This window comes from Bradyrhizobium sp. UNPF46, from assembly GCF_006658625.1.
GTDB classification, from domain to species: Bacteria; Pseudomonadota; Alphaproteobacteria; order Rhizobiales; family Xanthobacteraceae; genus Bradyrhizobium; species Bradyrhizobium nitroreducens.
This window is the reverse complement of sequence record NZ_LFJB01000026.1, coordinates 170006-211971: the sequence shown is the minus strand read 5'-3', so window position 1 is coordinate 211971 and position 41966 is coordinate 170006. Positions and strand designations below refer to the sequence as shown.

32 protein-coding genes are annotated in these 41966 nt (G+C 64.7%); 24 read left to right on the top strand and 8 right to left on the bottom strand.

The window, feature by feature from the left end; all coding sequences use genetic code 11:
• Nucleotides 1-140: 140 nt before the first annotated feature.
• Together UNPF46_RS12265 and UNPF46_RS12260 are read right to left on the bottom strand one after the other, a co-directional pair.
• Nucleotides 141-1670: a permease gene (locus UNPF46_RS12265; RefSeq protein ID WP_142250177.1), complete on the bottom strand. Its 1530-nt coding sequence runs from the start codon at nucleotides 1668-1670 to the stop codon at nucleotides 141-143.
• Nucleotides 1667-2416 carry an ABC transporter ATP-binding protein gene (locus UNPF46_RS12260; protein WP_174719269.1) on the bottom strand — a complete coding sequence of 250 codons (750 nt, stop codon included), beginning with the start codon at nucleotides 2414-2416 and terminating at the stop codon, nucleotides 1667-1669. The genes UNPF46_RS12265 and UNPF46_RS12260 overlap by 4 nt, the downstream gene beginning before the upstream one ends.
• A gap of 262 nt (nucleotides 2417-2678) precedes the next feature.
• Here UNPF46_RS12260 and UNPF46_RS12255 point away from each other — a divergent pair, with 262 nt between their 5' ends.
• From UNPF46_RS12255 to UNPF46_RS12230, 6 genes are all read left to right on the top strand, one after another.
• A complete protein-coding gene (locus tag UNPF46_RS12255; protein WP_100175113.1) occupies nucleotides 2679-3554 on the top strand; it encodes a branched-chain amino acid ABC transporter permease in 876 nt (291 codons plus the stop codon).
• A 5-nt stretch (nucleotides 3555-3559) separates the two neighbouring features.
• Entirely contained in the window at nucleotides 3560-4711 is a 1152-nt protein-coding gene (locus UNPF46_RS12250) for a branched-chain amino acid ABC transporter permease (protein ID WP_100175114.1), read from the top strand.
• Nucleotides 4708-5466 (top strand): ABC transporter ATP-binding protein, encoded by a 759-nt coding sequence (locus UNPF46_RS12245; protein ID WP_142250176.1) that lies wholly within the window; start codon nucleotides 4708-4710, stop codon nucleotides 5464-5466. Before UNPF46_RS12250 ends, UNPF46_RS12245 begins: the two co-directional genes overlap by 4 nt.
• Nucleotides 5467-5470: 4 nt before the next feature.
• Nucleotides 5471-6259 carry an ABC transporter ATP-binding protein gene (locus UNPF46_RS12240; protein WP_100175116.1) on the top strand — a complete coding sequence of 263 codons (789 nt, stop codon included), beginning with the start codon at nucleotides 5471-5473 and terminating at the stop codon, nucleotides 6257-6259.
• A gap of 91 nt (nucleotides 6260-6350) precedes the next feature.
• Nucleotides 6351-8189 carry an AMP-dependent synthetase/ligase gene (locus UNPF46_RS12235; RefSeq protein WP_142250175.1) on the top strand — a complete coding sequence of 613 codons (1839 nt, stop codon included), beginning with the start codon at nucleotides 6351-6353 and terminating at the stop codon, nucleotides 8187-8189.
• A gap of 141 nt (nucleotides 8190-8330) precedes the next feature.
• Nucleotides 8331-9530: an ABC transporter substrate-binding protein gene (locus UNPF46_RS12230; protein WP_100175118.1), complete on the top strand. Its 1200-nt coding sequence runs from the start codon at nucleotides 8331-8333 to the stop codon at nucleotides 9528-9530.
• 182 nt (nucleotides 9531-9712) lie between these two features.
• Here UNPF46_RS12230 and UNPF46_RS12225 read toward each other — a convergent pair whose 3' ends face one another.
• Nucleotides 9713-10825: a lysozyme inhibitor LprI family protein gene (locus tag UNPF46_RS12225; RefSeq protein WP_142250174.1), complete on the bottom strand. Its 1113-nt coding sequence runs from the start codon at nucleotides 10823-10825 to the stop codon at nucleotides 9713-9715.
• 86 nt (nucleotides 10826-10911) lie between these two features.
• Complete coding sequence (locus UNPF46_RS12220) at nucleotides 10912-11643, bottom strand: transglutaminase-like cysteine peptidase (protein WP_100175120.1); 732 nt, start codon at nucleotides 11641-11643, stop codon at nucleotides 10912-10914.
• 620 nt (nucleotides 11644-12263) lie between these two features.
• On the opposite strand from UNPF46_RS12220, the gene UNPF46_RS12215 reads away from it, so the two are divergent.
• Nucleotides 12264-18086, top strand: coding sequence for a VCBS domain-containing protein (locus UNPF46_RS12215; protein WP_502705488.1), 5823 nt, complete (start codon nucleotides 12264-12266; stop codon nucleotides 18084-18086).
• A 128-nt stretch (nucleotides 18087-18214) separates the two neighbouring features.
• Entirely contained in the window at nucleotides 18215-20446 is a 2232-nt protein-coding gene (locus tag UNPF46_RS12210; protein WP_142250173.1) for a CHASE2 domain-containing protein, read from the top strand.
• 153 nt (nucleotides 20447-20599) lie between these two features.
• Here the strand turns inward: UNPF46_RS12210 and UNPF46_RS12205 are convergent, their stop codons facing one another.
• Nucleotides 20600-22195, bottom strand: coding sequence for an ABC transporter substrate-binding protein (locus UNPF46_RS12205; protein ID WP_142250172.1), 1596 nt, complete (start codon nucleotides 22193-22195; stop codon nucleotides 20600-20602).
• A 199-nt stretch (nucleotides 22196-22394) separates the two neighbouring features.
• Here UNPF46_RS12205 and UNPF46_RS12200 point away from each other — a divergent pair, with 199 nt between their 5' ends.
• The 12 genes from UNPF46_RS12200 to UNPF46_RS12145 all read left to right on the top strand — a co-directional run bounded on the left by UNPF46_RS12200 (nucleotide 22395) and on the right by UNPF46_RS12145 (nucleotide 35640).
• Complete coding sequence (locus UNPF46_RS12200; RefSeq protein ID WP_100175123.1) at nucleotides 22395-24056, top strand: ABC transporter substrate-binding protein; 1662 nt, start codon at nucleotides 22395-22397, stop codon at nucleotides 24054-24056.
• Between the two features lie 190 nt (nucleotides 24057-24246).
• Nucleotides 24247-25200, top strand: coding sequence for an ABC transporter permease (locus UNPF46_RS12195; protein ID WP_100175124.1), 954 nt, complete (start codon nucleotides 24247-24249; stop codon nucleotides 25198-25200).
• 4 nt (nucleotides 25201-25204) lie between these two features.
• Nucleotides 25205-26107: an ABC transporter permease gene (locus UNPF46_RS12190; protein WP_100175125.1), complete on the top strand. Its 903-nt coding sequence runs from the start codon at nucleotides 25205-25207 to the stop codon at nucleotides 26105-26107.
• 3 nt (nucleotides 26108-26110) lie between these two features.
• On the top strand, nucleotides 26111-27172 hold the full coding sequence (locus UNPF46_RS12185; protein ID WP_174718737.1) for an ABC transporter ATP-binding protein: 1062 nt from the start codon (nucleotides 26111-26113) through the stop codon (nucleotides 27170-27172).
• Nucleotides 27169-27366 (top strand): hypothetical protein, encoded by a 198-nt coding sequence (locus UNPF46_RS12180; RefSeq protein ID WP_100175126.1) that lies wholly within the window; start codon nucleotides 27169-27171, stop codon nucleotides 27364-27366. The genes UNPF46_RS12185 and UNPF46_RS12180 overlap by 4 nt, the downstream gene beginning before the upstream one ends.
• Complete coding sequence (locus UNPF46_RS12175; protein WP_142250171.1) at nucleotides 27363-28778, top strand: amidase; 1416 nt, start codon at nucleotides 27363-27365, stop codon at nucleotides 28776-28778. The genes UNPF46_RS12180 and UNPF46_RS12175 overlap by 4 nt, the downstream gene beginning before the upstream one ends.
• Nucleotides 28775-29752 (top strand): ABC transporter ATP-binding protein, encoded by a 978-nt coding sequence (locus UNPF46_RS12170; protein WP_100175128.1) that lies wholly within the window; start codon nucleotides 28775-28777, stop codon nucleotides 29750-29752. The genes UNPF46_RS12175 and UNPF46_RS12170 overlap by 4 nt, the downstream gene beginning before the upstream one ends.
• Before the next feature lie 218 nt (nucleotides 29753-29970).
• The gene (locus UNPF46_RS12165; protein WP_100175129.1) at nucleotides 29971-30240 is read left to right on the top strand and encodes a GlsB/YeaQ/YmgE family stress response membrane protein; all 270 of its coding nucleotides are present in this window, start codon (nucleotides 29971-29973) and stop codon (nucleotides 30238-30240) included.
• Nucleotides 30241-30504: 264 nt separating this feature from the next.
• Nucleotides 30505-32253 (top strand): type I secretion system permease/ATPase, encoded by a 1749-nt coding sequence (locus UNPF46_RS12160; RefSeq protein WP_100175130.1) that lies wholly within the window; start codon nucleotides 30505-30507, stop codon nucleotides 32251-32253.
• Nucleotides 32254-32263: 10 nt separating this feature from the next.
• Nucleotides 32264-33598 (top strand): HlyD family type I secretion periplasmic adaptor subunit, encoded by a 1335-nt coding sequence (locus tag UNPF46_RS12155; RefSeq protein ID WP_142250170.1) that lies wholly within the window; start codon nucleotides 32264-32266, stop codon nucleotides 33596-33598.
• Nucleotides 33599-33815: 217 nt separating this feature from the next.
• Complete coding sequence (locus tag UNPF46_RS12150; protein WP_142250169.1) at nucleotides 33816-35285, top strand: AMP nucleosidase; 1470 nt, start codon at nucleotides 33816-33818, stop codon at nucleotides 35283-35285.
• A 46-nt stretch (nucleotides 35286-35331) separates the two neighbouring features.
• Nucleotides 35332-35640: a DUF1488 family protein gene (locus UNPF46_RS12145; protein ID WP_246668639.1), complete on the top strand. Its 309-nt coding sequence runs from the start codon at nucleotides 35332-35334 to the stop codon at nucleotides 35638-35640.
• 196 nt (nucleotides 35641-35836) lie between these two features.
• On the opposite strand, the gene UNPF46_RS12140 is transcribed toward UNPF46_RS12145, so the two are convergent.
• On the bottom strand, nucleotides 35837-36319 hold the full coding sequence (locus tag UNPF46_RS12140; RefSeq protein ID WP_142250168.1) for a CinA family protein: 483 nt from the start codon (nucleotides 36317-36319) through the stop codon (nucleotides 35837-35839).
• 168 nt (nucleotides 36320-36487) lie between these two features.
• On the opposite strand from UNPF46_RS12140, the gene UNPF46_RS12135 reads away from it, so the two are divergent.
• From UNPF46_RS12135 to UNPF46_RS12125, 3 genes are read left to right on the top strand one after another with little or no spacing between them, the layout of a single operon-like run.
• Nucleotides 36488-37546: an amidohydrolase family protein gene (locus UNPF46_RS12135; protein WP_142250167.1), complete on the top strand. Its 1059-nt coding sequence runs from the start codon at nucleotides 36488-36490 to the stop codon at nucleotides 37544-37546.
• Between the two features lie 25 nt (nucleotides 37547-37571).
• The gene (locus tag UNPF46_RS12130) at nucleotides 37572-38681 is read left to right on the top strand and encodes an amidohydrolase family protein (RefSeq protein ID WP_142250166.1); all 1110 of its coding nucleotides are present in this window, start codon (nucleotides 37572-37574) and stop codon (nucleotides 38679-38681) included.
• Nucleotides 38681-39094 (top strand): Rieske (2Fe-2S) protein, encoded by a 414-nt coding sequence (locus UNPF46_RS12125; RefSeq protein ID WP_142250165.1) that lies wholly within the window; start codon nucleotides 38681-38683, stop codon nucleotides 39092-39094. Before UNPF46_RS12130 ends, UNPF46_RS12125 begins: the two co-directional genes overlap by 1 nt.
• Nucleotides 39095-39269: 175 nt before the next feature.
• Here the strand turns inward: UNPF46_RS12125 and UNPF46_RS12120 are convergent, their stop codons facing one another.
• On the bottom strand, nucleotides 39270-40601 hold the full coding sequence (locus tag UNPF46_RS12120; protein WP_142250164.1) for an MFS transporter: 1332 nt from the start codon (nucleotides 40599-40601) through the stop codon (nucleotides 39270-39272).
• Between the two features lie 141 nt (nucleotides 40602-40742).
• Nucleotides 40743-41642 (bottom strand): transcriptional regulator GcvA, encoded by a 900-nt coding sequence (locus UNPF46_RS12115; protein ID WP_100175138.1) that lies wholly within the window; start codon nucleotides 41640-41642, stop codon nucleotides 40743-40745.
• A 110-nt stretch (nucleotides 41643-41752) separates the two neighbouring features.
• Between UNPF46_RS12115 and UNPF46_RS12110 the strand changes: the two genes are divergently transcribed.
• Nucleotides 41753-41956, top strand: a complete 204-nt coding sequence (locus tag UNPF46_RS12110) for a DUF1127 domain-containing protein (protein ID WP_142250163.1) — start codon at nucleotides 41753-41755, stop codon at nucleotides 41954-41956.
• Nucleotides 41957-41966 lie beyond the last annotated feature (10 nt).

Below are 41966 nucleotides of genomic sequence, written 5' to 3'. Positions count from 1 at the left end.
GAATCAGAACCGAAGCTCTAGATTCTTGTTTTGACGCGTTTTCTTCACGCGAACCGGTGTCCACTTCGCTCGAAAACGCTCTAGCGTGCAATGCAGCGCCTCGCCAATGGGGTGGGATCAACAGCGCGTCAGTGTCGCACCTATGGCTCGCGCCTAGGGCTGAATTTCCAGGTGATCGCAACGAGGCTTGCGGTGATCAGGCCGCAGATGAGGCCGGCGATCGGCAGCGCGAGCAGCAGCGCGGCGCTGGCGGCCCAGCCGATCGAGGAGAAGGCTTCGGCGAAGGTCGCCAGCCGCGACGAGGTCTGGCGGCGGCGGAATTGGCTGCGCCGGGCCTGGACTCGGAACCAGAGCTGGATCGCGGTCGCGGAGGCCGCGCTGACGATGATCGCGGCGGCGCTGACCGTGGCCTGGTAAGGCGAAGCGAAAGCGAGCGCGGCAACCAGCGGGCAGAAGATGACGGTGATCGCGATCAGCACCACCTCGATCTTGGCGCGGATGACGCCTGACGGCGTCAGCGGCGCGGTCGCGACCAGGTCGGGGGCGTCCTCGCCCGAGATCGTCAGCCAGGCCAGTCCGCCGGCGAGCTGACCCGCGGCCATCACGATGACGGGCGTGATCAGCGTCAGCGCCGCGGAGCTGTCGGCAAAATTGCGCCAGAGCAGCAGGGCCGGCGGCACCAGATAGAGCAGCTGCATCAGGGTCTGCGAGATCAGCCAGGGATCGCGCCAGAGCAGCGAGAATTCCTTGCGCCGTAGCGCCTGCTGCCGCGAGCCCGTGCGGAACGGCCGCTCCTTTGCCCGCCTGCTGCCGGGGCTGCCATAGGCTGCGGCATCGATCGCCGTGTCGGCGAAGCGGTGCGAGAACATCGCCATGACGCTTCCGAGCAGCACCAGGGCGAGCGCCAGGAGCAGCAGCAGCGCCTCGCTGTCGCCCATCACCGCCCGCGCCGGCCCCCACCAGATGCTGTCGATATCGGGGGCATGGGCGGCCACGGTGCCGGAGGTCAAAATGGTGAAGCGCGACAGCGTGCCGTAGGACATGATCGCGGCGACCTGGAGCGCGATCACGAAGCCGGCGCCGATAATGGCGGCCAGGATCTGGGCAATCAGGCGCGTTCGCGCCGGGCCGATCAGGCGAAACAACAGGATGGTGACGGCGATCGCGATCGCCGCGGCCGACAGGCCCATCGCGACCACCACCCCGAACGCCGCGAGCCAGCGCGCACCCCCGCCGATCACCAGCACGTCGATGAAGGGCGTCGAGAACAGCACCGCGATCGCGGTGACGGACAGCGCGATCGCGGCAATGCGGACGGAGAACAGATTGGCCAGTGTCGCCGGCGAGGACATGATCAGGTCGAGATCGGCGCGGGCGTAGAACACCCGCGTTACCGATTCGATCGCCTGCGACAGCATCAAGGTCCAGGCCAGAAAGATCGTCGCCGAGATCACGATCAGCGTGGATTTGTCGAGCGGCAGTCGCAGGTCGGCGAAACGGCCGATCACCGCCCAGGCCGGCAAATGCAGCAGCGCGGCGAAGCAGATGAGGCCGATGATGGCGGCGCGCGTCCGCTTGCGCCGCCCGCCGGTCATCATGGCGAACCATTCGCGCCAGGCGAGCCGGAGCTCGTGGCGGGCAAACCAGGACAGCGCGGTTGCCGAGCTCATGCGGCTTCCGGAAGCGTCACCAGCGCGATGAAGAGATCCTCCAGGCTGGTATCGGCATGGCCGTTCTGCTGGCGCAATTCGGTCAGCGTGCCTTCGGCGACGAGGCGGCCCGAGGCGATCACGCCGATGCGGTCGGCCATGCGCTCGGCCACTTCGAGAATATGCGTGGTCATGATGACGGTGCAGCCGGCGCGGACGCGCATCCCGAGTAGGCCCTTCACATGGCGGGCGGAGACCGCATCGAGCCCGGTCAGCGGCTCGTCCAGGATGATGAGACGGGGATCGTGCACCAGCGCGCCGGCGAGCGCCACTTTCTGGCGCATGCCCTTGGAAAAGCCCTCGCAGCGTTCGTGACGGTGCGGCGCGAGGCCGAGCGACTCCAGCAGGTCCTGCGCGACCGGCTGCGAGACCGACGGCGCGATGCCCCACAGGCCGGCGACGAATTCGAGATATTCGAGCGGGGTTAGCTTGTCGTAGATCATAGGCTCGTCGGAGACCCACGCCATCACCTGCTTGGCGGCAACAGGGCTCTGGAGCGCATCGATGCCGAAGATCGAGACCGCGCCGCCGTCGGGGCGTAAGAGGCCCGCAACCATGCGCAGAGTCGTGGTCTTGCCGGCGCCGTTGGGGCCGACCAGGGCATAGAATTCACCGGCGTGAATGGTGAGATCGAGGCTGTCGACCGCCAAGCGGTCAAAACGCTTCGTTAACCCCTTAACTTCCAGCGCGGAGCTGTCCGGCTTCATGACGGCCACACCATCCGGTTTTGCATCGCTCGCGACCATGACCCGAAGATGTTTCGGCACGGTGAATCGCACTGCGGCAAATTCCGTCATCCGGATTGGACTAATGGCAAGTCACCGTTTGTTGACAGCGCTGGGCGGTTCAGGCTGAATTGGTTCCGGACAAATGGCGCTAACGCGGCGAAACGACTGCGTAGCGACTGGACACAAGATGCGGCAAGGCGGTCGGGAAGAACCGCCGGTTGTATCGGGAGGACGCGCGTCAATGCTGGATTTCGTTCAGCAGCTGGTCAGCGGTGTTGCGCTCGGCTGCGTCTACGGCCTGATCGCGCTTGGCTTCGTGCTCGTCTACAAGGCCACCGAGGTCGTCAATTTCGCCCAGGGCGATCTGATGATGCTCGGCGGCTTCTTCGCTTTCACCTTCATCGGCATGATGGGCCTGAACTACTGGATCGGCTTTGCCGGTGCGGTGGCGGCGATGGCGTTGTTCGGCATGCTGGCCGAGCGCGTCGTGGTGCGGCCGATCCTCGGCTATCCGCAATTCTCCATCATCATGGCGACGATCGGCCTCGGCTATTTCCTGCGCTCGATCGCCGGCATGATCTGGGGCACCGACGATCTGAAGATCGAGACGCCGTTCAGCCAGGGCGTGCTGCGCATCGGCTCGCTGGTGCTCGCCTACGACAAGCTGTCGGTGATCGCGGCGACGATGATCCTGTGCACGTTGCTCTATCTCTTCTTCAACAAGACCACGCTCGGCACCGCGATGCGGGCTAGCTCCGAGAACATGCTCGCCGCCTACTATATGGGCATTCCGGTCAAGCGCGTGGTATCGGTCGTCTGGGCGATCAGCGCGGCGGTCGCGACCTGCGCCGGCGTGCTGCTGGCGCCGATCACCTTCATCCATTCGAATGTCGGCCTCGTGCTCGGCCTGAAGGCGTTTCCCGCCGCCGTGCTCGGCGGCTTCGGCTCGATACCGGGGGCCGTGGTCGGCGGCGTCCTGATCGGCGTGATCGAGAGCATGGCTGGGTTCTACCTGCCCGAGGGCTGGAAGGACGTTGCGCCTTACGTCGTGCTGCTCGCCGTGCTGCTGCTGAAGCCCGAAGGCCTGTTCGGCCATCACGTCCGCAAGAAGGTCTGAACGCCATGCGCTTCCTGTTCAAGACCGACTACGAGGACGACATCAAGCTGTTCCCGCATTCGGGCTATCTGGTCTCCTACGGCGTCCTGCTCGCGCTGCTGCTGATCGCGCCCTATTTGCTCTCCAGCTATCTGATGAGCCAGCTCGTCTTCGTCTGCATCTATGCAACCGTCGGCGTTGCGCTTCTGATCCTGACCGGCTTCACCGGACAAGCCTCGCTCGGGCATGCCGCGTTCCTCGCCATCGGGGCCTACACGGCGGCCTATTTGCAGAAATACAACGTGCCGTTCCCGGTCTACTTCCTCGCCGCCGGCGGCCTGACCGGCATCATCGGTGCGATGGTCGGATTTCCCGCGCTGCGCCTGACCGGCATCTATCTCGTCATCGCCACCATCTCGTTTGCCCTGATCGTCGAGGAGATCCTGGCGCGGTGGGAAAGCGTCACAAACGGCAACGAGGGCATGCGGGTCAAGACGCTGTCGCTGCTCGGCGTCACCGTGCCGCGCGACAGCCCGACCTTCTACTATCTCTGTCTTGCCGTGCTGGTGCTGACCATCATCGGCACGCTCAATCTCTTGCGCTCGCCGACGGGGCGCGCCTTCGTCGCGATCCGCGACAGCGAGACGGCGGCGCGCAGCATGGGCGTCAATGTCGCGCTCTACAAGGTGAAGTCCTTTGCGATCTCCGCGGCCATCACCGGCTTTGCGGGCGTCCTGTTCGCGCACAAGCTCTCCTTCATCTCGCCGGAGATGTTCACGCTCCAGCTCTCGATCGAGTTCATCATCGTGATCCTGATCGGCGGCGCCTTCAGCCTGCACGGCGCGGTGCTGGGCGCAATCTTCATCGTGATGATCGATCCGTTCCTGACCTATCTGAAGGACGACATGCCCGGCATGATCGCCGGCATCGCCGCGACATTCGGTGCCGGTCCGGCCACTGCGGGAAGCATCAAGTCGAACGTCGCCGCCTTTGCCTCGCTCAATGGCCTGAAGGGCGCGATCTACGGCATCATCATCGTGCTGTTCGTGCTGTTCGAGCCGCTCGGGCTCTACGGCCGCTGGCTCAAGATCAAGCTCTTCTTCCAGCTGTTCCCGCTCTACAAGCGCGCCACCTTCAAGCGGCAGAAGATCTACGTGAAGTCGGAGCGGAACCGATGAGCTATTTCCGCGCGGAGAATTTGTCGCTGCATTTCGGGGGCCTCAAGGCCGTCGATGCGGTGTCCTTCGCGGTCGAGAAAGGCGAGATCCTGTCGATCATCGGCCCCAACGGCGCCGGCAAGAGCTCGATCTTCAACCTGATCTCGCGGATCTACCGGCCGACCTCGGGCCGTATCTTCTTCGAGGACCAGGACATCACGGAGGAGCCGCCCTACGACATCGCCAGGCTCGGCATCGCCCGCACCTTTCAGAACATCGAGCTGTTCGAGAACGCCACCGTGCTCTCCAACCTGCTGGTCGGCCGCCATCGGCACTCGACCACGCAGCTCTGGCAGGAGCTCCTGTTCCTGCCGAGCGTGCGCGCCAACGAGAAAGTGCACCGCCGCAGAGTCGAGCAGGTCATCGAATTCCTCGATCTCGAACCCTATCGCGACAAGCTGATCTCCGGCTTGCCCTACGGCGTGCGCAAGGTGATCGAGCTGGCGCGCGCGCTGTGCTCGGAGCCGAAGCTGATCCTGCTCGACGAGCCGTCAAGCGGCCTCAACGTCGAGGAGACCGACGACATGTCGTTCTGGATCCGCGACATGAAGAGTGAGCTCGGGATCACCGTGCTGATGGTCGAGCACGACATGTCGCTGGTCAACCGCGTCTCCGACCGCGTCATCGCGCTGAACTACGGGAGGGTGCTCGCCATGGGCTCGCCCACCGAGGTACAGCAGCACCCCGATGTCATCGCCGCGTATCTGGGAGCCTGACGCCATGGATGCCGCGGTGACAACCGATATCATCCTGAAACTCTCCAACATCGAGAGCTATTACGGGCCGATCATGGCGATCCGTGGCATCTCGCTGGAGGTGCCGCGCGGCCGCATCGTGACGCTGCTGGGTGCGAACGGGGCCGGCAAGACCACGGTGCTGAAGACCATCTCGGGCATTCTCGATCCGCAGAAGGGCTCGATCGAATTTCTGGGCAAGCCGATCCAGCGCATGGAGGCCGACCGGATCGTACGGCTCGGCCTCAGCCACGTGCCGGAGGGGCGCGAGGTGTTCCCATTCCTGTCGGTGCGCGAGAACCTGATGATGGGCGCCTATCCGCGCAAGGACCGTGACGGCGTCGCGGAGGATCTGGAGCGCGTCTACGGCTATTTCCCGCGCCTGAAGGAGCGCGTCAACCAGCCAGCCGGCCAGCTCTCGGGCGGCGAGCAGCAGATGCTCGCGATCGGACGCGCGCTGATGAACCGGCCGACGCTGCTCCTGCTCGACGAGCCCTCGCTTGGCCTGTCGCCGCTGCTGGTGAAGGAGATCTTCACCATCATCCGGCGCGTCAACGAGGAGCAGGGCATGTCGATCCTGCTGGTCGAGCAGAACGCCAAGGTGGCGCTGGAGACCGCGCATTACGGCTATGTGCTCGAGATCGGCCGCATCGTGATGAACGACAGCTGCGACCGCTTGATGCATTCCCAGGACATCCAGGAGTTCTACCTTGGCGCCAAGGAAGCAGGCGCGCGAGGCGAGCGGCGTTGGAAAAAGAAGAAGACGTGGCGGTGAGGACAAGCTGGCAGTAAGATGAGCTTGCCATCCGCAATCAAGACCGCCGGCAAGGCAGGCAGCGGAGGCAGGCGACAGGGAGGAGAGGCGCATGGCCCGAACGGCGGTGCTGACGGTCGCTGATACGATCGCAAAGAGCTTTTTGCGCGCCGCCGAGATGCGGGGCGACAGGCCGGCGATCCGCGAGAAGAAGTTCGGGATCTGGCAGCCGACCAGCTGGCGCGAATGGCTGGAGATTTCCAAGGAGATCGCCTACGCGCTTCATGCCTCCGGCTTCCGGCCCGGCGACGTCGCCTCCATCATCGCCAACGCCGTCCCGGAATGGGTCCACGCCGACATGGGCGTCCTCTGCGCGGGCGGCGTCTCCTCGGGCATCTATCCGACCGACGCCTCGTCCCAGGTCGAATATCTCGTCAACGATTCCAAAACGAAAGTGATCTTCGCCGAGGACGAAGAGCAGCTCGACAAGATCCTCGCCTGCCGCGCGCGTTGCCCGAGCCTCCACAAGATCATCGTGTTCGACATGGAGGGTCTCAGCGGTTTCACCGACGACATGGTGATGTCGCTCGACGAGTTTCGTGCACTCGGCCGCAATCACATGGTCGGCCGCGAGGCGCTGTGGCAGGAGATGATCGACAGCCGCAGCGCCGCCGATCTCGCCATCCTCGTCTACACATCAGGCACGACCGGTCCGCCCAAGGGCGCCATGCACGCCAACCGCAGCGTCACGCACCAGATGCGGCACGCCAATGACTTCATCCCGGCGCGAGAGGACGAGGACCGGCTGATCTTCCTGCCGCTCTGCCACGTCGCCGAGCGCATCGGCGGCTATTACATCTCGGTCGCGCTCGGCTCGGTGATGAATTTCGCCGAGAGCCCGGAGACCGTGCCGGACAATCTGCGCGAGGTGCAGCCGACCATCTTCCTCGCGGTGCCGCGCATCTGGGAGAAGTTCTACTCCGCCATCACCATCGCGCTGAAGGATGCGACGCCGCTGCAGCAATGGGTCTATCGCCGCGCCATCGACATCGGCTACCGCATGGTCGAATGCCGGATCGAGGGCAGGGCGCCGCCGCTGCTGCTGCGCCTTGCGAACCGCGTCGCCTACCTCGTCGCATTCCGCAACATCCGCCGCATGATCGGGCTCGACCGTTGCCGCACCGCCTTCACCGGCGCCGCTCCCATCGCGCCGGAACTGATCCGCTGGTATCTCGCGCTCGGCATCGACATCCACGAGGTCTACGGCCAGACCGAGAATTGCGGCGTCGCCACCATGATGCCGGCCGAGCGCATCAAGCTCGGCTCGGTCGGCACCGCCGTGCCCTGGGGCGAGGTCGCGCTGTCGCCCGAGGGTGAGATCCTGATCAAGGGCGACTTCCTGTTCATGGGCTATCTGAACCAGCCGGAGAAGACCGCCGAGACCATCGATTCCCGCGGCTGGCTGCACACCGGCGACGTCGGCACCATCGACAATGAAGGCTTCGTCCGCATCACCGACCGGATGAAGGACATCATCATCACCTCCGGCGGCAAGAACATCACGCCGTCCGAGATCGAGAACCAGCTCAAATTCTCGCCCTACATCTCCGATGCCGTCGTGATCGGCGACAAGCGGCCGTATCTCACCTGCCTCGTGATGATCGACCAGGAGAACGTCGAGAAGTTCGCCCAGGATCACGACATTCCCTTCACCAATTATGCGAGCCTGTGCCGAGCCATGGAGATCCAGGACCTGATCGGCCGCGAGATCGAGCAGGTCAACGGCAATTTCGCCCGCGTCGAGACCATCAAGAAGTTCTACCTCATCGAGCGCCAGCTCACGCCGGAGGACGAGGAGCTGACGCCGACCATGAAGCTGAAACGCGGCTTCGTGAACAAGCGTTATGCCGCCGAGATCGAAGCGATGTATCGCCAGCGCGCCGTGGCGTGACGCATGCGCATGCCCCGGAAAAGTGGGAACCGGTTTTCCGGGAAGGGGCATGTGCAAGAGAGAAAAGTCGGATTTGGGAAAGCGAAGGAGCGACGGCCCCCGCCCTCCGCGTAACACGGGCCTTTAGGAGAGGAGACGTCAATGTCGAAATCGTTCAGCGCGTTCGGCCTCGCTGTGAGTGCCGTGGTGCTCACCTGTCTGCCGGCCACGGCGCAAACCAAGGTCACCAACGAGGGCATCTCGGCAAGCGAGATCGTCGTCGGCACCCACCAGGATCTCTCGGGCCCGATCAAGGGCTGGGGCGTCCCGGTCTCCAACGGCATGAAGATGGCGGTCGAGGAGATCAACGCGGCCGGCGGCGTCAACGGCCGCAAGATCCGCCTGGTCGTCGAGGACAGCGGCTATGATCCGAAGAAGGCCGTGCTGGCCTCGCAAAAACTGATCGAGCGGGACAAGATCTTCGCGATGGTCGGGCCGATGGGGTCGCCGACCGTGCTCGCCGCGCAGGACATCCTGCTCGACGCCGGCGTGCTTCAGCTCTTCCCGCTGACCGCCGCCGAGTTCACCTTCAAGTTCGATCCGGCCAAGCCGCAGGAACGGCTCAAGTTCAACAACCTGCTGCCCTATGTCGAGAGCACGCGCGCGGCGCTGAAATACATGATGGAGTGGAAGAACTTCAAGAAGCCCTGCATCATGCATCAGGACGACGAGTACGGAAAGAACGTGCTCGACGGCTTCAACCAGCAGCTCACCGCCATGAAGGTGCAGCCGGCGTCGATCACGAGCTACAAGCGCGGCGCCTCCGACTTTAGCGCTCAGATCGCCAAGATGAAGTCCGACGGCTGCGACCTCGTCGTGCTCGGGGCAGTGCTGCGTGAGCCGATCGGCGCCATGACCGAGGCCAAGAAGCTCGGCTGGGACGTCACCTTCCTAGGCGCCACGCCCACCAACGTGATGGAAGTGCCGATGCTCGGCAAGGAGGCGGTCGAAGGCCTCTACGCCGCAAGCGGCTTCGAGATCCCTTACGAGGACACCGCGAAGGGCAAGGTCAAGGACTGGCTCGTCAACTACAAGAAGATGTTCGGCACCGACGCCAACACGCAGGCGATCATCGGCTACAATGCGATGATGACGTTTGCCTTTTATGCGCAGAAGGCGGGCAAGGATCTCACGGGGCAGAAGATGCTGGACTCGCTGGAGTCGGGCGAAAAATTCCTCGACATCTTCAACTCGCCGCCGACCAAGTTCTCCAAGACCGACCACCTCGCCAACACGATCACCCAGGTGCAGCAGGTCAAGGGCGGCCGCTGGGTGCTGGTCAAGGACAATCTGATGTTCTGATGCTTCGCGTTCACCCTCCCCTGGAGGGGGAGGGTCGATCGCGCGCAGCGCGAGCGGGGTGGGGTGATCTCTTCACGCAGGCACAGCCTTCGTTGTGGAGAGACTGTCACCCCACCCCGCCACGCATTTCGCTTCGCTACATGCGTAGCGACCCTCCCCCTCCAGGGGAGGGTAAGGGAAACTCACGACCCCCCGCTCGCGGTGCCTGAATTCACCGGCGCCAGCTCGTCCTCGCGGCAGCGCCAGCCGTCGGCGGCTTTGACAAACGCGAAGGTCCGCTGGATGCGCAGGCGGCGCGTCACGTTGAAGGCTTCTGCCGCACGCTCCCTGTTGGCGGCGCCTGGCTGCGGAAGACCCGTCCTGGCGTCCCAGCAGGTGCCGGTGCAGGTGGAGGCGACCTTGCTGCACATGGTGAAAGGCGCCAGCACGGCCATCTCGATCTCGCCCGTGACCTGCGCCTCCTGCTCGGTCACCTGGCTGTCGAGCGCGTAGACGCGGTTGATGCGGAGGAAACTGCCGCAGGAATTGGCCGCATGGATCCGCGCCGCACAGAAGTCGATGGCGTCGGTGTCGGGGATGCGGGCCGCGACCTGCCGGCCGAACACCTTCTTGGGATCTCCCTTTGCCGCGCGGATTTCGTCGGTCCTGCGCTTCAAATGCTCGGCGAGACAATCTTCCGCGGATTCGAGCTCCTGCAGCGGCACGTTCTCCTTGCCGACGAGATTGCATTTGCGGTCGCGCTCGCGGGTCCACCTGCCATATTCGGCGAAGGCAAAGCGCGCGGCGGTCGGGTCCAGCTTGCCGATCAGAGTGCGCACCTGGCCATTGAGCTCGGTCTCGGCCTGCGCCAGCGATGGATCTGCACAGATCAGGGCGCCGGCTGCGGTGTTGGCCGCGAGGCAGTCGAAATCAGGATCGCCCACGATTGCGGCGCGCTCCTCGGTCACCTTGAGCAGGCACGCCTTCACCCGATCGAGATCGTCGATGCGGACCGCGGTCTGGCCGACGATGCCGCAGCTGAGATTGCGCTGGCGGATCCAGATCGCATTCTCCTCGATCGCGGGCAAGCGATCGGGCAGGCGGGCGAGCCGCGCCTCGATCGCCGTGTTCAGCTTCTCGGCGGCGGCGGCCAGCGTGGGATCGCCGCAGAACAATTGATTGCCGGGGTCGCGAATCTGCTGGCAGTTGTTCCTGGCAAACAGCGGCAGCCGGTCGACGAGAGAGGGGGCGGGCTGTGCGGACGCGGGAACGGCGAGCGCCAGCAGCGCAAGCACAGACAGCACGATGAACCGCATTCCAGTCGCCCCCGCATGGAAGGCGCCATGCTAGCGTCTGGGATCGCGCGGCGAAATGGGTTTGTGGCGGATGTCGCCCGTGGGAATCAACGCGCCTCGGCGGCCGCCACCGAGACCTGCACCGGCTCGTCGACATATTTCATCACGGCCGACTGGTAGAGTGTGAACAGCGGTTGGTAGCTCCGTGCAGCTCCATCCTCGACCATCGCCATGCGGCGGTTGTCGAGCATCAGCCAGTGGCCGTCGAGCCTTGCTGCGGCAACCGCATGCTCTTCGCCGGCCCTGACGTCGCGCACCACGACGATACGAAGGTCTTCGGCGGCAATGCCTGCCAGCCGCAGCGCGGCCAGCTTGGCGATGGCGTAGTCCTCGCAGTCGCCGGCACCGCGGGCGAAGGTCGCAAGCGGCGAGCTCCAGACGTCGTCAAGGCCGTCGTTGGCGGCCCGGATGGCGAGGTTGATGGCGCGGTTGGTCTCGCCGAGCCGCGCCCGGCCGTCGCGGGCGCGGGCCTGGTCGACGATGCCAAGCAGTTTCAGGGCTGCGGGCGAGGCGCAATTGTCCCGGTCGCCATCGCATAGTGCGAGCTGCACCATGTCGTCGTCGAGCCTGCTCTTCAGGGCCGACCATTTCTGCTGGAGACTGCCGGACGAGATGGCGAAGGCGAACACGCCGAACGGCTCGGCGGATTTGCGCACGAGCATTCCGGCTCCCGGCGACAGCAGTGTGCCGGCGCGAAGCTCGGCGGCCGATCCGAGCAGGACCAGTCCGCACAGGACAAGGATTGCGCGCCAGGCGCGCGAGCGAGCAGCGGTCTCCATCTGACATCCCCTTCCCAGGCTTCGCCAGGTCCCCCTCGACCTCGGCGTGCCGGGCTGTTGCTTTCGCGGAGATAGTGCGAGATCGGCCGTTTTGTTCTGCTTAACGCGCCGGCCGGGGGTCCCAAAACCGGGGAACAGGCTGAAATGCGCCTGGCCAAATTGCGTAAAATTTTACGATTCGCGGGCTAGGAGGTGTCGTGCTGCCGCGAAATGGAACCAATTGCAGGCACAAGTTGTGAGGCGTGCCGAATCTGGGTCCTATGGCTAACGACCCCCTATTTCATGGGGTTCTGTTAGTTAGGTCACAGATTTAACTCCGTATTTGCCGCAGGATGCCGCGGGACCTCGCGAAGGAAAGATGACGCAAGTATCTGCTCCGTGACTATACGGAAGGTTACTTTGGATGACTGGAAATGCGTGGAAAAAGGTCGGATTCGACTTCCGAATATTTGAGAGATTACTTTCGCTTCTCTGTAGCGGTGCCCAGCCGTATGGCCTCCTTGGGCCAAGTGATGCGAAATCACACAAGCAATAGATGGTATCCCTAAGGACTTGCTAATGCTATGCAAGCTTAGGCGGTCGATACTTACTTAAATTTTAACCCTTTTTACGGTGCCCGGTTGAATTACGCTGGCCAGTTTGACGGCGCGATTTCCTTGGACGGCCTGGGTTCCCGCTCGCCCGCCGGCGCCCATGTCGATTCCTTTACGGCGAAAGCCCATGGTCACGTGCCTGAGGGCGCGTTCGTCGTTCCCGACCCCAACCTGATCTTCAACGGCGAATTCAAGCGCACCGGTCTCGATCTCGTGCTGTCCCACGAGGGGCACGAGTTCGTCGTTCACGATTATTTCCGGGGCGACAAGCGTGCGGCGCTCGCCTCGCCCGACGGCGCCCACCTCACCGGCGACATCGTCAACGCGCTCACGGGCCATGTCCAGGTTGCGCAAGCCGCGCCGGGCGCTGCCGCGGCCCAGGTCATCGGCCACGTCACCAAGCTCGTGGGCAGCGCGACCGCCGTCCGCAATGGCGTCTCGGTCATCCTGAACAACGGCGACAACGTCGAGAAGGGCGACGTGGTCTCGACCGGCGCGGATTCGACCCTCGGCATCACCTTCATCGACGGCACGGTGTTCGGCCTGTCCTCCAACGCGCGGATGGTGCTGAACGAGATGGTCTACGACCCCAACGGGTCGAGCAATTCCTCGCTGCTGAGCCTTGTCGCCGGCACCATCACCTTCGTCGCCGGCGAGACCGCCAAGCACGGCGACATGAAGATCGACACGCCGGTCGCCACCATGGGTATCCGCGGCACCGCGGTGCTCACCCAGATCAATTTCGTGGTTCCCCCCGGCGGCGGCGATCCGCAGCCGCAGGCGAGCTTCCAGGTGCTGGTCGAGCCGAACGGCACGACGGGCTCCTACATCCTGTTCGACAAGATCACGCTGCTGCCGATCGCGACGGTCAACCAGGCCGGCCAGATGATCCAGATCAGCGGCGGCAACGTCTCGATCTCCAATGCGCTGATGTCGCCGGACATCCAGAAGCTGATCAGCGACGTGTTCACGCTGAAGTTCACCGACAACAACACCAACACCAAGCTGACGACGAACTTCACCGACACGCTCACGCCGATGAGCCAGGACCTGGTGTTCAAGTCGGGTTCCGGCGCCGTCGTGACCGCGACCTTCGTCAACCTCAATCCGCAGGGATCGGAGCTGCCCGGCGCTTCCACGCCGGGTGTCACGCGTATCCCCGGCCAGCCGATTGCGCAGAGCTTCGACGCCAGCGGCAATGTGAAGTCGGCGTTCGCGTTGACGGAGCGTGCCGACACGACCGGCGACACGCATAGCGACACGATTTCCGGCCTGATCAGATTCGTCGATCAGAACCTCGGCGACCGGCCGACGGTCAGCATCAGCCTCGCTGAGGCGCCAAACTACGTCTACAAGGATGCCGGTCAGCACGACGTCACCGGCTCGCTCTCCGCGCTGCAGAAGCAGGATATCGCGGCGACGCTGATCCAGATCAGCGTCGTCCCCGACGCCGGCAACGACAACAACGGCTCGGCGGTCTGGACCTACACCATCCCGGACAAGGTCTTCGACTTCCTCGCGGCCGGCGAAACGCTGACGCTGACCTACATGGTCCGGGTCGACACCAATTTCGCCGTCAACCCCGAGAGCAAGTTCATCCCGATCACGATCACGGTCACGGGGACGAACGACAAGCCCACGGTGGCGACGTCGGGTGGCACGGTCATCGAGAAGGTCGGCACCGGCAACGAGGCTCTCGACACCATCACCGGCACGGTCACCTTCACCGACGTCGATCTGACCGACCGGCCGATCGTGAGCGCGGCGCTCTCGTCCACCCATCCGTTCAAATATCTCGACGCGCAAGGTCACGACATCACCTCGACGCTGACGCCGCAGCAGCTGGCGGCGATCGCCGCGGTCGAGGTGCCGCTGACGGTGGTGCAGGGCGCGGGGAACGGCAACAACGGTTCGGCCACCTGGGCCTACAGTGTTCCCGATCATCTGTTCGATTTCCTCGCCGAAGGCGAGACGCTGACCCTGAACTATGTGGTGCAGGTCGATGACGGGCACGGCGGTGTCGTCAGCACGCCGATCACCGTGTCCATCAACGGCGCGGACGTCAATGTCGAGGGCACCAACGATGTGCCGACGATCGTCGGAGAAGACACCAATCCGGCCGGTGCGGTGACCGAAGATGATTCGACCACGCTGGCTGCCAACGGCACCATTGCCTTCAACGACCCCGATCTCACCGATACGCACACCGCGAGCTACGTGCTGAAGTCGACGGTTTCGAGCGCGCATCTGCCCGGCTTCAGCGACGGCACGTCGCATATCGGCACGTTCGCGCTCGATCCGGTGGTCGAAAGTCCGGGTGCCAGCTCCCGCGGCTCGGTGGGCTGGACCTTCACGCTCGACGACAACAATCCGGTGCTGCAGTCGCTGGCCGAAGGCCAGACCATCACGCAGGTCTACACCGTGACGGTCGACGACCATCACGGTGGAACCGTCACCCAGGACGTCACGGTGGTCATCACCGGCAAGAACGACGCGCCGACCGTGACCAGCAGCACCGCGGCGGCAACGGGCAAGGTGATCGAGGATGTCGGCCTGACGCTGTCGATCGACGGCGTGCTGGCGATTCAGGATCTCGACCTGATCGACACCCATACCGCGCATGCGGTGTTCAAGTCGTCGTCCTCGGACGCGCATCTGCCCGGCTTTGTCGAGGGTGCCACGAATATCGGCACCTTCACGATCGATTCGTCGGTGCTCGAATCCAATACGGACACCAACAACGGCGCGACGCTGGGCTGGCACTTCACGCTCGACAACGGCAATGCGATGCTGCAGTCGCTGGCCGAAGGGCAGACCATCACCCAGGTCTACACCGTCACCTTCACCGACAATCACAACGCGACGGTCACGCAGGATGTCACGGTTACGATCACCGGCGTCAACGACGCGCCGACGATCACCAGCGATGCCGAGGCGGCGACCGGTCATGTCGTCGAGGACGCCGGTCTGACGCTGGCGATCGACGGCACGCTGGCGATCCAGGATCTCGATCTGATCGACACCCACACGGCGGAAGCGGTGTTCAAGTCGTCGTCCATCAGCTCGGCCCTGCCGGGCTTCGATGCCGACAGCACGAATCTCGGCACCTTCACGATCGATCCGTCGGTGCTCGAATCCGTCACCGACACCGACAATGGCGCGACGCTGCAGTGGCACTTCACGCTCGACAACAGCAACGCGATGCTGCAGTCGCTGGCGGAAGGGCAGACCATCACCCAGGTTTACACCGTCACGTTCGACGATCATCATGGCGGCACCGTCAGCAAGGACGTCACCGTGACGATCACGGGCGTCAATGACGCGCCGACCATCACGAGCGATATCGACGCCGCAAAGGGCGCGATCACGGAGGATGCCAGCGCCTCGCTCACGGCCGAAGGCACGCTTGCGATTCAGGATTTGGACCTGACCGACACTCACACTGCGGCATGGTCGTTCAAATCCTCGTCCACCAGCTCGGACCTGCCGGGCTTCGGAGCGAGTTCGCATATCGGCACGTTCTCGATCGATGCGGTGTCGGAATCCGCGACGGACACCGACAATGGCGCCACGCTCGGCTGGCACTTTACCCTCGACAACAGCGATCCCGTGCTGCAGTCGCTGGCGGAAGGCCAGACCATCACGCAAGTCTACACCGTCACGTTTGACGACCAGCACGGCGGCAAGGTCAGCAAGGACGTCACCGTCACCATCACTGGCACCAACGACGCGCCGGCCGTCTCCTATGCCACGTCGGACGACATGGGCTTCGACGGCCACACCATCGCGGTCGGCGCCGCGCCGACGGTCGCCACCGATGACGTGACGCTGGATGGCCGGGTGAACTGGAACGGGGGCGCCGAGGCTGGTCACGGCCAGATCCTGTTCTACAACGGCAATACCTCGACGACGGGCTTCGGCCTCCTCGGCACGGTCAATGCCAACGGCACGCTGGAGCTGCAGATCCTCGCGGGCGGCGTCCAGATCGCCGATACCGGCGTGGCAATCGCCGCGTCGCAGTGGCACGACATCGCGCTGACCCGCGAGAACGGCACCTTTAAGCTCTATCTCGACGGCCATCTCGAATATTCGCAGGCATGGTCGGTCAACCCGATCGACGGCAGTGTGTCGAACCCGTCGCACTCCTACATGATGATAGGCGCCGCGAGCGAGCCGGGCTCGGCGGGTTTTGGCGCGGAAGGCTTTTATGGCTCGATCGCAGATGTCAGCGTCTGGACCGACGCGCTCACGCAAACGCAGATCCAGTCGATCGATTTCACCGCACTCACCGGCCACGAGACGAATCTGGCCGCGTATTACCAGCTCGGCGGCAGCGGCAACACCGTCGTCAATTCGGTCAACCCCGCCCAAAGCCTCGACATCGACCTTGCCGACCTCAAGGAGACCAATGAGGGGCTGGCCAAGTCCGGTACGCTGATCTTGTCCGACGTCGACGCCACCGATCACGTCAGCGTGGCGGTCAGTGAGGTGCAGGTTACCCTCGACGGCGTGACGCAGACCGGCAGCGTCGGAGGGCTGTCGCATGAAGCCCTGTTGAACTATCTCTCCGTCCCGTCCGGCGACATCCTCGACGGCACGGCGACTCACGCCCAGTTCACTTGGCAGTTCAATTCGGGCGGCCAAGCCTTCGACTTCCTCGCCGCCGGCCAGACGCTGTCGCTGCAATACACCATCGTTCCGTCGGATGCCCAGGGTGCCGGCACGAGCGCAATCGTCACCGTCAACATCGTCGGCAGCAACGACGCGCCGACGCTGGCCGATCTCCACATCGGCACGCTCGCGGATACCGCGGCTCCCGACACCTTCTCCGACCTGACCGGCACGCTGGCCGGCCACGATGCCGATACCGGCGAGACGGCGACGCTGACCTACGCCGTCCTCAATGCGGATCATCATGCGGCGACGACCGTTGCAGGGCTCTACGGCTCGCTGACGGTCAATTCGGACGGCAGCTACAGCTACGTTGCCAATGCGGAGGCCATCAACGCGCTGCCGGAAGGCTCCTACGGCGACACGTTTACGGTTCAGACCACGGACGTGCACGGTGCGACCGGCACGGCCACGCTCACGGTGGACGTGACCGGCGCGGACGACGCCAGCGGCCCAGTCATCGACACCACGCGCTTCCAAGTCTGGCACGACAACGAGAGCAACACGGACAGCGTCACCGGCCTCTCGGTGGTCGATACCGATCCCGGCGCCGCGACAGACGATTTCAAGATCACGGCCGTGACCGTGCATGATCCCGACAGCACGGTCTCTCCAGGGTTGGCGAGCGGTAGCCTCGACGACGTCAATTTGCTCCTCACGGACGGCATCACCTATGATCCGGGTGAGACACCGCCGGCCATCGACCAGATCACGCTGACGGTTCTGGACAAGACCACAGGCCTTTCCGATACGGTCAACTTCATCTTCAACGAGGCCGGCGACACGAGCCAGGGCATCACGCTGGCAGGCACCAGCGGCAAGGACGTCATCTTCGCGACCGACACCAACGACACGCTGACCGGCGGCGGCGCCAAGGATCAGTTCGTGTTTGCGCCGGGCTTGCTGTACGACGGCAACGGGCATCCCGTCACCGAGCTTTCGCATACCATCACCGATTTCACGACGGGCCTCGACAAGATCGACCTGCGGCAGTTCTCGGATGTCAGCTCCCTCGGCAATCTCTCGATCGTCCAGCAGTCCGATGATACGCTGGTGACCTGGCAGCAACAGATCACTCAGCGCGACGGGCCGACGATCGTCGAGCACGAGTCGCTGTTGCTGAAGGACGTCCTTGCAGCGAATCTCAAGGCCGGCGATTTCATCTTCCACATCACCTGAGCCGGCGGGCGACGGCTCGACCGCCGCAAAAAATCCGTCAGCCTCAGCTGATCGGGCATAGAAAATCGCGCGCCGACGCTCCATGATCGGCGGGCCCGGCCCGGTCCGGGGCAGGAAGTCCGATCGAAATGAAACGTCTCAAGATCCTGCGGCGGTGGTTTGCGAAAAAGTTCGGCTTCGCGCGGCTGATGTGCCTTGCGCTGCTGGTTGTGTTCGCCGGCGCGCGCCTGTGGGATCCGCTGCCGATCCAGGAATTGCGGCTGCGCACCTTCGACATGTTCCAGCTGATCGATCCGCGCCAAAAGGCGGCGCGGCCGGTCGTGATCGTCGACATCGACGACAAGAGCCTCGCCAAGCTCGGCCAGTGGCCGTGGCCGCGGACGCGGATCGCGGATTTGATCCTGAACCTCACCAGCAACGGCGCGGTCGCGATCGGTTTCGACGTGGTGTTCTCCGAAGCCGACCGGCTCAACCCGGATCAGGTCGCGAACCAGATGCGATATCTGGACGACGCCACCCGGGCCAAGCTGCGCGAGCTGCCGAGCAACGACCAGGTCCTCTCCGACGCGATCAAGCGCTCGCGCGTCGTGCTGGGCGAGACCGGCCAGCGGGCGATCTCCTCCGAGATCGACAAGTCGCTGCCCTTCACCGGCGTCGCCACCGTCGGGGAGGAGAGCGCCGAGCGCTTCCTGTTCGAATTCCCCGGCCTGCTGCGCAACGTCCCCGTCATCGAGAAGGTCGCGGCGGGCCGCGGACTGTTCACGATCAGGCCCGAGCGCGACGGCCTGATCCGCCGCGTGCCGATGATCATGCGCGCCCAGGGCAACATCATGCCCTCGCTCAGCCTCGAGATCCTGCGCGTCGTCACGGGCACGCCGACGCTGCTGGTGCGGACCGACAAGACCGGCGTGCGCGCCGTGCGGCTCAAGGGCGTGGAGATTCCGACCGACAAGAACGGGCAGCTCTGGGTGCATTATGCCCGCCAGGATCCTTCGATCTACGTCTCCGCCGCCGACGTGCTCGACAACACCGTGCCGCCCGCCAGGATCGCCGGCAAGCTCGTGCTGGTCGGCACTTCTGCGGTCGGCCTGAACGACATCAAGACCACACCGGTCTCCCGGGCCATGCCGGGGGTCGAGGTCCATGCCCAGGTGCTGGAGAGCGTCTTGAGCGGCGCGGTGATCTCGCAGCCGAATTACGCGCTCGGCGTCGAGCTGCTCGCCGCGCTCATCATTGGCCTGCTCGTCATCATCTTCACGCCGAATCTCGGGCCGGTGCGACTGGTGCTGGCGGGGGCGTCGTTCGCCGCCATCCTGGTCGGCGTGTCCTGGTTCTTCTACGCCCAGTACCGCTTCCTCATCGACTTCACCTACCCGCTGCTCTCGACCACCGCGGTCTATCTGACGCTGATCTTCGCGAGCTTCGTGCGCGAGCAGCGCCAACGCAAGGAGATCCGCGGCATCTTCGCGCAATACATGTCGCCTGTGCTGGTCGAGCAGATGGCGCAATCACCGGACAAGGTCGTGCTCGGCGGTGAGGAGCGCGAGATGACCATCATGTTCTCCGACGTGCGCGGCTTCACCACGATCTCGGAGAGCTACAAGCACGATCCGCAAGGCCTGATCGAGCTGATGAACCGCTTCCTGACGCCGCTCACCGACGTGATCATCGAAGAAAAGGGCTACGTCGACAAATATATGGGCGACGCGATCATGGCGTTCTGGAACGCGCCGCTCGACGATACCGAGCATGAGGTCAACGCCTGCGAGGCTGCGATCCAGATGCTGGAGCGGATCGACGTGGTCAACAGGGAGCGTGAGCAGGAGGCGGCCGACGGCGGCCATGTCTACATCCCGCTCAATGTCGGCATAGGCCTCAACACCGGCATCGGCGTTGTCGGCAACATGGGTTCCGACCTCAAGAAGAACTATTCGGTGCTCGGCGACAGCGTGAACCTCGCATCGCGCCTGGAAGGGCAGACCAAGGAATACGGCTTCCCGATCATCGTGGGATCCAGGACCGCGCTTGCCGCCAAGGAAAAGTTCGCGATCCTCGAGCTCGACTTCATCATGGTCAAGGGCAAGAGCGAGCCGGAGGTGATTTACGCCATCGCCGGCCGCGAGGACGTGATGCATTCCGGCGCCTTCCAGCGCCTGCGCAACATCACCATCGAGATGCTCGGCTGCTACCGCGGCCGCGACTGGCAGGGCGCGCTGGATGCGATCGAACGCGGCCGCAGAAGCGAGGACGCGGACACGCTGGAGAAGCTGTTCAGGCTCTACGAGGCGCGCATCAAGGATTTCCAGGTCAATCCGCCGCCGGAGAACTGGACCGGAGCGTACGCGCTGCTGACGAAGTAGGCGGTCTGTAGGGTGGGTTAGGCTTGCAAATGCGCGAAGCGCATCTGCAAGCCGTAACCCACCAACTTTGGTTTCCACAGCGACAAACCAGTGGTGGGTTACGCCTTCGGCTAACCCACCCTACGACAGTGGAGCTTGACGCGCAGCTTCGCCTCACTCCATTCCGATCGTCGTCAGGTCCTGGAACCAGTGCTGGGCCTGCACGAACTGCTTCACCTTCGGCGACAGCGCGTGCGGGTTGGTGTCGTGGACGACCCAGACCAGCGTGGCATCGTCCACGATCAGCGCATGCGCCTGCGCCAGCAGCTCGTCCTGCTTGGTGCTGTCGAATGTCTGCTTCGCTTCGTCGATCAGCGCGTCGACTTTCGGGTTCTTGTAGCCGCCCCAGTTGACGCCGACGGGTGCGATCTGGCCGGAATGGAAGAAGCGGACGATGGCGTAGAGCGGGTCGGAGGTGACGTAGGCGATGTTGTTGGCGGTGATGCCGGCGTTCATCTCGTCGGCCGCGCCCTTGCGCCAATGCGTATAGAGCGTCTCGAGCTCGACCACCTTGAAGTCGATCTCGATACCGATCTCCTTGAAGCTCTGCTGCAGGAATTCGTTCATCGGCAGCGACAGCATCTGGCCGGTGCCGCCCTGCGCGATGATGAAGGTGGTCTTCAGCGGCTTCGCCTTGGAGTAGCCGGCCTCCTCGACCAGCTTCCTGGCGGCGGCGAGATCGTATTTCAGCTCGAAGCTCGGCTTGCCGAACCACGGGCTGGACGGATCGACCTGGCCTTTCGCGGGCTTGGCGAGGCCATTCATCAAGCCGACCACGGCATCGCGGTCGATCGCGAGGTTCAGCGCCTTGCGCAGGCGGATGTCGGTCCAGGGCGAGCCGGGCAGCACGCTCAGATGATAATTCCAGACATGCGGCGTGACGTTGTCGACGATCTTCATGCCGGCTGCCTTGAGCTGCGGCACGGCGTCCGGCGCCGGCGTCTCGATCAAATCGACCTGTCCCGCCAGCAGCGCGTTGGTGCGCGTCAGCGCTTCCGGCATCGGCACCAGCACGATCTTGTCGGCCTTGGGAATACGCTTCTTGTTCCAGTAATCCGGGTTCTTCGTAAGCTCGGCGAGCTCGCGCGGCACCAGTTTCGTCAGCTTGAACGGGCCGGTGCCGGAGGGCTGGCTGGCGAACTTGTCCCAATCCTTGCCGAGCTTTTCGTATTGCGCCGGGCTCGACACCAGGAACCACAGCATCTGATAGGGAAAGAAGGAATCGACCGTCTTGGTGGTGATCTCCACCGTGGAATCGTCGATCTTGGCGTAGCTCGCGACCGAGGGGAGGCGGGTCTTCACCTGCGCGCTCTGCCGCTTGTCGAATTGTGGCGCCTTGTCGTTGAGCACCTTGTCCAGATTCCAGATCACCGCGTCGGCGTTGAACTCGCTGCCGTCGTGAAACTTGACGCCCTTGCGCAACGTGAAGCGCCATTTGGTCTTGTCGTTGTCGTCCACCTTCCACTCGGTCGCGAGCCCCGGCACCAGCTTGCCGGGGCGATCCGCGACGTCCATCTCCCAGGCGACCAGCGGATCGTAGATCGTGTAGGCCGTGAACTGATAGGCGCCGGCGCCGCGATCGGGCTGGCCCGTGGTCAGCGGGATGTCCGCCATCGAGATTCCGTAACGCACCACTGTTTCGGCGCGCGCCGAGATTGCGGATAACGCCAGCGCAAGCACGGCGAGACAAGTCGATAGACGAATACGCATGGCCCAAAGCTCCCAGGAGATTTCGGGGCCAAACGTGCAATCTTGATGCCAGAATAGGCAGTGCGACGACTTTGCCTCCGTGTGATCACAAGGACTTGTCGCCGCAGGGGCAATTTGCAGAAAATGTTTCTCCTTGGCATAGCCATTGCATACGATTGCATCAAAATTAATCATCGAAAGCCGGAAAAGGACTGAGGCGATGCTTATCAAGAAGAACAAGACCCGCGCGGCGCTGATTGCGCTGCTCGCACTCGGCAGCGCGGCCGCATGGCCGCGTGTCGCCAGTGCGGAGACCGTGCTGCGCATCGGCATGACCGCTGCCGATATTCCGCGCACCCTGGGCCAGCCCGATCAGGGGTTTGAGGGCAACCGCTTCACCGGCCTCACCATGTACGATGCGCTCACCGGATGGGACCTGTCATCTGCCGACAAGGCGAGCGTGGTGATTCCAGGCCTTGCCACCGAGTGGAAGGTCGACGATGCCGATAAGACCAAATGGATCTTCAAGCTGCGCCCCGGCGTCACCTTCCACGACGGCTCGCCGTTCAACGCCGACGCCGTGGTGTGGAACGTCGACAAGGTCTTGAAGCAGGACGCGCCGCAGTTCGACGCCAGCCAGGTCGGCGTTACGGCCTCGCGCATGCCGACGCTGGCGTCCGCGAAGAAGATCGACGACATGACGGTCGAGCTCACCACCAAGGAGCCCGACAGCTTCCTGCCGATCAACCTCACCAATCTCTTCATGGCGAGCCCGGCGAAGTGGCAGCATTTCTACGACAAGGCGGAAGGTGCTGACGCCAAGGCGAAATCGCAGGCGGCATGGACGGCGTTCGCCAAGGACGCCGCCGGTACCGGTCCGTGGAAGATGGCGAGCTTCACGCCGCGCGAGCGGCTCGAGCTCGTGAAGAACGCGAATTATTGGGACAAGGCGCGCGTGCCCAAGATCGACAAGATGGTGCTGCTGCCGATGCCGGAGGCGAACGCCCGCACCGCGGCACTGCTCTCGGGGCAGGTCGATTGGGTCGAGGCGCCGGCGCCGGACGCGCTGCCCGAGCTCAAGCAGCGCGGCTTCAAGCTCTACGCCAACGAGCAGCCGCACGTCTGGCCCTGGCAGTTCTCGCGCGTCGAGGGCTCGCCCTGGAACGACATCCGCGTCCGCAAGGCCGCGAACCTCTGCATCGATCGTGAAGGCCTCAGGGACGGGCTGCTCGCCGGTTTGATGGTGCCCGCGACCGGCACATTCGAGCCCGGCCATCCCTGGCGCGGCAATCCCACCTTCCAGATCAAGTACGACAAGGCGGCCGCACAAAAGCTGATGCAGGAGGCCGGCTTCGGTCCCAACAAGAAGCTGACGGTGAAGACCCAGACGTCGGCATCCGGTTCGGGCCAGATGCAGCCGCTGGCGATGAACGAGTATCTGCAGCAGGCGCTGGCCGAATGCTATTTCGACGTGAAGCTCGACGTCATCGAGTGGAACACTCTGTTCACGAACTGGCGCCGCGGCGCCAAGGACCCCTCGGCCAACGGCTCGAATGCGACCAACGTCACCTATGCGGCGATGGACCCGTTCTTCGCGCTGGTGCGCTTCCTGCAATCGGGCATGGCGCCACCGGTCTCGAACAATTGGGGCTTCATCAACAATCCCAAGTTCGACGAGCTGGTGAAGAAGGCGCGCCAGACCTTCGATCCCGCCGCGCGCGACGCCGCGCTTGCCGAGCTGCACGCGGCCTCCGTCGACGATGCCGCCTTCCTCTACGTCGCCCACGACGTCGGCCCGCGTGCGATGAGCCCAAAGGTGACGGGCGTGGTGCAGCCGAAGAGCTGGTTCATCGACTTCTCGCCGGTGTCGATGACGCCGTGAGGTGAGCACGCTGGCAGGGCTCCCCTCCCCCTTGTGGGGAGGGGTCGGGGAAGGGGGTCCACACGGGCGGTCGTCGTGTGGCCACCCCTCTCCCTAACCCTCCCCCACAAGGGGGGAGGGAACCCTCGCATCTCGCGTCCCTTACTCAAGCCCACGCACCCAATCGTGCGACATCACGTCAGGTCAATCCGTGCTCGCCTATATCGCCAGACGCATCGTCTATGTCATCCCGATCGTCATCAGCGTGGCGCTGGTGTGCTTTCTGCTCGTGCACATCACGCCGGGCGATCCGCTCGTTGCCGTGCTGCCGGCCGATGCGTCGCAGGAGCTCGCGGCGCAATTGCGTGCCGCCTATGGCTTCGACCGCCCGCTGCCGGTGCAGTTCGGCCTTTGGCTGCTGCGCGCACTACATGGCGATCTCGGCAATTCCATCGCGACGGGACGCCCCGTGCTCGCCGAGGTCATGCGCGCGGTCGGCAACACCGTCACGCTGGCGATTGCCGCCGCCATCATCGGCTTCACCATGGGCATCCTGCTCGGCCTCATCGCCGGATACTTCCGCGAGACCTGGATCGACAAGGTCGCGACCTCCTTTGCCATCGCCGGCGTCTCGGTGCCGCATTACTGGCTCGGCATGGTGCTGGTCATCATCTTCTCGGTGCAGCTGAACTGGCTGCCCGCGGTCGGCGCCGGGCCCAACGGCTCCAACTCCTGGGCCTGGGACTGGGCGCATCTGCAATATCTCGTGCTGCCGGCGATCACGACCTCGGTGATCCCGATGGGCATCGTCACCCGCACCGTGCGCGCGCTCACCGGCGACATCCTCAGCCAGGATTTCGTCGAGGCATTGCGGGCAAAGGGCCTGCACGAGACCGGCGTGTTCCGCCACGTCATCAAGAACGCCGCGCCCACCGCGCTCGCGGTGATGGGGCTTCAGCTCGGCTACATGCTCGGCGGCTCGATCCTGATCGAGACCGTGTTCTCCTGGCCGGGCTCGGGCTTCCTGCTCAATTCGGCGATCTTCCAGCGCGACCTGCCGCTGCTGCAGGGCACGATCCTGATCCTGGCGCTGTTCTTCGTCTTCCTCAATCTCCTGGTCGACATCGCGCAAGCCGCGATCGATCCACGCATCAAGCGGGGCTAGCGGGATGAGCGAGCTGCCGTTGTCCGCCACCGCCGACGCCGCGCTGCAGGCCGCGCCCGCGACCAAGGCACGCGGCTATTGGGCGACCGTCGGCCGCCGCATCACGCGCGACAAGGTCAGCATGGCCTGTGCGCTGGTGCTGATCCTGATCTTCCTTTCCGCGATTCTCGCGCCGTGGCTCGGACTTGAGGATCCCTACAAGGGCTCGATGATCCGTCGCCTCCGCCACATCGGCACCGTCGGTTACCCGCTCGGCACCGACGAGCTCGGTCGCGACATGCTGGCGCGCCTGATCTATGGCGGACGGCTGTCGCTCGTCATTGGTATTTTGCCTGTGATCCTGGCCTTCTGCATCGGCACGTCGCTGGGCCTCATTGCCGGCTATGTCGGCGGCAAGCTCAACACCGCGATCATGCGCACCATCGATGTGTTCTACGCCTTCCCGTCGGTGCTGCTGGCGATCGCGATCTCCGGCGCGCTCGGGGCCGGCATCCTCAACTCCATCGTATCGCTCACGGTCGTGTTCGTGCCGCAGATCACCCGCGTCGCCGAAAGCGTCACCACGGGCGTGCGCAACATGGATTTCGTCGAGGCCGCGCGTGCTTCCGGCGCGGGTCCCTTCACCATCATGCGCGTGCACATCCTCGGCAATGTGCTGGGCGCGATCTTCGTTTATGCCACCAGTCTCATCTCGGTCTCGATGATCCTGGCTGCAGGTCTCTCCTTCCTCGGTCTCGGCACCAAGCCGCCGGAGCCGGAGTGGGGGCTGATGCTGAACACCCTGCGCACCGCGATCTACGTCAATCCATGGGTCGCCGCATTGCCGGGTGCGATGATCTTCGCGGTCTCGATCTGCTTCAATCTGCTCTCGGACGGCCTCCGTAGCGCCATGGACATCAGGAACTAGGCCATGAGCGAGAGCAACACATCCGTCGAAATGCTGGAGCCGGTCGAGGACGTCGGCGGGCTCGCGCAGCCGCTGTTGCAGGTCAACGGCCTGACCAAGCATTTTCCCGTCCGCGGCGGGCTGTTCGCGGCCAAGCGTACCGTCCGCGCCGTCGACAACGTCTCCTTCGCCGTCGCCAAGGGCGAGACCGTCGGCATCGTCGGCGAGTCCGGTTGCGGCAAGTCCACCACCGCGCGGCTGCTGATGCATCTGATGCCGCGCGATGACGGCGACATCATCTATGACGGCATGACCGTGGGGCAGTCGCTCTCCTTGCGCGAATTGCGCCGCGGCATGCAGATGGTGTTCCAGGATTCCTATGCCTCGCTCAATCCGCGCCTGACCATCGAGGAGTCCATCGCCTTCGGTCCCAAGGTCCACGGCATGGCTGACGGCGCCGCCCGGGCGCTGGCGCGCGAGCTGCTCGGCAAGGTGGGCTTGCGCCCGGAAAACTTCGCCAACCGTTATCCGCACGAGATCTCGGGCGGCCAGCGCCAACGCGTCAACATCGCCCGCGCGCTCGCACTGTCGCCGCGTCTGGTGATTCTGGACGAAGCCGTCTCCGCACTCGACAAATCCGTCGAGGCGCAGGTGCTCAATCTGCTGGCCGATCTCAAGCGCGAGTTCGGTCTCACTTATCTCTTCATCAGCCACGACCTCAACGTCGTCCGCTACATCTCGGACCGCGTGCTGGTGATGTATCTCGGCGAGGTCGTCGAGCTCGGCCCGGTCGACCAGGTCTGGGACAGCCCGGCTCATCCCTACACCCGGGCGCTGCTTGCGGCGATGCCGTCCTCCGACCCTGACAGGCGCACCGAGAAGCCGCCGATCACAGGCGATCCGCCCAATCCGATCGATCCGCCCCCGGGCTGCCGCTTCCACACCCGCTGCGCGTTTGCGGAGCCGCTCTGCGCAAATGTCGCACCAAAGCTCACTGCGCTCGATAAGATCGGCCACGAGGCGGCTTGCTACATGGCCATTCCGGGTTCTGGCCATAGCCGCGCGCCGAGGGAGAAGACCGCATGACGAGACCGACACCGAAAGAGATCAAGCCGATCGCGCAAGTCGCCGGCGTTCCCGTGGATGACGAGATCGCAACCCGCATCTCCAACTCCATCGGACCTGCGTTCGAAGGCTTTGCCGCCATCGCCGGCACGCTGCCGTTCGACCTCGAGCCCGCGCTCTATCCGATCGCGCAAGCCGCGAAGGTGTCGAAATGAGCACCGAGCCCGCATTGATGACGCTCAGCGAGGTCGCGCGTGCGATCGCAATGAAGCAGGTGTCCTCGCATGAGGTGACGCGTGCGCTGCTGCATCGCATCGCGCAGTGGCAGCCGCATCTCAACGCCTTCATGTCGATCGAGGCAGAGCCCGCGCTGAAGGCGGCCGAAGCCGCCGACGCCGAGCTTGCCAAGGGCAATGTCCGTGGCCCCCTGCACGGCGTGCCGCTCGCGCACAAGGACATGTATTACGACGCCGGCAAGGTCGCGACCTGCGGCTCGCTGATCCGCCGCGATTTCGTGCCGACCGTGACCTCGACCGCCCTGCAGCGGTTGAAGGACGCCGGCCAGGTCCGCTTGGGCACGCTGCATCTTGCCGAATTCGCCTACGGACCGACCGGGCATAACCATCATTATGGTCCGGTGCGCAATCCCTGGAACGTCGCGCATATCACCGGCGGCTCGTCGTCGGGCTCCGGCTCGGCGGTCGCGGCGCGGTTGACCTATGCGGCGCTCGGCTCGGACACCGGCGGCTCGATCCGCATGCCCGCGCATTTCTGCGGCGTCACCGGGCTGAAGACCACCTGGAGCCGCGTCAGCCGCGCCGGTGCCATGCCGCTGTCGCAATCGCTCGACACCGTCGGCCCGCTCGCGCGGACCGCCGAGGATTGCGCGCTGCTGCTGGCGCTGATGGCGGGCGCAGATCCCTTGGATTCCACCTGCAGCCACGCGCCGCTGTCAGACTACGTCGGCGCGACGAAGGGCTCGCTGAAGGGTCTGAAGATCGGCGTGCCCGCGTCCTTCTACGTCGACGATCTCGACGCTGAGGTCGCGCGCGTGCTGGACGAGACCATCGCGGTGCTCAAGCGCGAGGGCGCCGACATCGTCAAGGTCGAGCTGCCGGATCAGCGGCAATTGTCCTCGGCGAGCCAGCTCGTGCTCGCCGCGGAAGCCGCCGCCTTCCACAAGCGCTGGATGATCGAGCGCCCGCAGGATTATGGCCCGCAGGTGCTGATGCGGCTGCAGAACGGCCTCGCCGTTCCCGCCATCACCTATCTTGAGGCGATGCGCTGGCGTGGCCCGGCACTGGCTGCGCACAACGCCGCGACATCGGGCGTCGATGCGGTAATCGCGCCGGCCTCGCCGGTGCCGGCACCGACGATCGAGGAGAGCGATGTCGGCGGCGGCCCGAACGCACCGGCGCTGCTGCAGCGGCTGACGCTGTTCACCCGCCCGGTGAATTTTCTGGGCCTGCCGTCGCTCACCGTGCCCTCCGGCTTCACCAAGAGTGGTCTGCCGGTCGGCATGCAGCTGATCGGCCGCTCCTTCGATGAAGCGACCCTGCTCACCATCGGCGCGGCCTTCCAGCGCGTCACCGACTATCACGATCGATTGCCGAAATTGCCGTCATGACAAAGCTCGTCGAGATCTCAGGCCTGAACATCCGCTTCACCGGCGAGCGCACGGTCTATGCCGTGAACGACCTCAGTCTGTCGCTGGGCGACGGCGAGGTGCTGGGCCTGCTCGGCGAGTCCGGTTCGGGCAAGAGCGTGACCCTGCGGGCCTTGATGCGGCTGTTGCCGAAGAAGCGCACGCAGATATCGGGCAAGGTCAACGTCATGGGCCGCGATGTGCTCGCCATGAACGACGAGGAATTGTCGTCCTTCCGCGGCCAGACCGTCTCGATGATCTTCCAGGAGCCGGCGCTCGCGCTCGATCCGGTCTACACCATCGGCGCGCAGATTGCCGAAAGCGTGGTGCGCCATGAAGGCAAGAGCTACGCGGAGGGCAGGGCACGCGCGCTCGAAATGCTCGAGGTCGTGCGTATCCCCTCCGCAAAACGGCGGCTCGACGCCTATCCCCACGAGATGTCGGGCGGCATGCGCCAACGCGCGATGATCGCGCTGGCGCTCGCCTGCCGGCCCAAAATCCTGCTGGCGGACGAGCCGACCACGGCGCTCGATGCCACCGTGCAGATCCAGATCCTGCTCTTGCTGCGCGAGCTGCAGCGCGAGTTCGGCATGTCCGTGATCTTCGTCACCCACGACATTGGTGTGGCGATCGAGATCTGCGACCGCGTCGCGGTGATGTATGCCGGTCAGATCGTGGAGCAGGGCACGCTGCGCGATATCGTTCGCTCGCCGGTGCATCCCTATGCCAAGGGCCTGCTCGCCTCGACTATTCATGGCGCCAAGCGCGGGCAGCGGCTCGAGACCATCCCCGGCACCCCGCCCTCGCTGGCGGAAAAGCCCCACAACTGCTCCTTCGCCCCACGCTGTTCGGTGGCGCAGCCCCGCTGCCTGGAGCAATTGCCTGCCAATGTGGAGGTCGGGCCGGGCCGGGCGGCGCGATGTGTGCTGGCGGAGCAGGTGGCGGCGCTGTCATAATATTTGAATGGCGCTTTTGCTGCGCTCCTTCCCTTGAAATTCCTCTGCGGCAACACCGAGTTGTCACAGTTCTCCGGGACTGCGGGCCAAAGCCGCCTCTACTTTGCATGGGGTTGTTTTCGACATTTTTGTCGGGGCCGGCAGAGGCGAATAGCATTCAGACCCCATTCATCCCGGTTCCCGTCCCATGCGGACGTTCATGGAGAGGGACCAGACGTATGTACATTTCCAACGAAGGCCTGCTCGTGATCCTGTTCGTCGGCCTGGTCGCCGGCTGGCTCGCCGGCAAGGTGGTGCGCGGAACAGGGTTCGGGATCATCGGCGACATCGTGGTCGGCATCGCCGGCGCGTTTGTGGCCAGCTTCCTGTTCCCAAAGCTCGGTATTCGCATCGGCACCGGGCTCGTGTCCGAGATCGTCTATTCCGCCATCGGCGCCGTCATTCTGCTCTTGGTGGTGCGGCTGGTGCGGGGCGGCGGCCGGTTCTAGCAACTGCCCGGTTCGATCGATCGGAGACTGGCCGCCTCTCCGGAGCTGGGGGAGGGGCGGGGATCTCTGCACCAAAAAGCCGCAAAGACTGTGAAATACCGGACTTGCGTGCGAGGCCTTCGGAGGTAGATGTGGCCCATCAGGGTTTGGGATGGACCCGGCCCGCGTTGGACGCCGCGCCAACATGATGTTAATTCGGGGCGCGTACCCTGAATTAACAGTGAAATCAGGGGCTTTGGCCCCCACCTGAAAGAGATCACACTGATGGCAGCCGGTCCTGGCGTCCGCCGTTCAGAGCTCGGTGACGCCTTGCGCGCTTGTCGCACCGCGTTCATCGGCGTTGGCTTGATGAGCTGCATGATCAACCTGCTCTATCTGACCGGGTCGATCTTCATGCTGGAGGTCTACGATCGGGTGCTGCCGAGCCGCAGCGTCCCAACCCTGGTCGGCCTGATCATCCTCGCCAGTTTCCTCTATATGGCGCAGGGCGTGCTCGACATGATCCGCAACCGGATCCTGGGTCGGATCGGCACCGCGCTGGACGAGGCCCTCAACAAGCGCGTGTTCGACACCATCGTCCGCCTGCCGCTGCTGGTCGGCAGCCGCAACGAGGGGCTGCAGCCGCTGCGCGATCTCGACAATGTCCGCTCCTTCCTCGGCGGCATGGGCCCGAGCGCGTTCTTCGATCTGCCCTGGCTGCCGCTGTATCTCGCCATCTGCTTCGCCTTCCATGTCATGATCGGCGTCACCGCACTGGTCGGCGCCATCATCCTGGTCGGCCTGACGCTGGTCACCGAATTCATGTCCCGCCAGCCGGCGAAGGAGGCGATGGGCCTTGCCGCCCAGCGCAACGATCTCGCCCAGTCGAGCCGCCGCAATGCCGAAGTCATGGTGGCGATGGGCATGACCGGCCGGATGAACGCGCGCTGGAGCGAGGCCAACGAAAAATATCTCGCCGGCAATCAGCGCGCGAGCGACGTCGCCGGCGGTCTCGGTGCGGTCGCCAAGGTGCTGCGCATGATGCTGCAATCGGCCGTGCTCGCGGTCGGCGCCTATCTCGTCATCCACCAGGAAGCGACCGCCGGCATCATCATCGCCGGCTCGATCCTCTCCGCCCGCGCGCTGGCGCCGGTCGATCTCGCCATTGCGCACTGGAAATCCTTCGTCGCGGCGCGCCAGAGCTGGCACCGCCTCACCCGCCTGCTGGAGCAGATGCCGGCGCAGACGATGCCGACCCAGTTGCAGGCGCCCACCAGCCGGCTCTCGGTCGAAGGCGTCGCCATGGTGCCCCCGGGCGACCAGCGCCTCATCGTTCAGGACATCACCTTTGCGCTCGCCGCGGGCAACGGCCTCGGCGTGATCGGCCCGAGCGGTTCCGGCAAGTCGTCGCTGATCCGCGCGCTGGTCGGCGTCTGGCAGCCGGTGCGCGGCAAGGTGCGGCTCGACGGCGCGGCGCTCGATCAATGGTCGTCCGACATGCTCGGCCGGCACATCGGCTATCTGCCGCAGGACGTCGAATTGTTCGGCGGCACCATCGCGCAGAACATCAGCCGGTTCGATCCCGAGGCGACGTCCGAGGCCATCATCGCCGCGGCGAAGGAAGCCGGCGTGCACGAGATGATCATCAAGATGCGCGAGGGCTACAACACGCAAGTCGGCGAGCAGGGCACCGCGCTCTCCGCCGGCCAGGCGCAGCGCGTGGCGCTGGCGCGCGCGCTCTATGGCAACCCCTTCCTGATCGTGCTCGACGAACCCAACTCCAACCTCGACACCGAAGGCGACGAGGCGCTGACCCGCGCCGTCCGCGCCGCGCGCGAGCGCGGCGCCATCGTCGTCGTGGTGGCGCACCGCCCGATCGGCGTCGAGGCGGTCGACCAGGTGCTGGTGCTGCGCGACGGCCGCATGCAGGCGTTCGGCCCGAAGGAGCAGGTGCTCGCCCAGGTGCTGCAGCCGCGCGTGACCCCGCCGGCTCCGATCAAGATCGTCAGCGAAGGCGGAGTGGCCAAGCCATGAGTACAAAGCCATGAGTACGATGGCCATCGGCGGCGCGAAGCCGGCCGCGAAGAAGACCGTGCGCGAGTCCATCAGGTTCCACCTCCTGCTCGGACTTGGCATCGTGCTCGTGCTGGTCGTCGGTCTCGGCGGCTGGGCCTCGACCGTGCTGATCTCGGGCGCGCTGATCGCGCCCGGCCAGATCGTGGTCGAATCCAACGTCAAGAAGGTGCAGCATCCGACTGGCGGCGTGGTCGGCGAGGTGCGCGCCCGCGACGGCGACCTGGTCAAGGCCGGCGACATCGTGGTGCGGCTCGACGACACGGTGACCAAGGCGAACCTTGCCATCGTCACCAAGAATCTCGACGCCGCGCAGGCGCGTGCGGCGCGCCTGCAGGCCGAGCAGCGTGGTGTCGACAGGATCGAATTTCCGCAAGCCCTGCTCGATCGCGCCAATGATCCCGACGTCAAGCTGCTGCTGTCCGCCGAGACCAAGCTGTTCGACGTCCGCGTCAACGGCCGCACCGGACAGAAGGCCCAGCTTCGCGAGCGCATCACCCAGCTCAACGAGGAGATCGCGGGTCTCAGCGCCCAGGAGAAGGCCAAGGATCAGGAGATTGCGCTGGTGCAGAACGAGCTCACCGGCGTGCGCGAGCTCTACGACAAGCGTCTGGTGCAGATCTCGCGGCTGACCCAGCTCGAGCGCGACTCCGCACGTCTCAACGGCGAGCGCGCGCAGTACATCGCCTCGCGTGCCCAGGCCAAGGGCAAGATCACCGAGACCGAGCTCCAGATCATCCAGGTCGACAAGGACGTGGTGAGCGAGGTCTCCAAGGATCTGCGCGAGACCAACGACAAGATCGGCGAGCTGATCGAGCGCAAGGTCGCCGCCGAAGACCAGCTCCGCCGCATCGACATCCGCGCGCCGCAGGACGGCATGGTGTTGCAATCCAACGTGCACACTGTCGGCGGCGTTGTGACCGCCGGCGACGCGCTGATGCTGATCGTGCCGCAGGCCGACGATCTCCAGGTCGAGGCCAAGGTCAATCCGGTCGACATCGACAAGCTTCAGATCGGCCAGAAGACGCTGCTGCGCCTCTCCGCGTTCAACCAGCGCACCACGCCCGAGCTGAACGGCCTCGTCAGCCGCGTCTCCCCCGACGTCACCACCGACCAGCGCACCGGCCAGAGCTACTACACCATCCGCGTCTCGATGCCGGCCGAAGAGATCGCCCGCCTCGGCGACGTCAAGATGATTCCCGGCATGCCCGTGGAAGCCTTCGTCCAGACCGGCGACCGCACCATGCTGTCGTATCTGATGAAGCCGCTGCACGACCAGCTGATGCGCGCATTCCGGGAGAAGTGACGCGCGAAAGCGCGTCATCCCGGAGCGCGCTTAGCGCGCATCCGGGATCCCGTGCCGCAAATTCGCTCTCGTAAGGTGGGCAAAGGCGCAAAGCGCCGTGCCCACGATCTTTCTCCGATACGACGAGATGGTGGGCACGCTTCGCTTTGCCCACCCTACGGCACCGCCTTCTTTGCTATAGTTCGACTCAGAGCTCCAAATAGCCCGGCGGTCGAACATGCAATCTCCCCCCTCCATCGCCACCAAATCCTTCTCCGACGCGTCCCTCGCCGTCGCGCGGCTCGAAGAGATCTACGAGCGCAACACGAAATTCCTGCGCGAACGGTTCGAAGCCTATGTCGGCGGCGAGGCGATCACCACGCGGGTGCGCGCCTATTATCCCTTCGTGCGCATCACGACTGCGACGCATGCGCGGCTGGATTCGCGGCTCGCCTACGGCTTCGTCGCCGGGCCCGGCGTGCACGAGACCAGCGTGACGCGGCCGGATCTGTTCCGCAGCTATCTCACCGAGCAGATCGGCCTCCTGATCCAGAATCACGGCGTGCCTGTCGAGATCGGCGAATCCGCCGAGCCGATCCCGATCCACTTCGCCTATCGTCGCGACATCAACATCGAGGCTGCCATCACCACCAGCGAGAACTCGCCCGTGGCGCGGTCGCTGCGCGACGCCTTCGACGTGCCGGATCTTGCCACCATGGACGATTCGATTGCGGACGGCACCTTCGAGCTCCAGAGGGGCGCCCCCGAGCCGCTGTCGCTGTTCCGCGCCGCCCGCGTCGATTACTCGCTGCGCCGGCTCTATCACTACACCGGCACGGATCCCGAGCATTTCCAGAACTTCGTGATCTTCACCAACTACCAGTTCTATGTCGACGCATTCGCGCAAGCGTGCCAGCAGCGGCTTCAGTCCGGCGAGGCCGGTCTCGAAGCCTTCGTCGCGCCCGGCAACGTCATCACGCACAGCGGCGGCGCGACGAGCGGGGACGCGCCTTCACGCATGCCGCAGATGCCGGCCTTCCATCTGGTCGCGCCGGGCTACCGCGGCATCACGCTGATCAACATCGGAACCGGCCCCTCCAACGCGCGCAATGTCACCGACCACGTCGCCGTGCTGCGCCCGCATGCCTGGCTGATGCTCGGCCACTGCGCAGGCCTGCGCAACACGCAGCGGCTCGGCGACTACGTGCTCGCCCACGGCTATGTGCGCGAGGACCACGTGCTCGACCGTGAATTGCCGTTGTGGGTGCCGATTCCGGCGCTCGCCGAGATGCAGGTTGCGCTCGAAGAGGCAGTCGAGGACGTCACCGGCCTCGAAGGTTTCGAGCTCAAGCGCCTGATGCGCACGGGCACGGTGGCGAGCGTCGACAACCGCAATTGGGAGATTTCCGGCCCCGAGGCGATCCGCCGGCTGTCGCAGTCGCGTGCCGTCGCGCTCGACATGGAATCAGCCGCGATCGCCGCCAACGGCTATCGCTTCCGCGTGCCCTACGGCACACTGCTCTGCGTCTCCGACAAGCCGCTGCACGGCGAGATCAAGCTCGCCGGCATGGCCAGCGAATTCTACCGCCGCCGCGTCGGCCAGCATCTCGAGATCGGCCTGAAGGCGCTGGAGCGGCTCAAGCAGCAGGAATCGGAGCGGCTGCATTCGAGAAAGCTCCGCAGTTTTGCCGAAGTCGCGTTCCAGTAGGGCGAAGCGGCAGCTTTGCCGCTGACAAGCCGGACGATTTTCAGCATTGTCCGGCGCGGGGCTCGACTGGGACGACTTGATGCCGCTGACGCGCGACAGGATCATCGGCCATGACCTCGAACGGCTGGCCTTTCGCTTCACCATGCTCAATGACGACGAGGTCGTGCAGTGCCAGATCAGCGACGCTGCGATGGACGAGCTCGCGGGGATGCAGGGCACCGAAAGCAGCGCGCGGCAGGCGCAGTTCCTGTCGCTGCGCGAGACCATCGAGCGGATCGCGTCGGAGATCTATGACGAGGCGCCGCGGGTGCAGGGCTATGTGGTGCGGATTTTCATGCGGCATCTGGGGCGGTGAGATTGAAATGGGCCGCGAGCCCAAATTCTCCCCGTCACCCTGAGGTGGCCGCTTCTTCAGCGGCCCTCGAAGGGCGACGGCCCGCTGCACCTCGGCCGTTCATCCTTCGAGGCTCTCCACGTGGCGCGTTGCGCCACGTGTCTCGCACCTCAGGATGACGGTATTGAAAGCGTGATCGCTGCGAGGGATACCACCATCACCCCTCCAGCTTCCTCAACAACAACCTCAGCGCCGTCGCCGCAAACACCTGCATGTTCGCGAACCGCTCGTTTTCACCCGTCTCCAGCGTCATCACCTCCGTCACAGGTCCGCTCACCGCCATGCAGCTGTGGCCGGCGGCGTCGCCGTAGCGGTTGCCGGTGGGGCCGGCGGCGCCGGTCTCGGACAGGCCCCAGTCGCCGCCAAAGCGCGTTCGCATCCGTTCGGCCAGCAGTTGGGCGTAGGGCTCCGACGAGGAGCGAAAGCCCTTCATTTCTTCGTCCGAAATATCCATCAGCACGCGCCTGGCATCGCGGGTGTAGACCACCGCGCCGCCGAGGAAGTAGGCGGAGGCGCCGGGCACCGCGAGCAGGCTGGCCGCGATCAGGCCTCCGGTGGAGGATTCCGCCACCGCAATGGTCTGTTTGCGCGCGATCAGTTGGGCGGCGACCAGTTCCGCAATGCCGACGAGCTCCTTCATCCCTTGATCCTCCCATGCCTCGCAACCGAGCTGCGCCTTCCTAGCATATGCCAATCGCCTTGGCCGAGTTGCGGACGACGGGCAGGCCTGCTTGAATGGCAGGCGCAAGACAGCGCGGTGAAGCGCTGCGCAAAGTAACGTCACGAGGAAACGCAACGAGGAGACGTGATGGCGTCCCTGATCGCCGGCGGCATCGATTGCGACGTGCATCCGGCCGTGCCGCATCTGACCAGCCTGCTGCCGTACCTGAACGATTATTGGCGCGATCAGGTGACGACGCGCGGCATGGTTGATCTCGTCTCGCAGTCCTATCCGCAGAATTCGCCGATCACGGCGCGTCCGGATTGGCGCCCCGAGACCGGCAAGCCCGGCGAGAGCCTTGCGGACATGCAGCGCCACGTGCTCGATCCCTTTCAGCTCGGCCACGCCATCTGCAACCCGCTCTACGGCGTGCAGATGGTGTTTTCGGAAGACATGCAGGCCGCCTTCTGCCGCGCGCTGAACGAATGGCTGGCGAAGGAATGGCTCGATCGTGACGCGCGGCTGCGCGGTTCGATCGTGATCCCGACGCAGAGCGTCGAGAAAGCTGTCGCCGAGATCGAGCGCTGCGCGCAGGACAAGCGCTTCGTTCAGGTGCTGATGCTGGTCATGGGCGACACGCCGCTCGGCAAGCGCGCGCTGTGGCCGATCTATGAAGCCGCGGAACGGCTGGAACTTCCGATCGGTATCCACGCCGGTTCCGCCTATCACAATCCGCCGACCGCGGTGGGGTGGGGGTCCTACCACATCGAGGATTATGTCGGTCAGGCCCAGGCATTCCAGACCCAGCTCACCAGCCTGATCGTCGAGGGCGTATTCGCCAAATATCCTGGGCTGAAGATGGTGATGCTGGAGTCCGGCGTCTCCTGGATCTCGCCCTATCTCTGGCGCCTGCACAAGTTCTGGCGCGGGGTGCGGATGGAGACGCCGTGGGTCGATCGCGCGCCACTGGATATTGTGCGCAGCAACATCCGCTTCTCGTTACAGCCATTTGATGCGCCGCCAGACGAGGCGACATTAAATCGCCTGTTTGATCATATGCAGTCCGACGAATTGGTCCTATTCTCCACGGACTATCCGCACTGGCAGTTCGACGGCCAGGACGCGCTGCCCGACGGTCTGTCCCCCGATCTCGTGCGCAAGATCATGATCGACAATCCGCATGCGACCTATCCCCGCCTGAAATGAGCCCGCTGCCAAAGGAGGCAAGGCGATGAATATCCAGTTCCGCGAGAACCAAGAAGCCGCTTCCCCACTGGCCGTCAAAACCGCGATCGCGGACTGCGACATCCATCCGGCACGCGCCACCCGCACCGAACTCTATCCCTACCTCGCCAAACGCTGGCAGCATCATCTCGAAGTTTATGGGGTCCATGCCTATCAGGGCATGATGGAAGGACCGCCTTACCCAAAGGCGCAGCCCAATGCGTCGCGGCGGGATGCTTATCCGCCGGAAGGCGGCCCGCAGGGCTCCTCCCTCTCCTTCATGCAGAAGCAGCTGCTCGATCCCAACAACGTGCAGCTGGGCGTGCTCAATCCGCTGGGCACCGGGCAGGGCATCCGCAATCACGAGCTGTCGGCGGCGCTATGCTCGGCGATCAACGACTGGCAGATCGACAAATGGACCAGCAGGGACAAGCGGCTGAAGGCATCCATCGTCGTCGGCAACGAGGACGGCCTCTCGGCCGCCGCCGAAATCCGCGAGCGTGTCGGCGACAGGAATTTCGTCCAGGTGCTGTTGCTCAGCCGCAATGTCGAGCCGCTCGGCCAGCGCCGCTATTGGCCGATCTATCAGGCCGCGGAGGAAGCCGGCCTTCCCGTCGGCGTCCACGCCTTCGGCTTCGGCGGCAACCCGATCACGCCGTCGGGCTGGCCGTCCTATTACATCGAGGAGATGGTGGGGCACTCGCAATGCCAGCAATCGGCGCTGGCGAGCCTCGTGCTGGAGGGCGTGTTCGAGCGCTTCCCGAAACTGAAGATGGTGATGATCGAGGCCGGCTTCGGCTGGGCGCCGTCGCTGGCGTGGCGGCTCGACAAGGTTTGGCAGCGGCTGCGCAGCGAGGTGCCGCACGTCAAACGACCGCCGTCGGAATACATCCGCGAGCAGGTGTGGTGGACCACGCAGCCGATGGAGGATCCTGAAAGGCGCGAGGATCTGTTCGACGTCATCAACTGGATCGGCTGGGACCGCCTCCTGTTCGCGACCGACTATCCGCATTGGGACTATGACGAGCCGTCGCGCGTCTTGCCGGCCGGCGTCAGCGAGGCCAATCGCGAGGCGTTCTATCTCGGCAATGCCAAGAAGCTGTATGGCGTTTCCTGATGGCGAGACACGTGATTGCGCCGGTCGACGAGCTTCCGCCCGGCACGCGAAAATTCCTGGAGATTGACGGCCGGCCGATCGCGATCTTCAACATCAAGGGCGAATATTTCGGCCTGATGAACCGCTGCCCGCACCAGGGCGCGGCTTTGTGCGAGGGGCCGCTGATCGGGCTCGCGCAGTCGAGCGAGCCCGGCGAGATCGAATATACGAAACACGGCGAGATCATCCGCTGCCCCTGGCACGGATGGGAGTTCGACATCCGCACCGGCCAGTCCTATTGCGACCCCCGCCGTTTCCGCGTGAAGGCCTATCCGGCCCATGTCGAGCCCGGCGCCAGCGTGGTGAAAGGGCCTTATGTCGCCGAGACTGTTCCGGTGAGCGTCGAGAGCGACTACGTGGTGGTGGAGCTGTAGTCTCACTGCGCGGGAGCTGCGCTCCCTCGCCCCGTTCTTACGGGGAGAGGGGTGGGGTGAGGGGCCTCTCTCCGCACGCGAGATTGCCGATGGACCTGTACCCCCTCACCCGGAATCCGCGCTTCGCGCGCATTCCGACCTCTCCCCGCAAGCGGGGAGAGGTGAAGACAAACCATTAATGCCCCGCAACCGGCTCCGGCACCGCATCATACGTCGGCACCGCCTTGCCGCCGCCGCGATACACGGTCGAAGCCGCGATGATGCCGAGCAGGGCGGCGAGCATCAGCCAGAAGCCGGGCGAGGCCTTGTCGCCGGTGCGCTCGATCAGCCAGGTCGAGGCGAACGGCGTGAAAGTGCCGAACAGGGCGGCGGCGAGCGCAAACGCAAGCGAGAAGCAGGTGGTGCGCACATGCGCCGGCACGATCTCGACCAGCGCGCCGAGCATGGTGCCGCTATAGACGCCGAAATAGAACGAGAACATCATCTCGACCGCGAGCAGCTTGCCGAAGGTCGGCGCCGCCACCAGCCAGTGCAGCGCCGGATAGGCGGTCGCCAGCGACAGGCAGGCGATGGTGATCAGCACCGGCTTGCGGCCGATGCGGTCGGACAGCGCGCCGCCGACCGGATTCCAGAAGAAGTTGGTGACGGCGACGAGCAGCGTCACCAGCAGCGCATCCTGCGTCGACAGCTTCAGCACGGTCTTGCCGAAGGTCGGCGTGTACACCGTGACGAAGTAGAACGTCGTCGTGGTCAGGATCGCGATCATCATGCCGAGCAGCACGATGCGCCAGTTGGCGAGCGCGGAGGCGAACACTTCGCTGGCGGTCGGATGCTTTTTCATGGCGAGGAAGGCCGGCGTTTCCTCCAGCGTCCGTCGCAGGACGAAGATCAAGGGAGTGATCAGGCAGCCGACGAAGAAGGGAATGCGCCAGCCCCAGGCGGCGACGGTGTCGGCCGGCATCACCTCGGACAGGAGGTAGCCGAGGATCGAGGCCACGAAGATCGCGACCTGCTGGCTCGACGACTGGAACGAGGTGTAGAAGCCGCGGTTGCCGGGCGTCGAGATCTCCGCGAGATACACCGACACGCCGCCGAGCTCGACGCCGGCGGAGAAGCCTTGCAGCAGGCGGCCGATCAGCACGATAACGGGCGCGGCGATGCCGATGGTCGCATAGCTCGGACAGAACGCGATGACGACGGTGCCGATAGCCATGATCCCGAGCGTGACGATCAGGCCCTGGCGGCGGCCGATGCGGTCGATGTAAGCCCCGAGCACGATCGCACCGACGGGCCGCATCAGGGCGCCGAGCCAGAACACGCCGAACGTGTTGAGCAGCGACGCCGTCTCGTTGGTCGAGGGGAAGAACGCCTTGCCTATCGCGGCGGCATAGAAGCCGAACAGGAAGAAGTCGAACTGCTCGAGGAAATTGCCGCTCGTGGCGCGCAGGATCGCGCCGATGCGCGACTTGATGGCGGGCGGATTGGTTGATGTGGCTGGTCCAGCCATGGCGTTGCTCCCTTGGATAGGCGTGGCCGGACCGGGACATCATCTCACGGCAAGGCGACAGAGGCTGCGACAATCTGTCCTACCCCTTCCCGCGCGAGACGGGGCGAGTCAATCCGTTTTGCGGAGGAAGCTGCTGATTTTTCAGGTCTTATTTTGCGTTGCAGCAATCAGCCATTGGCGGAACGCGGTCAGCTTCGGTGCATCGCGGCGCCCCTCCGGCGCAACCAGGTAGAAGCCGGCGTCGGCCGGCAGCGCAATCTTGAAGGGCACGACGAGCCGGCCCTTGGCGATGTCGTCCTGGACGTAGGAGGTGCGCCCCATCGCGACGCCGATGCCGTCGATCGCGGCCTGGATGGTCATGAAAATCATGTCGAAGGTGATGCCGGGATGCCGCGCGATATCGGCCGGCAGGCCCGCCGCGGTCAGCCAGAGCCGCCAGTCATCGCTATTGGCGTTGGACGTGTGCAGCAGCGGATGGTTTCGGAGGTCTTCAGGCCGGCGCAGCGGCTTGTCGCCGCGCAGCAGGGACGGGCTGCACACCGGAAACAGCTCGTCCGCCATCAGCCAGTCGGCGCGCAGGCCCGGCCATTGGCCGCGGCCATAGCGGATCGCCGCATCGACATTGTCGCGTTGGAAGTCGACCAGGCTGGTCGAGGTGGTGATGCGCACGTCGATGCCGGGATGCTGCTCCTGGAAATCGGTCAACCGCGGCAGCAGCCATTTCGCGGCCAGTGAGGCCAGGGTCGAGACCGTCAGCACCTTGTCGTCGTCCTTGCGCAGCAGCCGGTCGGTGGCGAGGCGCAAATCGTTGAAGGCAGCGCGCACCCCCGGGAGGTAGTCGCGCGCCTCCGGCGTCAGCGCCAGCGCGCGGTTCTGCCGGATGAACAGGCGGATGCCGAGCTCCTCCTCGAGCCTGCGGATCTGATGGCTGATCGCGGTCTGCGTCACGTTCAGCTCGCTCGCCGCCAGCGTGAAGCTGAGATGGCGCGCGGCGGCCTCAAACGCCCGCAATCCGTTCAGGGACGGCAATCTGGCAGTCATTTGGCAGCAGGATACATGACGTTATTTCATGCGAACGGGTACAAATTGTCGTTTGTCGCAGTGCAACGAGAGGCAGATATTAGCGGTCAGGTTAGCTCTAGGAGCTGAAAATGTCTACTTTGACCCACAACTCGATGACAAATCATCATGCGCCCGGCCTGATTGCGCAGGTCGGTGAGATCCTCCACGTCTGGCACGAGCGCTACCGGACCAGGCGCGAGCTCACCCAATGGACCGCGCGTGATCTCCAGGACGTCGGACTGTCCTGGAGCGACATCGCCTTCGAGGCGGACAAACCCTTCTGGCGGGCCTGATTGGCCGCCG

Coding starts and splice junctions, on each gene's coding strand:
- UNPF46_RS12265 (WP_142250177.1), bottom strand. CDS start 1,670: ATGAGCTCGGCAACCGCGCTGTCCTGGTTTGCCCGCCACGAGCTCCGG.
- UNPF46_RS12260 (WP_174719269.1), bottom strand. CDS start 2,416: ATGAAGCCGGACAGCTCCGCGCTGGAAGTTAAGGGGTTAACGAAGCGT.
- UNPF46_RS12255 (WP_100175113.1), top strand. CDS start 2,679: ATGCTGGATTTCGTTCAGCAGCTGGTCAGCGGTGTTGCGCTCGGCTGC.
- UNPF46_RS12250 (WP_100175114.1), top strand. CDS start 3,560: ATGCGCTTCCTGTTCAAGACCGACTACGAGGACGACATCAAGCTGTTC.
- UNPF46_RS12245 (WP_142250176.1), top strand. CDS start 4,708: ATGAGCTATTTCCGCGCGGAGAATTTGTCGCTGCATTTCGGGGGCCTC.
- UNPF46_RS12240 (WP_100175116.1), top strand. CDS start 5,471: ATGGATGCCGCGGTGACAACCGATATCATCCTGAAACTCTCCAACATC.
- UNPF46_RS12235 (WP_142250175.1), top strand. CDS start 6,351: ATGGCCCGAACGGCGGTGCTGACGGTCGCTGATACGATCGCAAAGAGC.
- UNPF46_RS12230 (WP_100175118.1), top strand. CDS start 8,331: ATGTCGAAATCGTTCAGCGCGTTCGGCCTCGCTGTGAGTGCCGTGGTG.
- UNPF46_RS12225 (WP_142250174.1), bottom strand. CDS start 10,825: ATGCGGTTCATCGTGCTGTCTGTGCTTGCGCTGCTGGCGCTCGCCGTT.
- UNPF46_RS12220 (WP_100175120.1), bottom strand. CDS start 11,643: ATGGAGACCGCTGCTCGCTCGCGCGCCTGGCGCGCAATCCTTGTCCTG.
- UNPF46_RS12210 (WP_142250173.1), top strand. CDS start 18,215: ATGAAACGTCTCAAGATCCTGCGGCGGTGGTTTGCGAAAAAGTTCGGC.
- UNPF46_RS12205 (WP_142250172.1), bottom strand. CDS start 22,195: ATGCGTATTCGTCTATCGACTTGTCTCGCCGTGCTTGCGCTGGCGTTA.
- UNPF46_RS12200 (WP_100175123.1), top strand. CDS start 22,395: ATGCTTATCAAGAAGAACAAGACCCGCGCGGCGCTGATTGCGCTGCTC.
- UNPF46_RS12190 (WP_100175125.1), top strand. CDS start 25,205: ATGAGCGAGCTGCCGTTGTCCGCCACCGCCGACGCCGCGCTGCAGGCC.
- UNPF46_RS12185 (WP_174718737.1), top strand. CDS start 26,111: ATGAGCGAGAGCAACACATCCGTCGAAATGCTGGAGCCGGTCGAGGAC.
- UNPF46_RS12180 (WP_100175126.1), top strand. CDS start 27,169: ATGACGAGACCGACACCGAAAGAGATCAAGCCGATCGCGCAAGTCGCC.
- UNPF46_RS12175 (WP_142250171.1), top strand. CDS start 27,363: ATGAGCACCGAGCCCGCATTGATGACGCTCAGCGAGGTCGCGCGTGCG.
- UNPF46_RS12170 (WP_100175128.1), top strand. CDS start 28,775: ATGACAAAGCTCGTCGAGATCTCAGGCCTGAACATCCGCTTCACCGGC.
- UNPF46_RS12165 (WP_100175129.1), top strand. CDS start 29,971: ATGTACATTTCCAACGAAGGCCTGCTCGTGATCCTGTTCGTCGGCCTG.
- UNPF46_RS12160 (WP_100175130.1), top strand. CDS start 30,505: ATGGCAGCCGGTCCTGGCGTCCGCCGTTCAGAGCTCGGTGACGCCTTG.
- UNPF46_RS12155 (WP_142250170.1), top strand. CDS start 32,264: ATGAGTACGATGGCCATCGGCGGCGCGAAGCCGGCCGCGAAGAAGACC.
- UNPF46_RS12150 (WP_142250169.1), top strand. CDS start 33,816: ATGCAATCTCCCCCCTCCATCGCCACCAAATCCTTCTCCGACGCGTCC.
- UNPF46_RS12140 (WP_142250168.1), bottom strand. CDS start 36,319: ATGAAGGAGCTCGTCGGCATTGCGGAACTGGTCGCCGCCCAACTGATC.
- UNPF46_RS12135 (WP_142250167.1), top strand. CDS start 36,488: ATGGCGTCCCTGATCGCCGGCGGCATCGATTGCGACGTGCATCCGGCC.
- UNPF46_RS12130 (WP_142250166.1), top strand. CDS start 37,572: ATGAATATCCAGTTCCGCGAGAACCAAGAAGCCGCTTCCCCACTGGCC.
- UNPF46_RS12125 (WP_142250165.1), top strand. CDS start 38,681: ATGGCGAGACACGTGATTGCGCCGGTCGACGAGCTTCCGCCCGGCACG.
- UNPF46_RS12120 (WP_142250164.1), bottom strand. CDS start 40,601: ATGGCTGGACCAGCCACATCAACCAATCCGCCCGCCATCAAGTCGCGC.
- UNPF46_RS12115 (WP_100175138.1), bottom strand. CDS start 41,642: ATGACTGCCAGATTGCCGTCCCTGAACGGATTGCGGGCGTTTGAGGCC.
- UNPF46_RS12110 (WP_142250163.1), top strand. CDS start 41,753: ATGTCTACTTTGACCCACAACTCGATGACAAATCATCATGCGCCCGGC.